General features: G+C 63.6%; 55 protein-coding genes and 1 tRNA gene (2 of these 56 cut by a window edge). 17 read left to right on the forward strand and 39 right to left on the reverse strand.

From position 1 onward, the window contains the following. The 3 genes from ltrA to ACOJCM_RS15215 form a co-directional block, all read right to left on the reverse strand. Positions 1–881, reverse strand: the 5' portion of a protein-coding gene (ltrA, locus tag ACOJCM_RS15205) for a group II intron reverse transcriptase/maturase (protein ID WP_445212915.1). It extends 508 nt beyond the left edge of the window; 881 of the gene's 1,389 nt are visible here — the first part of the coding sequence; the start codon lies at positions 879–881; the stop codon falls past the left edge of the window. Between the two features lie 512 nt (positions 882–1,393). Then, positions 1,394–2,053 (reverse strand): CoA transferase subunit B, encoded by a 660-nt coding sequence (locus tag ACOJCM_RS15210; RefSeq protein WP_445212916.1) that lies wholly within the window; start codon positions 2,051–2,053, stop codon positions 1,394–1,396. A gap of 76 nt (positions 2,054–2,129) precedes the next feature. Beyond that, positions 2,130–2,831, reverse strand: a complete 702-nt coding sequence (locus tag ACOJCM_RS15215; RefSeq protein ID WP_445212917.1) for a CoA transferase subunit A — start codon at positions 2,829–2,831, stop codon at positions 2,130–2,132. A 131-nt stretch (positions 2,832–2,962) separates the two neighbouring features. Here ACOJCM_RS15215 and ACOJCM_RS15220 point away from each other — a divergent pair, with 131 nt between their 5' ends. From ACOJCM_RS15220 to ACOJCM_RS15235, 4 genes are all read left to right on the forward strand, one after another. Continuing rightward, a complete protein-coding gene (locus ACOJCM_RS15220; protein ID WP_445212918.1) occupies positions 2,963–3,856 on the forward strand; it encodes a LysR family transcriptional regulator in 894 nt (297 codons plus the stop codon). Between the two features lie 85 nt (positions 3,857–3,941). Next, positions 3,942–4,811 carry an acyltransferase gene (locus ACOJCM_RS15225; protein ID WP_445212919.1) on the forward strand — a complete coding sequence of 290 codons (870 nt, stop codon included), beginning with the start codon at positions 3,942–3,944 and terminating at the stop codon, positions 4,809–4,811. Then, complete coding sequence (locus tag ACOJCM_RS15230; protein ID WP_445212920.1) at positions 4,760–5,713, forward strand: LysM peptidoglycan-binding domain-containing protein; 954 nt, start codon at positions 4,760–4,762, stop codon at positions 5,711–5,713. The genes ACOJCM_RS15225 and ACOJCM_RS15230 overlap by 52 nt, the downstream gene beginning before the upstream one ends. A 10-nt stretch (positions 5,714–5,723) precedes the next feature. Then, entirely contained in the window at positions 5,724–6,344 is a 621-nt protein-coding gene (locus ACOJCM_RS15235; RefSeq protein ID WP_445212921.1) for an alpha-ketoglutarate-dependent dioxygenase AlkB family protein, read from the forward strand. A gap of 106 nt (positions 6,345–6,450) precedes the next feature. Here ACOJCM_RS15235 and ACOJCM_RS15240 read toward each other — a convergent pair whose 3' ends face one another. The 3 genes from ACOJCM_RS15240 to ACOJCM_RS15250 all read right to left on the reverse strand — a co-directional run bounded on the left by ACOJCM_RS15240 (position 6,451) and on the right by ACOJCM_RS15250 (position 10,161). Beyond that, positions 6,451–7,173, reverse strand: a complete 723-nt coding sequence (locus tag ACOJCM_RS15240; RefSeq protein ID WP_445212922.1) for an acetyltransferase — start codon at positions 7,171–7,173, stop codon at positions 6,451–6,453. Positions 7,174–7,550: 377 nt separating this feature from the next. Next, the gene (gcvT, locus tag ACOJCM_RS15245; RefSeq protein ID WP_445212923.1) at positions 7,551–8,663 is read right to left on the reverse strand and encodes a glycine cleavage system aminomethyltransferase GcvT; all 1,113 of its coding nucleotides are present in this window, start codon (positions 8,661–8,663) and stop codon (positions 7,551–7,553) included. A gap of 91 nt (positions 8,664–8,754) precedes the next feature. Continuing rightward, the gene (locus ACOJCM_RS15250) at positions 8,755–10,161 is read right to left on the reverse strand and encodes an alanine/glycine:cation symporter family protein (RefSeq protein WP_445212924.1); all 1,407 of its coding nucleotides are present in this window, start codon (positions 10,159–10,161) and stop codon (positions 8,755–8,757) included. Between the two features lie 571 nt (positions 10,162–10,732). Here ACOJCM_RS15250 and gcvH point away from each other — a divergent pair. Together gcvH and gcvP are read left to right on the forward strand one after the other, a co-directional pair. Continuing rightward, positions 10,733–11,125: a glycine cleavage system protein GcvH gene (gcvH, locus tag ACOJCM_RS15255; protein ID WP_445212925.1), complete on the forward strand. Its 393-nt coding sequence runs from the start codon at positions 10,733–10,735 to the stop codon at positions 11,123–11,125. 62 nt (positions 11,126–11,187) lie between these two features. Continuing rightward, the gene (gene gcvP, locus ACOJCM_RS15260; protein WP_445212926.1) at positions 11,188–14,082 is read left to right on the forward strand and encodes an aminomethyl-transferring glycine dehydrogenase; all 2,895 of its coding nucleotides are present in this window, start codon (positions 11,188–11,190) and stop codon (positions 14,080–14,082) included. A 79-nt stretch (positions 14,083–14,161) separates the two neighbouring features. Here the strand turns inward: gcvP and ACOJCM_RS15265 are convergent, their stop codons facing one another. Continuing rightward, positions 14,162–15,076, reverse strand: a complete 915-nt coding sequence (locus tag ACOJCM_RS15265) for a LysR family transcriptional regulator (protein WP_445212927.1) — start codon at positions 15,074–15,076, stop codon at positions 14,162–14,164. 211 nt (positions 15,077–15,287) lie between these two features. Between ACOJCM_RS15265 and ppnN the strand changes: the two genes are divergently transcribed. Beyond that, complete coding sequence (gene ppnN, locus ACOJCM_RS15270) at positions 15,288–16,652, forward strand: nucleotide 5'-monophosphate nucleosidase PpnN (RefSeq protein WP_445212928.1); 1,365 nt, start codon at positions 15,288–15,290, stop codon at positions 16,650–16,652. Positions 16,653–16,712: 60 nt separating this feature from the next. Here the strand turns inward: ppnN and ACOJCM_RS15275 are convergent, their stop codons facing one another. Both ACOJCM_RS15275 and ACOJCM_RS15280 read right to left on the reverse strand, forming a co-directional pair. Next, complete coding sequence (locus ACOJCM_RS15275; protein WP_445212929.1) at positions 16,713–17,078, reverse strand: hypothetical protein; 366 nt, start codon at positions 17,076–17,078, stop codon at positions 16,713–16,715. Then, a complete protein-coding gene (locus ACOJCM_RS15280; protein WP_445212930.1) occupies positions 17,078–17,542 on the reverse strand; it encodes a flavodoxin domain-containing protein in 465 nt (154 codons plus the stop codon). The genes ACOJCM_RS15275 and ACOJCM_RS15280 overlap by 1 nt, the downstream gene beginning before the upstream one ends. Before the next feature lie 154 nt (positions 17,543–17,696). Here ACOJCM_RS15280 and ACOJCM_RS15285 point away from each other — a divergent pair, with 154 nt between their 5' ends. Then, positions 17,697–17,912 carry a DUF2788 domain-containing protein gene (locus ACOJCM_RS15285; RefSeq protein WP_445212931.1) on the forward strand — a complete coding sequence of 72 codons (216 nt, stop codon included), beginning with the start codon at positions 17,697–17,699 and terminating at the stop codon, positions 17,910–17,912. Positions 17,913–17,976: 64 nt separating this feature from the next. On the opposite strand, the gene ACOJCM_RS15290 is transcribed toward ACOJCM_RS15285, so the two are convergent. From ACOJCM_RS15290 to ACOJCM_RS15350, 13 genes are all read right to left on the reverse strand, one after another. After that, positions 17,977–18,282: an integration host factor subunit alpha gene (locus ACOJCM_RS15290; protein ID WP_445212932.1), complete on the reverse strand. Its 306-nt coding sequence runs from the start codon at positions 18,280–18,282 to the stop codon at positions 17,977–17,979. A gap of 60 nt (positions 18,283–18,342) precedes the next feature. Next, on the reverse strand, positions 18,343–20,724 hold the full coding sequence (pheT, locus tag ACOJCM_RS15295) for a phenylalanine--tRNA ligase subunit beta (protein ID WP_445212933.1): 2,382 nt from the start codon (positions 20,722–20,724) through the stop codon (positions 18,343–18,345). 28 nt (positions 20,725–20,752) lie between these two features. After that, positions 20,753–21,772 carry a phenylalanine--tRNA ligase subunit alpha gene (gene pheS / locus ACOJCM_RS15300; protein WP_445212934.1) on the reverse strand — a complete coding sequence of 340 codons (1,020 nt, stop codon included), beginning with the start codon at positions 21,770–21,772 and terminating at the stop codon, positions 20,753–20,755. Positions 21,773–21,920: 148 nt separating this feature from the next. After that, positions 21,921–22,274 (reverse strand): 50S ribosomal protein L20, encoded by a 354-nt coding sequence (gene rplT / locus ACOJCM_RS15305; protein ID WP_159552283.1) that lies wholly within the window; start codon positions 22,272–22,274, stop codon positions 21,921–21,923. A 36-nt stretch (positions 22,275–22,310) separates the two neighbouring features. Next, positions 22,311–22,505, reverse strand: coding sequence for a 50S ribosomal protein L35 (rpmI, locus tag ACOJCM_RS15310; RefSeq protein WP_089725334.1), 195 nt, complete (start codon positions 22,503–22,505; stop codon positions 22,311–22,313). Between the two features lie 84 nt (positions 22,506–22,589). Beyond that, on the reverse strand, positions 22,590–23,159 hold the full coding sequence (gene infC / locus ACOJCM_RS15315; RefSeq protein ID WP_445213486.1) for a translation initiation factor IF-3: 570 nt from the start codon (positions 23,157–23,159) through the stop codon (positions 22,590–22,592). Between the two features lie 32 nt (positions 23,160–23,191). Then, positions 23,192–25,090: a threonine--tRNA ligase gene (gene thrS / locus ACOJCM_RS15320; RefSeq protein WP_445212935.1), complete on the reverse strand. Its 1,899-nt coding sequence runs from the start codon at positions 25,088–25,090 to the stop codon at positions 23,192–23,194. A 286-nt stretch (positions 25,091–25,376) separates the two neighbouring features. Beyond that, on the reverse strand, positions 25,377–26,072 hold the full coding sequence (locus tag ACOJCM_RS15325) for an OmpA family protein (protein ID WP_445212936.1): 696 nt from the start codon (positions 26,070–26,072) through the stop codon (positions 25,377–25,379). A 243-nt stretch (positions 26,073–26,315) separates the two neighbouring features. Further along, positions 26,316–26,783, reverse strand: a complete 468-nt coding sequence (locus ACOJCM_RS15330) for a DUF2489 domain-containing protein (RefSeq protein ID WP_445212937.1) — start codon at positions 26,781–26,783, stop codon at positions 26,316–26,318. Between the two features lie 240 nt (positions 26,784–27,023). After that, the gene (gene cyoE, locus ACOJCM_RS15335; protein WP_445213487.1) at positions 27,024–27,959 is read right to left on the reverse strand and encodes a heme o synthase; all 936 of its coding nucleotides are present in this window, start codon (positions 27,957–27,959) and stop codon (positions 27,024–27,026) included. 16 nt (positions 27,960–27,975) lie between these two features. Beyond that, a complete protein-coding gene (locus tag ACOJCM_RS15340; RefSeq protein ID WP_445212938.1) occupies positions 27,976–29,052 on the reverse strand; it encodes a COX15/CtaA family protein in 1,077 nt (358 codons plus the stop codon). Positions 29,053–29,104: 52 nt separating this feature from the next. Next, complete coding sequence (locus ACOJCM_RS15345) at positions 29,105–29,656, reverse strand: hypothetical protein (RefSeq protein ID WP_445212939.1); 552 nt, start codon at positions 29,654–29,656, stop codon at positions 29,105–29,107. Next, entirely contained in the window at positions 29,641–30,399 is a 759-nt protein-coding gene (locus tag ACOJCM_RS15350; protein WP_445212940.1) for an SURF1 family protein, read from the reverse strand. The genes ACOJCM_RS15345 and ACOJCM_RS15350 overlap by 16 nt, the downstream gene beginning before the upstream one ends. Here ACOJCM_RS15350 and ACOJCM_RS15355 point away from each other — a divergent pair. Further along, a complete protein-coding gene (locus ACOJCM_RS15355) occupies positions 30,398–30,595 on the forward strand; it encodes a DUF2909 family protein (protein ID WP_445212941.1) in 198 nt (65 codons plus the stop codon). The genes ACOJCM_RS15350 and ACOJCM_RS15355 overlap by 2 nt on opposite strands. A 42-nt stretch (positions 30,596–30,637) precedes the next feature. Here ACOJCM_RS15355 and ACOJCM_RS15360 read toward each other — a convergent pair whose 3' ends face one another. The 5 genes from ACOJCM_RS15360 to ACOJCM_RS15380 all read right to left on the reverse strand — a co-directional run bounded on the left by ACOJCM_RS15360 (position 30,638) and on the right by ACOJCM_RS15380 (position 35,329). Continuing rightward, positions 30,638–31,498 (reverse strand): cytochrome c oxidase subunit 3, encoded by an 861-nt coding sequence (locus tag ACOJCM_RS15360; RefSeq protein ID WP_445212942.1) that lies wholly within the window; start codon positions 31,496–31,498, stop codon positions 30,638–30,640. Further along, positions 31,495–32,088, reverse strand: a complete 594-nt coding sequence (locus tag ACOJCM_RS15365; protein WP_445212943.1) for a cytochrome c oxidase assembly protein — start codon at positions 32,086–32,088, stop codon at positions 31,495–31,497. The genes ACOJCM_RS15360 and ACOJCM_RS15365 overlap by 4 nt, the downstream gene beginning before the upstream one ends. Positions 32,089–32,137: 49 nt before the next feature. After that, positions 32,138–33,772: a cytochrome c oxidase subunit I gene (gene ctaD / locus ACOJCM_RS15370; protein WP_445212944.1), complete on the reverse strand. Its 1,635-nt coding sequence runs from the start codon at positions 33,770–33,772 to the stop codon at positions 32,138–32,140. A gap of 81 nt (positions 33,773–33,853) precedes the next feature. After that, positions 33,854–34,969 (reverse strand): cytochrome c oxidase subunit II, encoded by a 1,116-nt coding sequence (coxB, locus tag ACOJCM_RS15375; protein ID WP_445212945.1) that lies wholly within the window; start codon positions 34,967–34,969, stop codon positions 33,854–33,856. Between the two features lie 186 nt (positions 34,970–35,155). Then, a complete protein-coding gene (locus ACOJCM_RS15380; RefSeq protein ID WP_445212946.1) occupies positions 35,156–35,329 on the reverse strand; it encodes a DUF2970 domain-containing protein in 174 nt (57 codons plus the stop codon). 206 nt (positions 35,330–35,535) lie between these two features. On the opposite strand from ACOJCM_RS15380, the gene ACOJCM_RS15385 reads away from it, so the two are divergent. Next, the gene (locus tag ACOJCM_RS15385) at positions 35,536–35,895 is read left to right on the forward strand and encodes a hypothetical protein (RefSeq protein ID WP_445212947.1); all 360 of its coding nucleotides are present in this window, start codon (positions 35,536–35,538) and stop codon (positions 35,893–35,895) included. Between the two features lie 114 nt (positions 35,896–36,009). Here the strand turns inward: ACOJCM_RS15385 and ACOJCM_RS15390 are convergent. Beyond that, positions 36,010–36,086, reverse strand: a tRNA-Pro gene (locus tag ACOJCM_RS15390). Between the two features lie 291 nt (positions 36,087–36,377). Between ACOJCM_RS15390 and kduD the strand changes: the two genes are divergently transcribed. From kduD to ACOJCM_RS15410, 4 genes are all read left to right on the forward strand, one after another. Continuing rightward, positions 36,378–37,130: a 2-dehydro-3-deoxy-D-gluconate 5-dehydrogenase KduD gene (gene kduD / locus ACOJCM_RS15395; protein ID WP_445212948.1), complete on the forward strand. Its 753-nt coding sequence runs from the start codon at positions 36,378–36,380 to the stop codon at positions 37,128–37,130. Between the two features lie 171 nt (positions 37,131–37,301). Continuing rightward, the gene (locus tag ACOJCM_RS15400; RefSeq protein WP_445212949.1) at positions 37,302–38,051 is read left to right on the forward strand and encodes an SDR family oxidoreductase; all 750 of its coding nucleotides are present in this window, start codon (positions 37,302–37,304) and stop codon (positions 38,049–38,051) included. 37 nt (positions 38,052–38,088) lie between these two features. Beyond that, positions 38,089–38,952, forward strand: coding sequence for a fumarylacetoacetate hydrolase family protein (locus ACOJCM_RS15405; protein WP_445212950.1), 864 nt, complete (start codon positions 38,089–38,091; stop codon positions 38,950–38,952). Between the two features lie 24 nt (positions 38,953–38,976). After that, positions 38,977–40,617 carry a UxaA family hydrolase gene (locus tag ACOJCM_RS15410; RefSeq protein ID WP_445212951.1) on the forward strand — a complete coding sequence of 547 codons (1,641 nt, stop codon included), beginning with the start codon at positions 38,977–38,979 and terminating at the stop codon, positions 40,615–40,617. 18 nt (positions 40,618–40,635) lie between these two features. On the opposite strand, the gene nanR is transcribed toward ACOJCM_RS15410, so the two are convergent. The 8 genes from nanR to ACOJCM_RS15450 form a co-directional block, all read right to left on the reverse strand. Further along, complete coding sequence (gene nanR, locus ACOJCM_RS15415) at positions 40,636–41,352, reverse strand: transcriptional regulator NanR (protein ID WP_445212952.1); 717 nt, start codon at positions 41,350–41,352, stop codon at positions 40,636–40,638. A gap of 67 nt (positions 41,353–41,419) precedes the next feature. After that, positions 41,420–42,496 (reverse strand): Ldh family oxidoreductase, encoded by a 1,077-nt coding sequence (locus ACOJCM_RS15420; protein ID WP_445212953.1) that lies wholly within the window; start codon positions 42,494–42,496, stop codon positions 41,420–41,422. A 20-nt stretch (positions 42,497–42,516) separates the two neighbouring features. Further along, positions 42,517–43,896 carry a TRAP transporter large permease gene (locus ACOJCM_RS15425; protein WP_445212954.1) on the reverse strand — a complete coding sequence of 460 codons (1,380 nt, stop codon included), beginning with the start codon at positions 43,894–43,896 and terminating at the stop codon, positions 42,517–42,519. 33 nt (positions 43,897–43,929) lie between these two features. Further along, complete coding sequence (locus ACOJCM_RS15430; RefSeq protein ID WP_445212955.1) at positions 43,930–44,472, reverse strand: TRAP transporter small permease; 543 nt, start codon at positions 44,470–44,472, stop codon at positions 43,930–43,932. Positions 44,473–44,523: 51 nt separating this feature from the next. Further along, complete coding sequence (locus ACOJCM_RS15435) at positions 44,524–45,516, reverse strand: sialic acid TRAP transporter substrate-binding protein SiaP (protein ID WP_445212956.1); 993 nt, start codon at positions 45,514–45,516, stop codon at positions 44,524–44,526. Between the two features lie 130 nt (positions 45,517–45,646). After that, the gene (locus ACOJCM_RS15440; RefSeq protein ID WP_445212957.1) at positions 45,647–46,849 is read right to left on the reverse strand and encodes a four-carbon acid sugar kinase family protein; all 1,203 of its coding nucleotides are present in this window, start codon (positions 46,847–46,849) and stop codon (positions 45,647–45,649) included. Next, a complete protein-coding gene (gene pdxA / locus ACOJCM_RS15445; protein ID WP_445212958.1) occupies positions 46,846–47,871 on the reverse strand; it encodes a 4-hydroxythreonine-4-phosphate dehydrogenase PdxA in 1,026 nt (341 codons plus the stop codon). Before pdxA ends, ACOJCM_RS15440 begins: the two co-directional genes overlap by 4 nt. After that, the gene (locus ACOJCM_RS15450) at positions 47,868–48,632 is read right to left on the reverse strand and encodes an SDR family NAD(P)-dependent oxidoreductase (protein WP_445212959.1); all 765 of its coding nucleotides are present in this window, start codon (positions 48,630–48,632) and stop codon (positions 47,868–47,870) included. The genes pdxA and ACOJCM_RS15450 overlap by 4 nt, the downstream gene beginning before the upstream one ends. 177 nt (positions 48,633–48,809) lie before the next feature. Between ACOJCM_RS15450 and ACOJCM_RS15455 the strand changes: the two genes are divergently transcribed. The 3 genes from ACOJCM_RS15455 to ACOJCM_RS15465 are packed head-to-tail and all read left to right on the forward strand — an operon-like array spanning position 48,810 to position 52,143. Then, positions 48,810–50,102: an L-fuconate dehydratase gene (locus ACOJCM_RS15455; RefSeq protein WP_445212960.1), complete on the forward strand. Its 1,293-nt coding sequence runs from the start codon at positions 48,810–48,812 to the stop codon at positions 50,100–50,102. A gap of 43 nt (positions 50,103–50,145) precedes the next feature. Continuing rightward, a complete protein-coding gene (locus ACOJCM_RS15460) occupies positions 50,146–51,567 on the forward strand; it encodes an FAD-binding oxidoreductase (RefSeq protein ID WP_445212961.1) in 1,422 nt (473 codons plus the stop codon). Between the two features lie 60 nt (positions 51,568–51,627). Next, a complete protein-coding gene (locus ACOJCM_RS15465; RefSeq protein WP_445212962.1) occupies positions 51,628–52,143 on the forward strand; it encodes a CAP domain-containing protein in 516 nt (171 codons plus the stop codon). Between the two features lie 485 nt (positions 52,144–52,628). Here ACOJCM_RS15465 and ACOJCM_RS15470 read toward each other — a convergent pair whose 3' ends face one another. The 3 genes in view from ACOJCM_RS15470 to ACOJCM_RS15480 are tightly spaced (at most 55 nt apart) and all read right to left on the reverse strand, a layout consistent with a single transcriptional unit that may run on beyond the window. Then, complete coding sequence (locus ACOJCM_RS15470; RefSeq protein WP_445212963.1) at positions 52,629–53,387, reverse strand: efflux RND transporter periplasmic adaptor subunit; 759 nt, start codon at positions 53,385–53,387, stop codon at positions 52,629–52,631. A gap of 55 nt (positions 53,388–53,442) precedes the next feature. Then, positions 53,443–55,383, reverse strand: coding sequence for a preprotein translocase subunit SecA (locus ACOJCM_RS15475; protein WP_445212964.1), 1,941 nt, complete (start codon positions 55,381–55,383; stop codon positions 53,443–53,445). Between the two features lie 25 nt (positions 55,384–55,408). Then, positions 55,409–55,785, reverse strand: the 3' end of a protein-coding gene (locus tag ACOJCM_RS15480; RefSeq protein WP_445212965.1) for a peptidase M50. It continues 1,783 nt past the right edge of the window; the window shows 377 of its 2,160 coding nt (coding positions 1,784–2,160); its start codon lies beyond the right edge, outside the window; the stop codon is at positions 55,409–55,411.

Consider the following 55,785-nt stretch of genomic DNA (forward strand, 5'->3'; position numbering starts at 1 on the left):
GTCAGTCTGAGCGAGCTCTCGAGAAAATCACTCAGGCTGGCCATGACGCGCTCGCCCGCTCGCTGACTCTTGACGTACACCTGGATGTCGTCAGCATAGCGGCAGAAGCGGTGACCGCGGCGTTCCAGTTCCTTGTCTACGTCATCCAGCAGGATATTCGCCAGCAGCGGACTCAGCGGCCCGCCCTGGGGCGCACCCTGTCGGCGTGGTGTGGTCAGACTGTCCTGGAACATGCCGGCTTCCAGGTAGCGTCGGATCAGGCGCAGCACCCGCTTGTCGTGAACGCGGCGCGCGACCCGTGCCATCAGCAGGTCGTGATTCACTCGATCGAAGAAGGCTTTCAGGTCGAGGTCGACCACCCAGCGGTGGCCGGCGGCGACATGGACCTTCATGGCCGAGACGGCCTGCTGGGCACTGCGCCTGGGGCGATAGCCGTAGCTTGACTCGGAGAAGTCCGGGTCGAAGAGCGGTGTCAACACCTGCAGCAGTGCCTGCTGGATCAGCCGGTCGGTAACCGTAGGGATGCCGAGCTGTCGCGTCCCGCCCTTGGGCTTGGAGATTTCGACGGCTCGGATTGGGCTGGGGTGGTACGCGCCGGCCAGCAGCCGCTCGCGCAGCGTCGGCCAGTGCTGTTTCAGGTGGTCGGCCAACTGCTGCACCGTCATGCCGTCGGCACCCGGCGCCCCTTTGTTGGCGACCACCCTACGGTAAGCCCGCGCCATATTGGCCTTCTCTACCACGGCTTCCATGAGCGGGTCGGGCTCCGCTTTCGTCCACGATGACGACGCCGGGACCATCTCGACACCCACCGGCCGGGACTCGGGGTACTGCCCCTGCCCCTCTGGGTGAGTGACGGTATTAGCGCCAGGGTCTGTCTTCATGATCGATCCTCGAGACGTCATCGCCTACTCGCGGTTCTTCATATTCGGCCCTTGGTGCCGCGGTGAACCGGCACTTACTATGGCCTCTGCTGACGTCTGGTGGTCCATCCCGTCGCCTCTCGACGCCGGTAGCACCGTGGCAGACCACCAGACCTCCCAGGGTAAGACGCGCGACCTTCCCGCTTATGCCTGTCGGATTTACGTCATGGCGTTCCGTGCAAGTACCGGGCTTCGGTGAGTCTTGCCACCTCACCCCACCATGACGCCTCGTATCCGCTTCCTGTTCGTCAGGCCAGCGTTTTGCCTCGGGCTGCCTTCAGATTCCCCCTCGCGGGAGACACCCTTGCCGTCGGCTAGCACTTCCCCTTGCCGGGCGTGCAGGGGACTTTCACCCCCAAGTCATCCCGAGGCACCACCCTCGGGAATAGCGCCAGTCAGGCGCTGCGCGCCATGCCTGGCGCACAACACAAAGGCCCGGGCAAAACCCGGGCCTTTCTACGGCTACCACCGTCTCAATCGAAGGTCATTTCCGGCACATGGTCGGGCACGATCAGCTTGCCGGCGGTTTTTTCGACAATCTCCTCGACGCTGACACCGGGAGCCCGCTCCTTGAGAATGAAACTCCCGTTTTCAATCTCCAGGTAGGCGAGATCCGTCAGCACGCGATTGATGCAGCCCGCACCTGTGAGGGGCAGCGTACATTTCTCGAGGAGCTTGGATTCGCCATGCTTGGATGCATGGGTCATGGTACAGATGATGTTCTCGGCGCCTGCCACCAGGTCCATGGCGCCGCCCATGCCCTTGATCAACTTGCCGGGAACCATCCAGGAGGCAATGTTGCCTTCCTGGTCGACTTCGAAGGCACCAAGTACCGTCAGGTCGACATGGCCGCCACGGATCATGGCGAACGATTCCGCCGAATCGAAGATGGCCGCCCCGGGGCGGGCCGTGACGGTCTGCTTGCCGGCATTGATCATATCGGGGTCGACCTCTGCCTCAGTGGGGAAGCGCCCCATGCCGAGCAGACCGTTCTCGGATTGCAGCATCACGTCGATGCCTTCCGGAACATAGTTCGCGACCAGCGTAGGAATGCCGATCCCCAGGTTGACGTAGAAACCGTCCTTGAGCTCTTGCGCCACGCGCTGTGCCATCTGTTCACGAGTCAGTGCCATCTTGCTTGCCTCTTGTATTCGGTGGAGAAGCGATACCCTCTGTGCCGGTCTTTTCCGGCGTCGGTTACGGCAGCGGTTAGCCCTCGCGCACCGTGCGCTTCTCGATACGCTTCTCGAAGGTGCCCTGGATGATACGATCGACGAAGATGCCCGGCGTGTGGATCTGGTCGGGCCGCAGTTCACCAGGCTCGACGATCTCCTCGACTTCCACCACGGTGACCTTGCCGCAGGAGGCGGCCAGCGGGTTGAAGTTCTGGGCGGTGTCGCGATAGATCACATTACCGTAGCGGTCGGCCTTCCAGCCCTTGACGATGGCGAAATCGGCGTGGAACGCCTCCTCGAGGATGTAGTGGCGACCGTTGAACTCGCGAACCTCCTTGCCCTCGCCGATCGGCGTGCCGTAGCCGGTAGCGGTGTAAAAGGCAGGTATGCCCGCTCCACCGGCACGCATCTTCTCGGCCAGGGTTCCCTGCGGTGTCAGGATGACTTCGATCTCTTCGTTGAGCATCTGCTGCTCGAACAGCGCGTTCTCGCCCACGTAGGAGGCATAGAAGCGCTTGATCTGCTTGTCTTCCAGCAACAGGCCCAGGCCGAAGCCATCGACACCACAATTGTTGGAGATGACGGTGAGGTCCTTGACGCCGCGGCGCTTGACTTCGGCAATCAGGTTCTCGGGAATCCCGCACAGGCCGAAGCCCCCGGCAACCAGCGTCATGCCGCTCTCGATGCCTTCCATTGCGTCTTCGTAGGAGTACACGCGCTTGTCGAATCCTGACATCGCAAAGCCTCGTCTTGTTGTGAAATGAAAAGTCGACGGTACCTGACCAGTGTTGACCCGGCCAATATATTTGTTAAGTTTGTTTTTTTTATCAATTGATATGATCGATTTATAAAACAGGCCGGATACCCATGACCGCCAAGCAGCTTCGTGCCTTCCTGGCCGTGGCCCAGACGCTGAGCTTTACCCAGGCCTGCGAGCGGCTGCACCTGTCGCAGCCGGCCCTGAGCCTGGCCATAAAGGGTCTCGAGGAAACCCTAGGCGGCCCATTACTGATCCGCAATACGCGAAGCGTGCGACTGACACCCGAAGGCGAAACCCTTCTGCCGCTGGCCAAGCGCCTGCTGGCCGATTGGGACAATACCGAAGAGCTGTTGCGCCAGCGCTTCACCCTCCAGCTCGGCCGCGTGGCACTGGCGGCCATGCCCTCGATCGCCTGCAACCGGTTGCCCCGTGCGCTGCGCCGCTTTCGCGTACGCTTCCCCAAGGTCAATGTCACGGTGCATGACGTGATCAATGAGCAGGTGATCGACATGGTGCTGCGCCAGCAGGTCGAGCTGGGCATCGCCTTCGAGCCCGAAACCCGCGAAGGGATCGATTTCCTGCCCCTGTTCGACGATACCTTCGTCGCCGTGCTGCCGCCGGACTCACTGCTGGTGGAAGCCGAGTCGATCGACTGGAAGGCCTTGCTCACTCATGACTTCATTACCCTGCAGCGCCCCTCCATGGTACGCATCCTGCTGGAACAGTCGCTGGCTCGGCGACAGACCGAACTGCCGGTGGCCTTCGAGAGCCATCAGCTCGCCACGGTCGGTCGCATGGTGGCCAGCGGGCTGGGCGTAAGCGCCGTGCCATCGCTGTGCCGCGAGCAGATGCACGAGCTCGGCGCACGCTGCGTACCGCTCTTCGATCCACAAATTCGCCGCACCGTGGGTGTGGTGGTGGGTGCCGGACAGGAGCTCTCGACCGCCGCGCGGGCGCTTCACGAGGTGCTGCAAACGACACTGTGCGAACCTCATCCGTGAAACCCGAAGCTGGGCAGCCAGAGCGCTATCCATTAGCATGTGCGGCTATCGTGAAGTTCCGTCACGCTACGTCAAGGAGTCAGGAATGCCGACCCTGAGAGGGCTCGTCAGCGTGCTGCTACTGGTGATCACTACCCTGTTCTGGTCGGTTCCGTTGATTCTGCTGACGATCCTCAAGCTGATCACACCGACACGCCCCCTGCGCCTGGTCGTGCTGCGCGGGCTTAACGGCGTGGCGTTGAACTGGATCGGTTGCAACCTGTGGTGGATGCGTCTTTGGCTGAAGCCCCAACTCGAGGCGTCTTTGCCCGAAGGGCTCGCCCCCGAACAGCGCTGGCTAGTGATCTCCAACCACCGTAGCTGGACCGATATCTTCATGCTGCTCATGGTGCTGCACCGGAGAATTCCGATGCCGCGCTTTTTTCTCAAGCAGCAGCTCATCTGGGTGCCGATCGTCGGGCTTGCCTGGTGGGCGCTCGAATACCCCTTCATGCGCCGCTACAGCCGCGAGCAGATCGAACGCAACCCCAGGCTCGCCAGCATCGACCGCCAGGCCACCGAACGCATGTGCGAGCGCGCCCGCGAGATGCCATTGGCCATCTTCAATTTCGTTGAGGGCACACGATTTACCCCAGCCAAGCGCGACGCGCAGAATAGTCCCTTTCGCCATTTGCTACGGCCCAAGGCCGGCGGCGTCGCCCAGGTACTGAACCAGCTCGGAGACCAGCTCGATGGCATCCTCGATGTCACGCTGCATTACGAGAACCCTCATCCCACCTTCTGGGGGTTTCTGTGCGGCCAGGAGGGGAAGGTCAGGCTCGTGGCTCGCAGCCTCGAGGTACCGGCCTGGATGCTCGCTAGTAGCTACCATGACGATCCGCACTACAAGGAACGCTTCCATTCATGGCTCAATGCCCTATGGCAGGAAAAAGACCAGGCGCTCGAATCGCTCTGACGCTGCTTTGCGCCCTGTCGCTGCTGGTGGCAGGCTGCGCTTCGCCCCGCGGTGAGGTCCAGCGAAGCGACAATACTGGCGTCGCGGGGAGTTGGGTCGTGGTGCAGCGCGGGGATACCCTGGGCAGCATAGCCGCGCGTGCGGACGTTCCGCTCGCCCGCCTGCAGCGCTTCAACCCCGAGGCCAACCCCAACCGCCTGGCGGTCGGCCAACGCCTGTTGATACCGACCCAGCAGGAGCGCGCTCCTTCCGGTGGCCCTTACCGCTACCAGATCCGTCCCGGGGACACCTACTCTGCCATCGCACGGCGTTTCGGGACCACGCCGGCGCGGATCCAGTCGGCCAACCCCGGTGTCGAACCGACACGACTCCGAGTAGGACAGATCGTGCAGGTACCGCTACGCGGTGCTGCCGCAACGGCAGCCAGGGCCGCTTCGGCTTCCACGGCCAGCCGCTCCAGCGGCAGCCCGGCCAGCCCCCCGCCGCGCCCAGCCGCTGCGCCCTCGGCGTCCGGCTCGCTGCCTGCCTCGGCCCGCAACTGGCCCTGGCCACTGGACGACTACCGCATCGTGCGGGCCTATGGCACCGACAACAACGGCACCCTGCAGCCCATGCTGTTGGCCACCAGCCGTGGTGCCCGCGCCAAGTCGGTAGCCGACGGCGACGTACGTTTCGCTGGCAGCATGCGCCAGCTCGGCCGCGTCGTGATCGTTCACCATGGCGACAATCTGCAGAGCGTCTACGCCCTGTGCGATACCCTATTGGTGGATGACGGAGCCCGCGTCACGCGTGGCACGCCGGTTTGCGAGGTCGGTTTCAGCAACGCCACGGAGCGCTTCGACCTGCTGTTCGACCTGCGGCAAGGGGGCAAGCCGATCGATCCCCGTCGCGTGCTGCGCTAGACCCGGTTGAATGACGATGTCGGATTGGGAGAAGCTGCTGGCGTCACCCCTCTTGCTTCGCCGCCGTTGCATCCTCGGCGAACCTGAGGCCAGCCAGGCGCTGGAACGGCTGGATCTAGCGCTGGACTGGCAGCGCCCCAGCCTGAAGCTCTACGGTCGTGAGCATCCCATTCCGCGCAGGCAGGTCTGGATGGGCGATGAGGAAGCGCGATACCGCTATTCGGGGCGCGACTTCCATCCCCAGCCCTGGCACCCGACCGTTGCCGCCCTGCGAGACCGGGTCGCCACCTTGCTATCCGAGGCAAGCGTGCCGGCACGCTTCAACAGCGTGCTGCTGAATCGCTACGCCGACGGCAACGAACGCATGGGCTGGCACAGTGACGACGAACCCGAACTGGGCCGCGACCCCATCGTCGCTGCCGTCACGCTGGGGGCCGAGCGGCCATTACGATTCCGCTGGAGGGACGGCAGTAACGAGGCGTTCAACGTCTGGCTGCCTCACGACAGCCTGCTGCTGATGGGCCCCGGCTGCCAGACGCGACTTCAGCATGCCCTACTGCCAAGGCGCATACCCGGGCTGCGTATCAGCCTGACCTTTCGCCAGATACAGCCGCTCGGCGGCGGCCGCTGAGCCTATGCTCATTGCGCCTGGCAATAGAGCCCCCACAGGATGACGACCAGCAAACCATCGACCAGTCCGCCGGCGGGATAGGCCATGCAGGAGATGATCACTCGCATCACATCTCCCCTTGCGGCGGTGCCGGGTCGAAGCGGACCAAGTCAGGATCACCAGCGTTGAGGGCATCTTCGTCAGGTCGCTCTTCCATGGACGACAACAGCGGACGCGCCGGGACACCCGCAACAACGAGACGGTCATCAATGTTGCGGACCACAGCCGCCCCTACCCCAACCTCCACGGCCGACCCGAGGGCAACTCCCTGGCGCACAACCGCACCGGCGCCGATCCAGCTGAGCCGGCCGATGGTCACCCCACCGGCCACGTTGGCACCCGGTGCGACGTGCACGCAACTGCCCAGGCGGCAATCGTGACCCACAGTCGCGTTGGAATTGACGATGCAGCCCGGGCCCACCTTGGCAAAGGCATTGATCACGCCCCCCGCAACCACCACACTGCCAACACCGAGCATGGCCAGTGCACTGACCGTGGCGCGGGGATGTATCAATGTGACGATAGGGGCGTCTTGTGCCAGCAACACTTCAAGCTTGGCCTCGCGAACGCTGTTATTGCCGATCGCGACCACGATGCCATCGAAGTCCGCTAACCGATGAAGCAGCATGGCAAAAGTGCCGAGTATCGGCCAGGCCTCATGGCTGTCCCTGCTCGGCCAGGCATCATCGTAGAAGGCCAACTCCTGCCAGCCGGACTGAATGGCGATATCAGCCACCACCTTGCCATGGCCGCTCGCGCCAAAAATGGCCAAACGTCGACCCTGGGACATACACCCCTCCTCGAAAAGCCGGCATAGGCGATGCGACCAACATAGGTTATGCCTTCATGGCATGAGCAACACGCATCGTAATCCTTATCGTTCGGTTTCCAGATTGTGTCAATGTCACCGCAAAGGATGACAGGTCCGTGATAATGGCATCACCCTGCGAGTGGCCCATGCTGAGCACGCCACAGGGTAAAGCTAGCCAGGAGATCTCATGTAAAGGTGCGACACGCTTGCGTCATGATTGAGGGCACAGCAGGGGATGCTGTCGAGGAAACAGACCGACCTGATGCACTGAGCATGGCGCCGACTCGCAAGGTCAGCGCCATGCAACCAGGTCGCAGAATCACATTTTGCTGCAGGAAGATAACGGTATAAATTCCTCAGCCGCGATAGTAGCCCGGCGCCACGAAGGGCATCTTGCTCACCACCATGGGCAAGCGTTTACCACGCACCTCGGCGTGTACGGTCGTGCCTAATTCAGCGTGCTCGATATCGACATAGCCCATGGCCACCGGCTTGCCCACGCTGGGGCCGAAGCCCCCCGAGGTCACCTTCCCGATACGCCGACCATCCTCGGCGTAGAGTTCGGCTCCCTCTCGCACCGGGGCGCGCCCCTCCCCCAACAGACCGACCCGCTTGCGTCGGTGATCCCTGGCGTCGACCTGGTGCAGGATCACATCCGCCCCCGGAAAGCCCGCCGAGCGCTCGCCGCCATGCCGGCGCGCCTTGCCGATGGCCCAGATCAAACCAGCCTCGACCGGTGTGGTCTCGGTGTCGATATCGTGACCATAGAGGCATAGCCCCGCCTCGAGGCGCAGGGAATCACGGGCGCCCAGGCCGATTGCTTCGACTTCTTCCTCGGCCAGCAGCCGACGCGCCAGTGCCTCGGCCTCGGCGGCCGGCACCGATATCTCGAAGCCATCCTCGCCGGTGTAGCCGCTGCGGCTGATCCATACGGGCACCCCCGCCATGTCGAAACGGCCATGCTGCATGAATACCATCTCGCAGGCCTCGGGACAGTGCCGGCGCATCACCTCCGCCGCCTTGGGGCCCTGAAGGGCCAGCAGGCCGCGGTCCAGCACCTCGACGCGATGCTCGTCATCCAGGCCGGTATCGAGCAGCGCGATGTCCTGGTCCTTGCAGGCCGCATTGACGACCAGATAGAGCGGCCCGCCCGGGTTGGCCACCATCAGGTCATCGAGGATGCCTCCTTCATGCTCGGTGAACAGAGCATAGCGCTGCATGCCCTCGGGCAGACCGACGATATCGGCACACACCAGTGTCTCTAGCGCCGAGGCCGGATCGGGGCCATGCAACAGAATCTGTCCCATGTGGGAGACGTCGAAAAGACCGCAGGCGGTGCGGGTGTGCTCATGCTCCTTCTTGACGCCGAGCGCGAACTGCACCGGCATTTCGTAACTGGCGAAGGGCACCATCTTGCCCCCCAGTTCGAGGTGAAGGTCATACAGCGGGGTACGCTTGAGTTCGCTCATGGGTGTCCTCGTGACGTGATGGGGTGGCAAAAGAGAAGGCGGGACAGAATGAAGAGGCGCCTCTCGGCGCCTCTCACTGCAAGGGAGTCGATCATGACTTGTCGTGTTCGAGATCCTCGCCAGGCAGTACGTCCTTGCCATCGAAGTAATCGCGCGTGACCTTGAACACCACCGGTGACAGCAACGCCAGGGCAATCAGGTTGGGGATGGCCATCATGGCGTTGAAGGTGTCGGCCATCAGCCAGATGAAGCCCAGGTTGGCCATGGCGCCCAGCGGGATGGCCAGTACGAACAGCACGCGGTAGAGCATGATCGAGCGCGTGCCGAACAGGAACTGGAAGCACTTCTCGCCGTAGAACGACCAACCCAGGATAGTGGTGAAGGCGAAAATTGCCAGCGCCAGCGACACGACCTGGTTGCCCCAACCCGGCAGTGCGGCGTCGAACGAGAGCGCCGTCAGCGAAGCGCCGGCCTCGCCCTCGACCCATACCGTGGATGTCAGGATCACCAGCGCGGTAATGCTGCAGACGAGGATGGTGTCGATGAAGGTGCCGAGCATGGCGATCAAACCCTGGCGAACCGGGTTGCGCGTCTTGGCCGCGGCATGGGCGATAGGCGCGCTGCCCAGCCCCGCCTCGTTGGAGAAGATGCCACGTGCGACACCGAAGCGAATCGCCGCCATCACCGCCGCGCCGGCAAAACCGCCCATGGCGGCATGCGGATTGAAGGCGTAGTAGAAGATCATGCTGAACGCCTCGCCCAACTGCCCGGCGTTGATCACCAGCACCACCAGGCCAGCCAGGATATAGGCGATACCCATGACCGGAACCAGCTTGCCGGCTACCTTGGCGATGCGCTTGATACCACCCAGGATCACCGCACCGGCCAGTACCATGATCACGACGCCGGTCAGCCAATGCGGGATGCCGAAGGTCGAATCGAGCGCATCGGCAACGGAATTCGACTGCACGGTGTTGCCGATACCGAAGGCGGCCACGGCACCGAAGAAGGCGAAAGCCCCACCCAGCCACAGCCACTTTCGTCCCAGGCCGTTCTTGATATAGAACATCGGCCCGCCGACGTGGTAGCCGGTATTGTCGGTTTCACGAAAGCGGACCGCGAGTACCGCTTCGGCGAATTTCGTCGCCATGCCGACCAGCGCCGTGATCCACATCCAGAACACCGCACCGGGACCACCCAGGGCGATGGCCGTGGCTACGCCGGCGATGTTGCCGGTACCGATGGTGGCCGAGAGGGCCGTCATCAATGCATTGAAAGGCGAGATCTCGCCCTCGTCTTCCGCCTTCTTCACTTCGCCGGGTGCCGGCTTGGCATCGCGGCCCTGCCACATCAGCTTGAAGCCGGTACCCAACTTGCGGATGGGCATAAGCTTCAATCCGAGCTGCAGGTAGAGACCCACCCCCAGCAGCAGGATAAGCATCAACGGCCCCCAGACCACACCGTTGATGGCGGTGAATATCGCTGTCAATGTTTCCACGAACGTTTCCCTCTGTTGTAAGCACTATTATCAAGGTTCGCTGTCAGCCCGCAGCATGACGACCGCCTCCCGCCGCTCAGTCATCTTTCGGCTCGCCACCGCCCCCAAGCGCCAGGAGAGCGATATCAACATGCCCAGGGCCATCATCCCGAAGGATATCTACGACGAGACGGCGTACCATAGCGGAAAACGCCAATTACACACCAGTCTGACGAATGGTTTACGGCTATCGGGCTGCCAACGCTTCCCTCGCCAAGCTTAACGCGTGTTTCTTATCGGAAACAGACGAAACGGCACGCCTGCTTCCACAATGGCGACAGGTACGATTAACGACGCGCATAGCGGCTTTACACAGGTTAGTGACCGATTCGGGTAGTGTCTAATACCGGCGCCAACCGGGCCGTGAGGCGCATTACCCATCGCGAAACTGGACGTCCACGGTCGCAAGCGCCACGCTATCGGTGCGTCAAGCCGAAGCCGTCGTTGGCGACGCCCTACTCGGACTCGCCAAATGACGCCAATGGCGTTAGCATTCGTCCAGTCAGAAAACCTTTTCTTATAGGAAATCAACATGAGCTCGATTCCTGCCAACCTGCGTTACAACGACAGTCACGAGTGGGTGTTGGACAACGGTGACGGAACCGTCACCATCGGCATCACCGACCATGCCCAGGAAGCCCTGGGTGACGTGGTGTTCGTCGAGTTGCCCGAGGTCGGTCGAACCCTGGAGAAAGGGGAAGAGTTCGGCGTCATCGAATCGGTCAAGGCGGCTTCCGACCTCTACGCACCGCTGGCCGGCGAAATCGTCGAAGTCAACGAAACCCTCGAGGAAGCACCCGAGACGGTCAATGAAGCCCCTTACGAGGGTGGCTGGATCATGAAGGTGCGAGTCGAGAATGCGGCCGCCGTCGAAGCCCTGCTGGACGCCGACGCCTACCAGGCCGTAGTCGACAGCGACGCCTGACTTCCATCGTGACATACCCGGCCCCTCGGCCGGGCTTTTCCCATCAAAGTACAGGGTTCTCCATGGTTTACGACAACCGCCGCCTGGCTGAACTGGCCGATCATGACGCCTTCATCCGTCGCCACAATGGCCCCGGGGCCGATGATGTTGCCGCCATGCTGGCGGCGTTGGACATGGATAGCCTCGGCACGCTGATCGAGCGGACGGTGCCGGCGGACATCCGCCTGGGGCGTGAGCTCGATCTCGATCCACCGCGCAGCGAAGCCGAGGCACTCGCCTACCTCAGGCGCCTGGCGCGGCAGAACAAGGTATTCAAGACCTATATCGGCCAAGGGTACTACAACACCCACGTGCCGGCCGTGATCCAACGCAACGTGCTGGAGAACCCTGGCTGGTATACCGCCTATACGCCCTACCAACCGGAGATTGCCCAGGGCCGTCTGGAAGGACTGCTCAACTTCCAGCAGATGGTCATGGACCTGACCGGCATGGAACTGGCCAACGCCTCGCTGCTCGACGAGGCCACCGCCGCCGCCGAGGCCATGGCCCTGTGCCAGCGGGCCAACAAGAAATCGAAGAGCCATGCGTTCTTCGTCGCCGACGACGTCCTCCCGCAGACCCTGGACGTGGTACGTACCCGCGCCCACTACTTCGGTTTCGAGCTGATCGTCGGCCCTGCCGGGAGCCTGGCCGAGCACGACGTATTCGGCGCCCTGCTGCAATACCCCGGTGAAAGCGGCCGCGTGCACGACCTCGCTTCGCTGCTTGCGGCCGCACGCGAGAAGAACGTGATGACCTGCGTGGCCGCCGACATCATGAGCCTGGTACTGCTCAAGGAGCCGGGCGCGCTGGGGGCCGACATCGTCGTCGGCAATACCCAGCGCTTCGGCGTGCCCATGGGCTACGGCGGCCCCCACGCCGCCTACTTCGCCACGACCGACAAGCTCAAGCGCTCCATTCCGGGTCGCATCATCGGCGTGTCCAAGGACACTCGGGGCAATACCGCCCTGCGCATGGCCATGCAGACCCGCGAGCAGCACATCCGTCGAGAAAAGGCCACGTCCAACATCTGTACCGCCCAGGCGCTGCTGGCGAACATCGCCGGCTTCTACGCCGTCTATCATGGCGCCGAAGGCCTCGTCACCATCGCCACGCGCATACACCGCCTGACCACCATCCTGGCCGAAGGCCTCAAGGCCAAGGGTGTGGCACTGGCGAACGACAGCTGGTTCGATACCCTGCGCATCACCGGCGTCGATAGCGGCAAGATTCACGGCCGGGCGATGACCCACGAGATCAACCTGCGCTACTTCGACAATGGCGACATCGGCGTCAGCCTGGATGAGACGACCACGGCCCACGACCTCGACATCCTGTTCGACGTCCTGCTCGACGAGGAGCACGGGCTGTCGATCACTGCGCTGGACGAGCAGGTGGCCGAAGGCGGCATCAGCGGCATTCCCGTCGCCTGCCGTCGCGAAAGCGATTTCCTGACGCACCCGAATTTCAAGCGCTTCCGCAGTGAAACCGAGATGCTGCGCTATCTCAAGCGTTTGGAGAACAAGGATCTCTCGCTCACGCATGCGATGATTCCGCTGGGTTCATGCACCATGAAGCTCAATGCCACCAGCGAGATGATCCCCATAACCTGGCCCGAGTTCGGCCAGCTTCACCCCTTCGTGCCGCAGGAACAGGCGGTCGGCTACAAGCAGATGATCGACGAGTTGGCGGCATTCCTCGTCGAGATAACCGGCTACGACCACATCTCGATGCAGCCCAATTCCGGTGCCCAGGGCGAATACGCCGGCTTGGTGGCGATCCGCCGCTACCAGGCCGCCCAGGGCGTGGGCCACCGCGACGTCTGCCTGATCCCGAGTTCCGCTCATGGCACCAACCCCGCCTCCGCCGCGATGGCACAGATGAAGGTGGTGGTAGTGGAGTGCGACAGCAACGGCAACATCGACCTCGACGACCTCCGCGCCAAGGCCGAGCAGCATAGCGAGGCGCTGTCGGCGATCATGCTCACCTATCCCTCGACCCACGGCGTGTTCGAGGAAGGCATTCGCGAGGCGTGTGCCATCGTCCATCGCCATGGCGGACAGGTGTACATCGATGGCGCCAACATGAACGCCCAGGTGGGTCTGTCCCGCCCCGGCGACTTCGGCGGCGACGTCAGCCATCTCAACCTGCACAAGACCTTCTGCATCCCGCATGGCGGCGGTGGGCCGGGCATGGGTCCGATTGGTGTCAAGGCACACCTCGCCCCCTACGTCTCCAACCATGTGGTGACGCCCATCCCCGGCGTGAAGGAGCATTGCGGTGCCGTCTCCGCCGCAGCCTACGGCAGCGCCTCGATCCTGCCGATCTCCTGGGCCTACATCAAGATGATGGGCGCGCGCGGGCTGCGCCAGGCAACCGAGCTGGCCATCCTCAACGCCAACTACATTGCCAAGCGCCTCGAGCAGCATTACCCGGTCCTCTACCGTGGCGTCAACGGCACCGTGGCACACGAATGCATCATCGACATTCGCCCGCTCAAGGCGGCATCGGGGATCAGCGAGGAGGATATCGCCAAGCGCCTGATGGACTACGGCTTCCATGCGCCGACCATGTCCTTCCCGGTGCCCGGCACGCTGATGGTCGAGCCCACCGAGTCGGAGTCGCGCTACGAGATCGATCGCTTCTGTGACGCCATGATCGGCATTCGCGAGGAAATCGCCCAGGTCGAGCGCGGCGAATGGCCGGCCGACGACAATCCGCTGGTGAATGCGCCGCATACCATGGCCGACCTGATGGATCCGGCCTGGGAGCGCTCGTATACCCGAGAGGTCGGCGCCTTCCCCTCGCAGGCGGTCAAGGCAGCCAAGTACTGGCCGGCGGTCAACCGCGTCGACAACGTGTTCGGCGACAGGCAACTGGTCTGCTCCTGCCCCAGTATCGACGAGTATCGCGATTGATCCGTTGCCGCTGCGGTAAACACCACGGCCCGCCGAGCAATCGGCGGGCCGTTGGCGTTGGGCGATCCCCGGCCCACCGCTAGAGTGAAGCCGCGATATCGCCGTAACCGAAGCGTTCTCGCATGCGCTGCTCACGGAAACCCTCCAGCAATCGCGCATAGCGGCGCGGCATGGTGGTACCCGCCCGGGTCACCAGATGGAGAGTTTCGTGTTCCGTTATGGGCAGGTCGAGCTCCTTGACCTGCCGCTGCCAGGGCGAGGTTTCCAGCACCAGCCGAGATACCACGGTAAAACCGAGGCCACGCGCCACGGCATCCAGCACCATGGCCACCTCATTGGTGAACCCCTGGCGACGGAACTGGCTCATGGAACGGAACTCGTCAGGGAAATTACTGCGCAATAGCGCTCCGGCATGATTGACGCCATCGGAGTAATTGATGAAACCGATGCCCATCAGCTCGGCGAGCGAGGTCCCGGCGAAGTCGGCCGGGACCACCAGGCATAGCGGCTCCTGATGCCAGCGGCTGCAGTTCAGTTCCGGATGGCGAATCGGTTCGGTGACGATCCCCAGGTCATGGCGGCCGGCCAGCACGTCCGAGACGATCTCGTGACTGAAGGCGAAGCTGTAGCTGACCGTCAGCCCTGGTGACATCTGCTGCTGGCCCAGGATGTAGGGATAGAACATCAGCCCGACGCTACCCGGCGAGGCGATACGGCACTCGCCGGTATCCAGCGCATCGTCGTCCAGCGAATGGCGGAACTGCTCATGCTCGGCGAACAGCCGCAAGCCGTAGTCGTAGGCGCGCCGCCCGGCTTCGGTCAGGGTAAAACGCCGGCCCTGGCGCTCCAGCAGCGGCTTGTCGAGATACTGCTCCAACTTGCGCACGTGCTGGCTGACCCCGGGCTGGGTCATGTCGAGGTGTCGCGCCGTACGCGTAAAGCTACCGGTCTCGACCAGCGTGATGAAGGTGCGAAAATACTGTGCGTTGAACATGGCGCATCACTTGCAACGGGGGTCAAGAACCGAGACCGGATAGCGCTATCCTACCACTGCAGCCCCGGCGGCGCAGCGCTGCGCCATTCCAGACGGCGTGATAGCATCGCATGACGTATCGATGAATGATGAATGACTCCCCGTCCGCTCGCCGCGTCATGCTGGGCGGCGCGGCCGACGGGGGTTGAGCCGACCGCACAAGGACCGTTTCATGCCCGACACCATCTCCGCCACCGTCTCCCCCCTGAGAAGCCTGGAAGTGCTTTCTCAGCACGAGGTCAACCGCCTGCGCGACACCTCCAAGGCCGGCTTGCATGACCTGCTGCGCCGCTGTTCGCTCGCCGTGCTCAGCTCCGGCAGCGTTACCGATGACAGCCTGGTGCTGATGGAGACCTATCGCGATTTCGATATCGAGGTGATCCAGCAGGATCGCGGCATCCGCCTCAAGGTAACCAACGCCCCGGCCGAAGCCTTCGTCGATGGCAAGATGATCCGTGGCATTCGCGAGCACCTCTCCTCCGTACTGCGCGATATCGTCTATGTCTACAACGAGATCCAGCAGCATCGCCGCTTCGATCTGACCACCGGAGAAGGCACCACGAATGCCGTGTTCCATATCCTGCGCAAGGCCGGCACGCTGAAGCCCGGCCGCGACCCCGGCATCGTGGTGTGCTGGGGCGGGCACTCGATTACCCGCGAGGAATATGACTACACCAAGGACGTGGGCTACCACCTGGGCCTGCGCGAGCTGGACGTCTGCACCGGCTGCGGCCCCGGCGCCATGAAAGGGCCGATGAAGGGGGCCAACCTGGCGCATGCCAAGCAGCGCATTGCCGATGGTCGCTACCTGGGGATTTCCGAGCCCGGCATCATCGCTGCCGAAGCGCCGAATCCCCTGGTCAACGAGCTGGTGGTCATGCCCGACATCGAGAAGCGCCTGGAAGCCTTCGTCAGGCTTGGTCACGGCATCGTGGTCTTTCCCGGCGGCGTCGGTACGGCGGAAGAGATTCTCTACCTGCTGGGCATCCTTCTGCACCCCGACAACGAAGACATGGCCCTGCCCGTCATTTTCACCGGCCCCGCCAACTCGGCCGATTACTTCCAGCGCATCGACGAGTTCCTGGTCTACACCCTGGGCGAAGCGGTTCGCGACAAGTATCGCATCGTCGTCGACGACCCGCCCGAGGTGGCACGCCTCATGCGCCAGGGCATCGACAGCGTCACCGAGTTTCGCCGCGCCCACCAGGATGCCTTCCACTACAACTGGCGACTGACCATCGCGCGCAATTTTCAGGAAACCTTCGAACCGACCCACGCCGCCATGGCCAGCCTGGCACTGCACCGCGACCAGCCCGTACATGAACTGGCCGCCAACCTCAGACGGGCGTTCTCGGGCATCGTGGCGGGCAACGTGAAGGAGCAGGGACTGCGTGCCATCGAGGCGCATGGCCCCTTCCAATTGCACGCCGAGCCGGAACTGATGCGCAGGCTGGACGAGTTGCTGAGTTCCTTCGTTGCCCAGGGCCGCATGAAACTGCCCGGCCAGGAATACCAGCCCTGCTACCGGCTCGCCTGAAGCGGTCGAGACCCGCGGGGGGGAAGGCAAGCGGGCCGGCGACACCGCGTGCCGCTCCAGCTACGGCGCGGGCCGCCACCAAAGCCACAGGGCATGCAGCAGCAATCCCAGGGTGGCGGCATGGGCGATCAGCAGCTGCCAGCTCAGCCATGCCGTGAAAAGCGCATGCCAGAGTCCCATCAGCGCCAGGCCGGCCAACAGTGCCACGCCCAGCCGCCTGGCGAGCCGTGGCAGGCGGGCGCGCTCACCCGCATCGAGCAGACGCCAGGTCATGACGGCAGCGCCCGCCACCACCACCATGGCAATCGTGATCAGGGCCAAGCGATTGTCATGATCACCGGCGAGATAGCGCGGGACGGTGGCAAGCATCAACGCCAGCAGTCCCACCAGCAGGCTCAGCCGCTCAGCAGTCGGCGCGGCATTCATCAGGCCACCTTGAGCTGCTGGGTTTCGATCCATTCTTCGACCCAGGGAAGCGCGGCATCGTCGGCCATGAAGGTTTCCATGGCATCGACTTCCAGCCGCTCTCCCAGGCGGACGGCACCTAGCCCCTCGAGCATCTCGTCGAGGCGACGCCCCGCCCCGCAGAAGGTTTCGCCATAGGAGCTATCGCCCAGGGCGATCAGCCCGTAGCGCAGCCCCACCAGTGCGGGGCTCTGCTCGTCGAGCCCTCGTGCCAAGGGCACGAAATTGCCGGGGAAATCACCGCTTCCCGTCGTGGAGACGCAAAACAGCGCCAGGTCGGGCCGGTCTTCCGTCAAGTCCTCAAGCTTCGGCTGCTCGAGGATCGCAGTCTCGTAGCCGGCCGCCTCGAACAGCGGGCTGACCTGCTCGGCGACGTCGAGCGCGCCGCCATACATGGTACCTACGAAGATCTTCAACTGTGGCATGTCAGCAATAAACCTTACGAATTCAACGGGATGATACCACGCAACGCGCCGTTGCCGCAGTTCGGCGGCCGGGCTGCGATTCAGCGACGCGCTGTCGCAGGCAGCACGCACAGTGTCAGAGTATAATGGCCGCCTTCTGGTTCGAGGAGGCGACATGCTGCAAACGCAGACGTTCGAAGCCTGGGTGACCCCGCTGATGATTGGCGGACTGATCCTGTTCATGGGCTTTATCATCTGGGACCTGGCCAAGAAATCCCAGGCAGGCCGCTTCGGCACCCTCATGCTCTTCGTGGTGCTTGGCGCCGGCATGATGGGCTACATCTTCAAGGTGGTCATCACGTGGCTCATGGAGAGAGGCGGCGGCGTCTAGCCAACCGGAACGTGGGCCCCAACGCCAGGATGCCACCCATTGGGTGGCATCCTGGAACTTCGCATCAGCTGGGCGGCGGACCTTCGTAGCGCTCGACCTGACTCTTCAACTTCTGTCCGGGCCGGAACGTCACGACACGACGTGCCGAAATGGGTATCTCTTCACCTGTCTTCGGGTTGCGTCCGGGCCGCTCACGCTTGTCGCGCAGGTCGAAGTTGCCGAAGCCCGACAGCTTGACCTGCTCGTTCTCGCGCAGGCATGCCCGAATCTCCTCGAAGAACGCCTCTACCATCGCCTTGGCTTCGCGCTTTGTCAGCCCCAGCTCGGCGTTCAGGTGTTCGGCCAGTTCCGCCTTGGTCAACGCTCCCATGTCCTCTCCTCAGAGTGGCGGTCCAGCCCGCCGCCTTGTCGCTCCGGTAGCCTCAGGCGCTCATCCGCGCAACTCGGCCCCCAACAGCTGATGCGACTCGGCGACGATGGCATCGACCAACTGATTGATTTCTTCGTCATTCAGCGTGCGTGAAGGATGCTGCCAGGTCAAGCCCAAGGCAACACTCTTGCTTCCCTCCGGCACCCCCTTGCCCTGATAGACGTCGAACAACCGCAACTCTCTCAGCCACTGCCCTGCCCGCTGACGGACGCAATCCAGCATGGCCTGCACCGGCTTCTCCTCACCGAGCAGGAAAGCCAGATCCCGGCGCACTTCGGGAAAACGCGAGAGCGGCTCGAACGCAGGGAGCCTGCCACGGGTCAGCGCCTCCTGACGCACTTCGAAAAGGAACGCCTCGGCCTTCAGCCCCAGCCGTGACTTGGCCGCAGGATGCAGGGCCCCGATCCAGCCCACCGGCTCACCCTGGTACACGATGCGGGCAGACTGGCCGGGGTGCAACGCGGGGTGCTCGCCGGGCTCGAAGCGCCAGGCATCCGGCTCGCCGCCCAGGGCGATAAGACTCTCCAGGTCGCCCTTGAGGTCGAAGAAATCGACCTTCTCCCGGTCCGCGGCCCAGCCCTCGGGCACCCGGGGGCCGCAAACGAGCGCCCCGACCATGGGCGTCTGGACCAGTTCGTCCAGCTCACCGCGAAAGACCAGGCCGGTCTCGAACAGCCGCACCCGCGTCTGCTGGCGATTGAGGTTATATTCGAGCGCACGGATCAGGCCAGGAAACAGGCTCGCCCGCATCACCGCCAGATCGCTGGAGATGGGATTGGCCAGGCGCGGGGAGACCGCTTCCGGCAGCAATGCCTGCTGCAGTTCCGGAGCGACGAAGCTGTACGTGATCGCCTCCTGGTAACCACGCGCCACCATCTGGCGTCGCAGCCTGGCCAGAGGCGTTCGCGCCTCGTTGTCGGGACGCAGCGCAAGCCGGGCCGCAGGGCGACGTGACGGCAGACGGTTATAGCCATGGATGCGGGCCACTTCCTCGATCAGATCCTCTTCGATGGCGATGTCGAAGCGCCAGCTCGGCACCTTGGCCTGCCATCCGCTCTCGATACGGTGAACCTGCATGCCGAGTCGTTCGAGAATGTCCTGTACGTCTTCGGCAGGCAGCGCCTTGTCCAGCGCCTGCTCGAGCCGCGTCGCACGTAGCGTGACCTCTCGCTCGCCGGGCAGGTCAGCCTCGCTCGCCACTTCTACCAACGGCCCTGGCTCGCCGCCGGTGATCTGCATCAGCAGTGCCGTGGCACGCTCCACCGCATCGCGGGTGAGCTGCGGGTCGACGCCTCGCTCGAAGCGATGCGACGCATCGGTGTGCAATCCATAGGAACGCGCCTGGCCGGCCACCGCCAGCGGCGAGAAAAAGGCGGATTCGAGAAAGATGTCGCGGGTTGCCGGCCCGACGCCGGAATGCTCGCCGCCCATGACACCGGCAATCGCCAGCGGCCCGCGCTCGTCGGCAATCACCAGCGTCGAGGCGTTCAGCACGATCTCCTGACCGTCGAGCAGCACCAGCCGTTCGCCTTCGCGAGCCAGCCGCACCACCACCGCTCCGTGCAGATTCTCTCGGTCGAAGGCATGCAGCGGCTGGCCCAGCTCCAGCATCACGTAGTTGGTCACGTCGACCACCGGGTCGATGGAGCGGATCCCGCTGCGACGCAAGCGCTCGACCATCCATAGCGGTGTGGCCGCGGTAACGTCGATGCCTTTGATCAGTCTGCCGATATAGCGCGGGCAGCGCTCGGTGTCTTCGACGCGTACCGGGAAGGTCTCGTCGTGCCGCGGGGCGATCGGCGCGATGGCAGGCGGCGTCACCGGCAGTCGGTTCAACACCCCGACCTCCCGCGCCAGACCCTTGAGGCTCAAGCAGTCGCCACGGTTGGGCGTCAGATCCACCTCGATGGTGTTATCGTCAAGGCCCATCCAGGCGCGAAAATCCTCGCCCGCCGGGGCATCGCCAGGCAGTTCCAGAATACCCGCCGAGGTCTCCTCGGCCAGCCCCAGCTCGGAAGCGGAGCAGATCATGCCACGCGACTCGACACCACGCAGCTTGGCCTTCTTGATCTTGAAGTCGCCCGGAAGCACCGCACCCACACGGGCAAACGGCACCTTCTGCCCCACCGCCACGTTGGGTGCGCCGCAAACCACCTGCACCGGCTCGCCGCTTCCATCGGCCACCAGGCAGACGTTGAGCTTATCCGCATCGGGGTGCTGCCGTTTATCGACGACCTCGGCCACCACGACGCCGAGAAAGGCCGCTGCCACGGGCTCGACGGCATCCACCTCCAGGCCGGCCATGGTGATCTGGTCGGCCAGCGCTTGCGCGCCCAGCTGCGGCGATACCCACTCACGCAGCCACTGTTCGGAAAATTTCATGGCAAATCCTGTATTCAGCAGCGGACGGTCAAGCGAACTGGCGCAGGAAGCGCAGATCGTTGTCGAAGAACATGCGCAGGTCGTTGACGCCGTAGCGCAACATGGCCAGGCGCTCGGCCCCCATGCCGAAGGCGAAGCCCTTGTAACGCTCCGAGTCGATGCCGGAATGCCGGAAGACCTCCGGATGCACCATGCCGCAGCCCATGACTTCCAGCCACCCGCTATGAGAGCAGACCCGGCAGCCCTCACCCGAGCACATTACGCACTGTATATCGACTTCGGCGGAAGGCTCCGTGAAGGGAAAATAGGAGGGCCGGAAACGCACCGACAGGTCGTCGCGCTCGAAGAAGGCATGGAGGAAATCCTCGATGGTGCCCTTGAGGTCGGCGAAGCTCACGTCCTCGTCGACCAGCAGCCCCTCCACCTGATGAAACATGGGCGTATGGGTCAGGTCGGAATCGCTGCGATAGACACGCCCGGGGCAGACAATGCGAATCGGCGGTGCCTGCTCCTTCATCGTGCGCACCTGCACTGGCGAGGTATGGGTGCGCAGCAAGCGAGTCGCGTCGAAGTAGAAGGTATCGGCCATGCCCCGTGCCGGATGATGCGCCGGGATGTTGAGCGCTTCGAAGTTATGGTAGTCGTCCTCGATCTCCGGCCCCACGGCAACGTGATAGCCGATACGGCTGAACAACCCCTCGATCCGCTCCAGGGTCAGGGTGACCGGGTGGAGGCCGCCGTTCGCCTGGCCGCGCCCCGGCAGGGTCACGTCGATGCGCTCGGCTGCAAGTTGCGCATCGAGAGCCGCTTTCGCCAGTGCTTCACGACGCGCCTCGAGCTCTTCCATCAGCACCTGCTTGGCCTGGTTGATACGCTCCCCGGCAGCGGGACGCTCGTCCGCCGGCAGCTTGCCCAACCCCTTGAGTTGAGCAGTGATCTCGCCTTTCTTGCCGAGGTAGCGCACCCGCAACTCATCGAGCGCCGCGATGCTCACGGCGGCCTGAATGGCCTGACGGGCCTCGGTGACCAGTGTTGGTAGATGGTCCATCCGTTGAGCTCCGAAGTTCGTTGTCCTGCTGTTTACGCGTTGAAGGCGCGTCGTAAAAAAACAGGGGAAGAGCGGCTGCTCTTCCCCTGCGACGGTTCGGCATCGTGATGGGCCGACCGGAACCGGCCCAACGCCAACGGTCGATGTATTACTGGGCAGCCTTGGCCTTCTCGACGATGGCAGCGAAAGCCGCCTTCTCGTGAACGGCCAGGTCGGCCAGCACCTTGCGGTCGATCTCGATCCCGGCCTTCTTCAGGCCACCGACGAAGCGGCTGTAGGACAGGCCGTGCTGACGGGCACCGGCGTTGATACGCTGGATCCACAGGGCACGGAACTGACGCTTGCGCTGGCGACGGTCACGGTAGGCATACTGACCTGCCTTGATGACTGCCTGCTTGGCCACGCGAAAGACGCGCGAACGGGCACCGTAGTAGCCCTTGGCCAGCTTGAGAATCTTCTTGTGACGACGACGAGCGACGACACCACGCTTGACACGAGTCATGGCTTTCTCCTGACGTTAAAGTGGGTAACCAAAGGCTTACAGATTCGGCAGCATGCGCTGGATCAGGGCCTTGTCGGCGTCGTGGATCTGCTTCATACCGCGCAGTTGACGCTTCCGCTTGGTCGACTTCTTGGTCAGGATGTGGCTACGGAACGACTGCTTGTGCTTGAAGCCGTTGGCCGTCTTCTTGAAGCGCTTGGCAGCGCCGCTGTTGCTCTTGATTTTCGGCATGAGACTAACTCCGCTCGAGATTTTTCAGAAAATCCGTGGCCGATGGCCGGCTTGCACCGGCCATCCGTTTGACTGGCCTTCGGATCACTTCTTCTTGGGGGCAATGATCATGGTCATCTGGCGCCCTTCCATCTTGGGGAAGGACTCCACGGTCCCGATGTCCTCGAGATCCGCGGCGATCCGCTCCATCAGCTTGCGGCCGATGTCCTGGTGCGCCATTTCACGGCCGCGAAAACGCAGCGTGACCTTGCCCTTGTCGCCACCTTCGAGGAAGCGGATCAGGTTACGAAGCTTGACCTGATAGTCGCCCTCGTCGGTGCCAGGCCGGAATTTGACTTCCTTGACCTGAATCTGCTTCGTCTTCTTCTTCTGAGCCGATTTCTGCTTTTTTTGCTCAAAGACGAACTTGCCGTAATCCATGATCTTGCAGACGATCGGATCGGCATTGGAAATCTGGACGAGGTCTAGACCGGCCGCTTCGGCACGCTCGAGCGCTTCGCTGGTGGGCACGACGCCCAGCTGCTCGCCGTCGCTGTCGATCAGGCGTACCTGATCCTCGGTAATCCGCTCGTTCATTGGGGGGCGCTTGTCCTGAGGACGTGCGCGTTGGCTGCTTCGCTTGATCGTTCCGTCTCCGTTCCGGTAATTGACGATGTCGTTACCAACCTGTCTTTACCCCACCTGGGTCAAAGACCTTCCGCCTCCACCCGTTCGATGAAGGCATCGACGGTCATGGTGCCCAGATCTTCGCCGCTGCGCGTTCGCACGGCAACCGAGTCGGCTTCGACTTCCTTATCTCCTACCACCAGGAGATAGGGAACCTTCTGCAACGTATGTTCGCGGATTTTAAAGCCGATCTTCTCATTCCTCAAGTCCGCCTTGACGCGAAGGCCAATTTTCTGCAAGCGGCGCTCGAGTTTCCTGGCGTAGTCGCGCTGGGCATCGGTGATGATCATTACCACCGCCTGCTCCGGCGCCAGCCACAGCGGCATGGAACCGGCATAATGCTCGATCAGGATGCCGATGAAGCGCTCCATCGACCCCACAATAGCACGATGCAGCATGACCGGTGGCTTGCGATCGCCCTCTTCAGTCACGTACTGGGCGCCGAGGCGGGTCGGCATCATGAAATCGACCTGCATGGTGCCGACCTGCCACTCGCGGCCCAGGCAATCCTTCATGTGGTATTCGATCTTGGGGCCGTAGAAGGCGCCCTCGCCGGGAAGCTCTTCCCACTCAACCTCACAGGCTGACAGCGCCCCGCGCAGTGCGGCTTCGGCACGATCCCATACCTCATCGCTGCCGAGCCGCTTTTCCGGTCGCAGAGCGATCTTGACGGCGATGTCCTCGAAACCGAAGTCGCGATAGACCTTGAGCGCCTGGCGATGAAACGCCGTCACTTCCGGCTCGATCTGGGCTTCGGTACAGAAGACGTGGCCGTCGTCCTGGGTAAAGGCACGCACGCGCATGATGCCATGCAGTGCACCCGACGGCTCGTTGCGGTGGCAACCGCCGAACTCACCGTAGCGCACCGGCAGCTCACGATAGCTGCGAAGACCGGAGTTGAAGACCTGGACATGCCCCGGACAGTTCATCGGCTTCAGCGCGTACTCGCGCTTCTCCGACTCGGTAAAGAACATGTTTTCGGCGTAGTTGTCCCAGTGGCCGGATTTCTTCCACAGCGAGACGTCCATGATCTGGGGGCAGCGAATCTCCTGGTAGCCGCCCTCCCGATAGACGTTTCGCATGTACTGTTCGACGACCTGCCACAGCGTCCACCCCTTGGGATGCCAGAACACCATGCCCGGCGCCTCTTCCTGCATGTGGAAGTAGTCGAGCTTGCGCGCCAGCTTGCGATGGTCGCGCTTCTCGGCCTCCTCGAGTCGCTGCAGGTAGGCCTTGAGCTGCTTCTTGTCACCCCAGGCGGTGCCGTAGACGCGGGTCAGCATCGGCTTGCTGGCGTCACCGCGCCAGTAGGCGCCGGCCAGCTTGGTCAACTTGAACGCCTTCAAGTGCCGGGTATTGGGCACATGGGGCCCCCGGCACATGTCGGTGTATTCCTTGTGGTAATAGAGGCGAATCGTCTCGCCTGCCGGAATATCGCTTACAATTTCCTGCTTGTAGGGCTCGTCGCGCTGCTGAAAGGTTTCGAGAGCCTTGTCGCGGTCGACGTATTCGCGCACCACGTCGTATTCGCTATCGATCAGCTCCTTCATGCGCGTTTCAATGGCAGCGAGATCATCCGGCGTTACCGAGCGGCCGAAATCGATGTCGTAATAGAAGCCGTCCTCGATCACCGGGCCGATGGCCATCTTGGCCTCGGGGTAGAGCTGCTTCACCGCGTGCCCGACGAGGTGCGCGCATGAATGACGAATGACCTCGAGGCCCTCGGGGTCGCGTGTCGTGATGATGGCTACCTCAGCGTCATGGTCGATGAGGTCGGCAGCGTCCACCAGCACGCCGTCGATCTTGCCTGCCACGCAGGCCTTGGCCAGTCCCGGGCCGATGGATTCGGCCAGCTGCATCACGCTAATGGGTTCGTCGAAGGTTCTCTGGCTGCCGTCCGGCAGGGTCACGATGGGCATCGAAGCGTCCTTTGCGCAGTGGTGATCCATACCAGGGATCACGTGTCGCGGTTGATATAGCGAAAGATCAGAATAGCGAATGCCGGTTAGCAAACGTGCAGCCCGCCCATTACCCTGGGCGATACGGGGTCCACACGCAGTGGCCCCGCTGCACGTCACGGCAGCCGACAAGACTAACAGAATCTCACCTGGCTACGCCATGCCGCATGGCTCCCAGACGCAGCAGGGGCACCCGAAGGTGCCCCTGCTGGAAGCGATGGCGGGCGAATCGCCCGTAGCGCTTCGATCAATCCCAGTTCAGGATCTCGACACGACGGTTCTGGGCACGGCCCTGGTCGGTCTCGTTGGACGCGACCGGACGCTCTTCACCAAAGCCGCGAGTCGTCATGCGGTTCTCGGCGATGCCGCGGGAAACCAGGTAGTCTCTGACCGAATCGGCGCGACGCTGAGACAGGTCCTGGTTGTACTGTGCCGAACCAACGTGGTCGGTATGACCTTCGATGCGAACCCGCAGATTGGAGTTCTCACGCAGCGTGGTCGCCACCTCATCGAGGGTCCGGTGCGCCTCCGGACGGATCTCGGCAGAGTCGAAGGCGAAGTTCACGTCGCTTTCCAGCGTCACCGGCTCGAACTCGGTCACCGGTGCAGGCTCGGGCTCGGGCTCGGGCATCGGCTCGGGCTCGGCAACCGGCTCAGGCGTACGATCGGCGCACAGCAGCGCACCGATAGCGGAACCCGCGACGGCACCAGTTGCGGTGCCTTCTTCCTCGTCGGATTGGCCGCTGGTTGCATAGCCGATGCTTCCGCCAATCAAGCCACCAGCGATACCGCACACCACGGGCTGCTGATACCAGGCATTACCTGTCGAGGCCGTCGCAGTACCGCCAGCCCTGTCACCACCTCTCTGAAAATCCGTGGCACAGCCGGAAAGGCCGACTACCAGGGCAGAACCCAACAACAAGCCAGTCGTTGATTTTTTCATTGCAAGACTCCTTCTTGATTTCATCTCGGGGCTATGCAAATGCGAACACCCGATGGTCAGGACATTCATTGACCCAACGGCTTCAAGTGTAGGCCGTTATCGGCCTTGCTCAAAGGGCCGTTTCACTCCTTTGGATGGTGCCATGCGGTTTTCTGCCAGAAAAAACCCGGGAACGGCCAATGCTTAGCTTGGAGTACACAAAGCGCTGCCAACATACCGTGCTGTAGAGCCGTTGTATAGTTATCAATGCAGGCTATCCGGCCAACCGCGACGAAACCGAAGCACCTCTTCCGCCGCTTTCAAGACGGGCTGGCGCCACTCCGCCTCGATTTCGAGGCGCTGGCGATCCTCACGCATGCGGTCGCGTGGCGCCAGCGCCTTGCGCGCAGAGTGGGTGTGCAGATGCTGCGTGCGGCTATAGACCTCGCTGAAGGCCTGAAAATCGGGGCGCTCCAGCAGGCGTGGGTCAAGAATGTCGAGGAGCAGCTTGCAGCGCCAGGCCCCTTCCGTGACGTCGACCTGTTCCTGCAGCAGCGAGGAAGCCACGATCTCTAGATTGGCCAGGCAGTTCTCGTGAGCCCGACGCAGTTCCTCCTCGCGAAAGGCTTCCCGTCGCTTCACCTCGCGCCAGAGGGTGAAGGCATAGGCCGCCAGGCCGGCAACGATGGCCAGGGCAAGGGCGAGCAGGATCAATGCCGTTGTGGTCGTCATCGAATCTCCAGGCTGTAGGTTCCAGATCGAATTGTAACGCAAGCCGTTGGCGAGCACAGGGCAAGCCGATTCACCCCATGGCTCCGGTTCGCTCCGCACGAACGCCTATCGGCACTGAGATTCTTTTTCGTCACCGTGATGACCTGCGCCCGCGCGATAGGCCTGACGCATGCCCGCCATACGCAAGACACCCGGCGAATGCCGGGTGTCTTTGCCGCTCGCTCTCGCTCGTGTAGTGCTTCAACCCTGTCCCGTCGCGGCAATGAGCATCCATATGCCGGTGTAGTGATCGAGCAGCAAGATGCCGAATACGCCGAGGATATAGCGGATCGAGAACCAGAAGGCGGCCAGAGGGGCCTTGGGGTCCGCTCCACGCCAGACTTTCCAGTTCCAGTACATGAAGCGGGCATTGAGCGCCATGACCCCTAACAGGTAGACGGCCCCGCTCATGCCGATAACGAAGGGCAGCAGCGTGACGGCTACCGTCAGCCAGCCATAGAGCCACACCTGAAGCCGGGTGAATGCCTCGCCGTGAGTGACCGGCAGCATCGGCACGCCGGCCCGGGCATACTCGTCACGCTTGTGGATCGCCAATGCCCAGAAGTGCGGCGGCGTCCAGGCGAACACGATCAGCACCAGCAGCAGCGGCTCCGGCCCCAGCTGTCCGGTCACAGCGGTCCAGCCCAGCATGGGCGGCGCGGCGCCGGCCACGCCGCCAATCACGATATTCTGCGGCGTCGCTCGCTTGAGGAAAGCGGTATAAATGAGGGCGTAACCGATCAGAGACCCCAGGGTCAGCCAGGCGGTGAGCGCATTGACCTGCCACAGCAGCAGCAGGATGCCGGCAACGGAGAGCAGCGTTGCCCATCCCAGCGCCAGCACCGTGGGCATCCGCTGACTCGCCAGCGGTCGCTGCGAGGTGCGCAGCATCATCGCATCGAGCCTGCGATCGACGATATGATTGAACGCCGCCGCCCCGCCGGCCGCCATGCCGATACCGGCCAGGCCGAATATCACCGTCGACGGCGAAGGCAACGTCGGCGTGGCCAGGGCCATCCCCACCAGCGCACAGGCCAGCATCACCACCACCACCCTGGGCTTGCATAGCGTGAGCAGGTCCTGCCAGGTCCAGTCGGCAACATCCCACTGAGACAACAGCACGCGCTTCACACCCATCCGCTTCTGCAGCGCGTTAGACATGCACCCACTCCTTGTCGCTTCGTGTTGTACCTGCAGCCTCCACGGCCGTTTCCCGCCAATGCCAGACCGCCAATGCCAGCAACAGGACCAGCGACACGGCGCCGGCCGTATGCAGCAGAGCCAACCACAAGGGCAGCCACATCAGCACATTGGCGATGCCTAGGCTCAGTTGAATACCATAAGCGAGAACGAGGCCGCCGAGCCAGGGCCGCATGCGTGCCTCGCTCCAGTAGCGCGTCGCCAGGACCGCCAGCACCAGTCCCAGCAGCAACGCGCCGATACGATGCCCCTGATGGATGGCGGTACGCGCATCGGCATGCAGCTTTCCGTACAGGTAGTTGGGCCCCACTGTCTGGGTGAGATGGAACCCTTCGCTCCAGTCCATCTCCGGCCACCACTGCCCGTTGCAGGTGGGAAACCCCTGGCAAGCGATGCCGGCATAGTTGCTCGATACCCAGCCCCCCAGTGCCAGCTGGAGCACCAGGAGCAGCATGGCCAGCCCCCACAGGGGTGTCACGCGTCGCCGAGGCACGTTCATCGCATCGCCCTTGGCGAAGCGCCGCAAGCTCAAGTGCAGCCACAGGAACAGCACCAGTACCGTGAGCCCTCCCAGCAGATGGAGCGTGACGACCTGCGGCCACAGCTTGAGGGTCACGGTGAAGGCACCGAAGGCACCCTGCAGGAGGATTACCGCCAATAGCGCCACGCTGGTCATCCAGGGGTAGCCGGGGCGCCGCCGCAATCCTGCACCTAGCGCAAGCAGGCCGAGAACCAGCAGGCCCAGTAACGAGGCGACATAGCGATGCACCATCTCCACCCAAGCCTTGAAGACCTCGAGCGGCGCATCCGGAGAGTGCGTCATGGCACGCTCGGCATCGGGCACGACCAGGTGGCCGTAGCAACCCGGCCAGTCGGGGCAACCCAGCCCCGCATCCACCAAACGGGTACCGACCCCGATGAGAATCACCACGGTGGTAAAAACGACACCTGCCAGGCTCAGAGCCAACAGCAGGCGTAGCCGAGGCAGATCAGCCTGGCGGTGAGAGTTCGGCATCGAAGCGCCCTGCATGTCGTTCACTCTCCTTGGCCTCGTCTTGTCTCGCATGGCAAGCGGCGTCATGTCAGCGGTGACTGTCGTCCAGTTCCGGCGTCGCCCGCCGGTCAGGGTTCATGCGCAACAGGTGGCTTACGTCATCCATGACGTGCCGAACCTCGACCTCGCGGTCATAGGTCAGCACGGCCTTGCCCTCGGGATCGAGCACCCAGACCTGCCCAGGGCTCTGCCAGACGGGCAACGCCTGCCACTGGCTTCCCACTTCACCAGGCAGCAGGTCCTCTTCTCCCCCAATCCTCAACCGGGTGACTCGCGGCGCCTCGCGACCCAGGGCACGATGCAGGCGCCACCAGCGATCAGCCTCCGCGGCGCAGGAAGCGCCCGTGCAATCGAACGCCAGCACCCAGTCTCCGCCATCCAGAGAATCGTAGGGTTCGGTCAAGGGCCACTCGGCCAGCTGCGGTACGGCCGGTGCCAATTCACCATGAGCCGTGCGCTGCTCGGGAATGCCGATGCGCCAATGCACCATGACCCAGGCTACGATGACAGGTGCCGCGAAGATGACGATCAATGCCAGCAGCTTGAAGCGTTGCTGTCTTGCGTTCATGACTTGCTGCACGCTTGAGTCTCCTCGGAGGGTTCATTTCCCGTGGCCTTGCTGCGGGCGGAGCGCCGGTCCCTGACCAGCCTGCGGCCGCCGAGAAGCATGGTCAGCAGTGCGGCAAGAGCCAGACCCCACCATTGAACGGCGTAGCCGATGTGTCGACTGGGCGGCACGACGCTGGGCTCCCACCAGGATTCCAGCGTCCCCGGGCCACGTTCGAGATGCATCCAGCCAGCGTGGGCGAAGCCCTCCTCGAGACCCCATGCGGAGAGCTCGATTCGCTGTAGCCTGCGCCCTTCATGGTTGGGGCCGAACAGCGGCGCCCCGTCATGCGCCACCTGCCAACGCCCTTCCACCCTCACCTCACCCTCGGGCGTCTCCACCTGTGGGGTATCCCGACTCGGGCCGGTGGCGAGAAAGCCGCGCTGAATCAACCATAGGCGGCCATCTTCGCTGCGTAGCGGCGTGAGAACCGCAACGCCCAGGTTACCCTCGTGGGTGCGATTGTCGAGAAAAAGCGTCTGCTCCGCCAGATAGTAGCCGCGCAGGACCAGGTGAGTCCCCTCGGGCGGCGCTTCACGCGGTGCCTCAAGCGTTGGCGCCGCGTCAAGCCGCGTCAGGTAGTCGCGCTTGTCGGCGGCCCGTTCCCACTGCCATAGTCCAAGGAACAGGCCCAGCGCCACCAATAGTGACCAGAAAGTGAACCAGGCAGCCAGTCGCCAGCTCCCGACTCCCTGTCTCCCGATGGAGTGATTCATGTTCCTCAAGACCCTGATAGTCGTCGTGTTCCTGGCCATGCTGGCCAGCCTTGCCGCCGGCGTCGGCTTTCTCCTCCGTGACGACTCCAGTTCGAGGCGCCTGCTGGTTTCGCTGAAAATCCGCGTGTCCCTGGCGGCGCTACTGCTGGCCCTGTTGTTCTACGGTTTCTACTTTGGCAGCCTGGGCCCCGCTTGAGGCCCTGACTGCCGAATGTCGCGCCGTGGCGTTGCACCTGCGTCAGAACACGTAGACGAACAGGAACAGCCCCACCCAGACCACATCGACGAAGTGCCAGTACCAGCATGACGCCTCGAAGCCGAAGTGCTCCTCGGGCGAAAAGTGATGGCGCATCACACGGAACAACATGACGATGAGTATCAACGTGCCGATGATCACGTGCAGGCCGTGGAAGCCGGTCAGGATGAAGAAAGTGGCGCCGTAGATGCCGGATTCCAGCGTGATGCCGTAGTGGGCATAGGCTTCGTAATACTCCACCGCCTGGATGGTGATGAAGCAAAGGCCCAGCAGGACGGTTCCCGCCAGCCAGTTGCGACAGACCTGACGCTTGCCCTCCTTCAACGCCTCGTGAGCCACGGTCAGCGTAATGCTCGATGACACCAGAATCAGCGTGTTGACCAACGGCAGATGCCAAGGACTGAACACCTGGGCCGGTCCGGCCACGGAGGCATCGGGCGGGCTCAGCAGGGGCCAGTGCGCCGTGAACTCCGGCCACAGCAACGCCGTCGCCCCCTTGGTGCCCTCGCCTGCCAACCAGGGGATGGCAAAGGTGCGTACGTAGAAGAGCGCACCGAAAAAGGCGGCGAAGAACATCACTTCGGAGAAGATAAACCAGCCCATGCCCCAGCGGAACGAGCGATCCATCTGCGTATCGTAGAGGCCGCTGCGGGACTCCTTGACCACGTCGCGGAACCACAGCGCCATGACGGCGACAACCCCCACCAGGCCGACCAGCGAAACAAGGGTTCCGCGCCCATGCACCAGCACCATGCCAGTGCCGACCATCATCGTCCCGAGTGCCAATGAACCCAGCGCCGGCCATTTACTGGTTGCGGGAACGTAATAACTGCCACCACTCATGCCTCACCTCCTTCGTCGCTCTTTACCCCGGCCTGCAGCGGTACGTCCTTCCCCTCCACCGGATAGAGGGTATAGACCAGAGTAATGGTATTGACCTCAGGGGGGAGGTCACGGGCCAACTGGAAGACCAGCGGCAGCTCGACACGCTCGCCCGCCTGCAGCTGCTGCTCCTCGAAGCAGAAGCAGCTGGTCTTGCGCACATGCCGCGTCGCGGTAGCGGGCGAAACGCTGGGGACGGCACGCCCCCAGCTCTCCGCACCGCTCTGGTTGCTGAAAGTGAAATTGACTTCTGACGTCTGCCCCGGATGTAGCCTCACCTGCCGCGTTTCGACATCCATGCGCCACGGCAGGCCCGAACCGTTGCGCGTAATGAACTGCACGGTCACCATGCGCGACTGATCGACCTCCTCGTGAACGATGGCCTGGGCCGAGGTATCGGCCTTGCCATTGAGCCCGGTCACGCGACAGAAGACGTCGTACAGCGGCACCAGGGCGAAAGCGAAGGCGAACATGCCGACCAGGGCCGCCACGCTGCGCCACACCGTTCGCCGCACCGCTGCCTGCTGAGTCCGGTTATCGTGCTGGCTCATGCTTCACTCCTCTTCTCCCCGGTCGGCCGGCAACGGCCGACCGCCCGGCTCAGTGAGCCGGACGCTGGAAGGTCGGTGGTGTCTCGAACGTATGCAGGGGTGCGGGGCTCGGTACGCTCCACTCCAGGTCCTCGGAATAACCCCAGGCGTTGGCCGGCGCCTTCTTGCCACCGCGTACGCAGAGCACGATCACGGCAACGAACAGCAGCTGCGAGATGCCGAACAGGAAGGCTCCCAGCGATGACGCCAGGTTGAAGTCGGCAAACTGCAGCGCGTAGTCGGGAATGCGTCGCGGCATGCCGGCAAGCCCGGAGAAGTGCATGGGGAAGAAGGTCAGGTTGACGCCGATGACCGAGAGCCAGAAGTGCCACTGCGACAAGCGCTCGTTGGGATAGTGGCCGGTCCACTTGGGCAACCAGTAGTAGGCCCCGGCGAGGATGGCGAAGATTGCCCCCGGCACCAGCACGTAGTGGAAGTGGGCCACGACGAAGTAGGTGTCGTGATACTGGAAATCGGCCGGCGCGATGGCCAGCATGAGCCCGGAGAAACCGCCGATGGTGAACTGGATCACGAAGGCCAGGGAAAACAGCATGGGGGGCTCGAAGCTGATCGAGCCACGGAACATGGTCGCCACCCAGTTGAATACCTTCACCCCGGTGGGTACGGCGATCAGCATGGTGGCGTACATGAAGAACAGCTGTCCGACCAGCGGCATGCCCACCACGAACATATGGTGCCCCCAGACGAGGAACGACAGCACGGCAATGGCGGCCGTGGCGTAGACCATCGAGGCGTAGCCGAACAGGCGCTTGCGGGAGAAGGTCGGGATGATCGCCGAGACGATACCGAACGCTGGCAGGATCATGATGTAGACCTCGGGATGCCCGAAGAACCAGAACAGGTGCTGGAACAGCACCGGGTCGCCGCCTCCCGCCGCGCTGAAGAAGCTGGTGCCGAAGTTGATGTCCATCAGCATCATGGTGATCACCCCCGCGAGCACCGGCATCACGGCAATCAGCAGGAACGACGTGATCAGCCAGGTCCACACGAAAAGCGGCATGTCCATCAGGCGCATGCCCGGTGCGCGCATGTTGAGGATGGTGGCGATGATGTTGATCGCACCCAGAATCGAACTGATGCCCGCGATGTGCAGCGAGAGGATGAAGAAGGTCGTCGATGGCGGCGCATAGGTGGTCGACAGCGGCGCATAGAAGGTCCAGCCGAAGTTGGGGCCCCCACCCGGCATCAGCAGGGTGGAAAGCAGCAGGCCGAAGGCCACCGGCAGCAACCAGAAACTGAAGTTGTTGAGGCGCGGCAACGCCATGTCAGGCGCCCCGATCTGTAGCGGAATCATCCAGTTGGCCAGCCCGGTAAAGGCAGGCATGACCGCCGCGAAGACCATGATCAGGCCATGCATGGTGGTCATCTGGTTGAAGAATTCAGGGTTGACGAACTGCAGACCGGGCTGGAAGAGCTCGAGGCGTACCACCAGTGCGAAGATCCCGCCGATGAAGAACATCGTGAGCGAGAAGATCAGGTACAAGGAGCCGATCTCCTTGTGATTGGTGGTCAAGAGCCACCGCATGAGGCCCTTGGGCGGGGCCTCGTGGGCATGTCCATGCCCTGCTTCCGCGGCGGTGGTGCTCTGCTCGAGAGTCGGTTGAGGAGGTACCTTAGGGGCCATCGGAATACTCCAGTTTCATTATCTTGTAGTAACGCAGCATGTCAGGAGCATCACGGCGCCCAGGCGCCGTGATGGCAATCATCATTCTAGCCGCTCGGCTATCTCCGAGGGCTGCACTGCATCGCCGGTGTCGTTGCCCCAGGCGTTGCGGGTATAAGTGATGACCGCCGCCAGCTCGACCGGGTTGAGCGTATTGCGGAATGCGGGCATGGCACTGCCGGATACGCCGTTCATGACGGTATCGATGTGCCAGTCTGCATCCGAGATCAATTGCTCATTGCCGGCCAGCGCCGGGAATGCCGGTGGCGACCCTTCGCCCTCCGCCTGGTGGCAAGAGGCGCAGATGCTGCCGTAGATTCCCTCGCCCCGCTCCATGAGCTCGTCCATTTCCCACTCGCGGTCGACGCCCATGGCTTCTTCGGCTGCCGTTTCCTTACGCTCGGCCAGCCACTCGTCGAACTCCTCCTCTTCGACTGCGTGAACGACGACGGGCATGAACGCGTGGTCGATGCCACAGAGTTCGGTACATTGTCCGCGATAGATACCCGGCTCGTTGATTCGTACCCAGTTCTCGGTCACGAACCCCGGCATCGTGTCCTGCTTGACGGCGAGATCCGGCACCCACCAGGCGTGTATCACGTCATCCGAGGTGAAAAGAAAACGTACCTTGCGGTTGACCGGAAGCACCAGCGGCTCGTCGACTTCCAGCAAGTAGTTTTCTCCACGGTCCTCCTCGCCGCGTATCTGCGCCCGAGGCGTGGCCAGATTGGAATTGAAGGAGACGTCCTCTCCCAGGTATTCGTAGCGCCACCGCCACTGCTGCCCGGTGACCATGACGTCGAGATCGGCATCGGAAGGGTCGTAGATCTTCTGCAGCGTTGCCGTGGCGGGTATCGCCATGCCGACCAGGATCAGCAGGGGTATGGCCGTCCAGATGATCTCGATCGTGGTGTTTTCATGGAAATTGGCGGACTTGGCGCCCTTCGAGTGGCGAAAGCGAATCAGGGAATAGAACATGACCCCGAACACGACAACGCCGATGACGACACAGATCCAGAAGATGATCATGTGTAGCCCATAGATTTCGCCGCTGAGGTCCGTGACCCCGACAGGCATGTTCCAGCCTCTAGCCAGAGCCACCTGGCTCGAGCCGACAAGGGTCAAGCCCCCTGCCAACCAGACGAGCAGAGTGCGCATCGACGCCTCCCGATGTTTGTAGTTGTCCCGATAACGGCAGCCCCGTCTGTCAGGGTGCGGGGGTTCTCGTCCCGTAGAACATTAGCCGCTTCTTCATCGAGTATATGAATCCGCAATCAGAAAGTCACTGCTACCGAATTCGCCTTATGGCTAACGCACCAGTCAACGCAACCGCCGGTGCGATTCTCAACCGGCCGCCAGGAATGCTACCAGGGCGAGCAATCCGACCAGGATCAACGCCATGACGATTCCCGTCACGATGAAGGCGACAGGGTTCCCTTTCTCGAAATCCTCACGCCGCTGCTGGTCGCGCTGGACGCCGAAGAATGCCGCCAGCACCGACTTGATGACACTCCACATTGCTATGCTCCCGATGTATTCGGCCTTCAAGAGCATGCCACAAGCCGACCGTGACGGGAAAAGCGTCATGTCATGAAACTGCAGCAACAAATCATGACGAAGCGCAGCAAAATTCCCCGGAGCCTCACCACGCCTGGACTACAATCTTCGGATGACCTTTCTCATTTCATCGCCAGGCAGGCTTCGCGGCGCGACAGGAGTGCGACATGACCACCGCCAACTTCTCGACTCCCCTCTCCCATCCCGCCCTTGGGGCCTCGCTGCCGCTTGTTCAGTGGTGGTCGCAGCAATGCCTGCAGGGACTCACCCCGATGACGCGACTGCAGCTAGCCTGGATGGAGAGCATGACGGAAATGCTTCAGCAAGAGGCACGCTTCCTGGCCGCGCTTGCGGAAGCGGGCCAGCAGTTCGGTCATTGCTACGACAAGCATGGTGCCGACCCGGCCAGGATGAGGGAGTGCTACCAGGAAATCGCCCAGGAAGTCGCCGATCAGCATCTGCAACGGCTCAAGCAGGTGGCGAACCTGCCTCTGGAGTTGAAGCGGCGACTTTGGGAAGAGTTGTGATCGGCCCTGATACGGCACATGCCAACCCCGGTGGCCGCATCGAAGCGATTCAGAGGAAGCGAACGAAAAACCGCCACTCGGCATGACCCGTACGTGGCGGTTATTCTGAATCAGTGGTCGGAGCGACAGGATTCGAACCTGCGACCTCTGCAACCCCATTGCAGCGCGCTACCAAGCTGCGCCACGCTCCGACTTTTTTATCCGGCTGCACACCAAAAAATGATTGGCAACATCCGTACATTCCGGGTTGACCGGTCGTGCCTGGCGCCCCGAGAACGAGGCGTATACTAGCGCGTTCGGACCCAAATGAAAAGTCTCTTTTGTACTTTCCTTTCAGATGGTTGCCTTGTCACTACGCCACCCGAAGGCTGTCGACACGGCAACTGCCGAACCTGTCAGTGCCACAACTTTCCTCCCGACACTCGAATCGGCGCTATCTTTGACCTCTGCACCCATTTTCCTGACACAGAGGGAAGAGACGCATGTCACGTTTTTCTTTGGCTAACCGTGTCGCCATGGTCACAGGCTGCAACAAGGGGCTCGGTCAGGGTATTGCCGTGGGCTTGGCCGAGGCCGGTGCCGACATCATCGGGGTCAATCGTCGTGCCGCGGAGCAGACGCGCGAGCGCATCGAGTCGCTTGGCCGCCGCTACGTCAATCTTGAAGCGAGGCTTGGCCAAGACCGCGCGGATGCCATCGTCGCTCAGGCCGTCGAACGCATGGGGCACATCGATATCCTCGTCAACAACGCCGGCACCATCCGGCGTGCACCGGCGCTGGAGTTCTCCGAAGAGGACTGGGACGAGGTGATCGATGTCAATCTCAAGGCAGCCTTCTTCCTCAGCCAGCAGGTCGCTCGCCATCTGGTGGAACGCAAGGCCCCGGGGCGGATTATCAACGTCGCCTCGGTACTGTCGTTCCAGGGAGGGATCCGGGTTCCCTCCTATACCGCCAGCAAGAGCGGAATCCTGGGGCTTACGAGGCTGCTGGCCAACGAGTGGGCCGCCCACGGCATTACGGTCAACGCCATCGCCCCGGGCTATATGGCGACGGACAACACCCAGGCGCTGCGCGAGGACGAGACGCGCAGTGCCGAGATTCTCGGTCGCATTCCGGCGGGGCGCTGGGGAACGCCGGACGATCTGGCCGGTGCCGCGATTTTCCTCTGCTCCGATGCCGCCAGCTATGTCAATGGACACGCCCTGGCAGTGGATGGCGGCTGGCTTGCGCGTTGAGCGTCCAAGCAAGTTGCATTTCGTTGGGTCTGGGCCATACTCGGGATAATCGTCAGGCTAGTATCCTGTCATACCAGCAACCCTGCTCAGGACGGCCTTGCCAGCCCGACGCAGGCCCTTTCCCGCCCGTTGGATGGCCTTACGATCGAATAATCACAACAAGGAACTGCCATGCGATTGAGCGACAAGACGGCGCTGATTACAGCCGCGGGCCAGGGGATCGGCCGTGCCACCGCCCTTCGCTTCGCTGCCGAAGGAGCGCGAGTCATCGCCACCGATATCGACGAGGACAAGCTCGGCGACCTGACCACGACACCGGGCATCGAGGTTCGCCGCCTGGACGTGCTGGATGCCAGGGCCATCGAAGCCCTTGCCGCCGAACTCCCCCCGCTCGATGTGCTGTTCAACTGCGCCGGTCATGTGGCCAGCGGTTCGCTGCTCGACGGCAGTGAGAGCGACTGGGAACTCTCGTTGGCGCTGAACGTCACGGCCATGATGCGCCTGACCCGCGCCCTGCTGCCCGGCATGATCGCGCATGGTGGCGGCAGCATCATCAACATGGCTTCGGTGGCTTCCAGCCTCAAGGGCGTGCCCAATCGGTGCGCCTACGGCACCACGAAGGCTGCAGTGATCGGCCTCACCAAGTCCATCGCCGCCGATTACATCGGGCAGGGCGTCCGCTGCAATGCCATCTGCCCCGGCACCGTGGATTCCCCCTCGCTGCGCCAGCGCATTCGCGACCAGGCCCGCCAACAGGGGCGCTCCGAAGCCGAGGTGCACGCCGAATTCCTCACCCGCCAGCCCCTGGGCCGGCTGGGCACAGCAGAGGAAATCGCCGCCCTGGCCACCTACCTGGCCGCCGACGAGTCCGCCTACACCACCGGAACCGCCCAGGTGATCGACGGCGGCTGGCTGGTCTGATTTGAATCTGCGAAACGGATCCGAGAGAGGAGAAAACATGAAACTGCTGCGCTTCGGCCCCAAGGGCCACGAGAAACCCGGCCTGCTCGACGCCGACGGCACCATCCGCGATCTCTCGGCCCATATCGACGATCTCGATGGCCAGCGGCTGGGGCGCGCCAGCCTGTCACGGCTCGCCGATCTGGACCCCGCGCGGCTGCCTGAGGTCAGCGCCGACACCCGGCTCGGCCCCTGCGTGGGACGAGTGGGCAAGTTCATCTGCATCGGACTCAACTATTCCGACCATGCTGCCGAGACAGGTGCCGAGGTGCCCCCCGAGCCGGTGATCTTCAACAAATGGACCAGCGCCATCTGCGGCCCCAATGACGATGTCATCATTCCACGCGGCTCCCAAAAGACCGACTGGGAGGTCGAACTCGGCGTGGTAATCGGCAAGCAGGCCCGCTACGTGACCGAAGCGGAGGCCATGGAACATGTGGCCGGCTACTGTGTCGTCAACGATGTCTCCGAGCGAGAATTCCAGCTGGAGCGCAGCGGCACCTGGGACAAGGGCAAGGGGTGCGACACCTTCGGCCCGCTGGGCCCGTGGCTGGTGACACCGGACGAGATCGATGACCCGCACGCGCTCGACTTATGGCTGGAAGTAGATGGCCACCGCTACCAGGACGGCAACACACGTACCATGGTCTATCAAATACCCTACCTCATCAGTTACTTGAGCCGTTTCATGACGCTCGAACCCGGCGATGTCATCTCCACCGGCACCCCGCCGGGAGTGGGCATGGGCCAGAAGCCTCCGACCTACCTGCGCCCCGGGCAACAGATGCGCCTGGGCATCGAGGGTCTTGGCATCCAGACCCAGGGCGTGATTGCCGAGCCGGCCGGCCAACGCCATGCCTAAGCCCATCAACTCGGAGCCTCGACCATGACCGACACCATTGCCAGCGACCGCAGCCAACTCGATAGTTTGCGCGTTCACGCCGCCGATAATGTTCGCGTGGCCCTCAGGGATCTGCCCGCCGGCACCCGGGTCGTTGACGAAGGTGTCGAAATGCGCCTGGCAGAACCGATCCGACACAAGCACAAGTTCAGCCTGCGGGAGCTTGCGGTGGGCGACGCCGTGATCATGTACGGCGTCACCGTGGGACGCGCGACATGCCCCATTCGGCCGGGAGCGGCCATCACCGTCGATAACACCGAGCACAGCACCGCCTCGGCGGTACCCCAGGCCAGGCGCGGCGAATGGCGTGTCCCGGACGTTTCGGCCTTCTCCGACGCCACGTTCGAGGGCTACCACCGGCCCGACGGCAAGGTCGGCACGGCTAACGTCTGGCTGGTGGTGCCGCTGGTATTCTGCGAAAACCGCAACATCGAGGTGCTGCGCCAGTGTGTCGCCGATGCCCTTGGCGAAGACCCCTACCGCCATTACAAGCGCATGGCCCGCGAACTGCTGCACGGCGAGAGCGCCGGCGAAGGGGGAGCCGTGACCCACGAGCGGCTGTTCCCCAACGTCGACGGGGTACGCTTTCTCTCTCATACCCTGGGCTGCGGCGGAACCGACGACGATGCCCAGGCGCTCTGCCAACTGCTGGCGGGCTACATCTGTCACCCCAACGTGGCCGGTGCCACCGTACTCAGCCTCGGCTGTCAGAAGGCGCAGATCGACATGCTGAAGCACGCCGTCGCCGAGCGCGATCCCGGCGGGCTGCGCCCCGTCCATTACCTGGAGCAGCAGGCCAGCCGCAGCGAAGAAGGCCTGATACGCGAGGCCCTGACCACCATTTTCGACGGCCTGGCCATGGCCAACGGCGTAGCGCGTGCCCCCGCCCCACTCTCGGCCCTTTCGCTCGGCGTGGAATGCGGTGGTTCGGATGGCTTTTCGGGTCTTTCGGCCAACCCGTTGGTGGGCGCCGTGGTTGATCGCCTGGTGGCGCTGGGCGGTAGCGGCATTCTCAGCGAGTTTCCCGAGCTGTGCGGTGTCGAGCACGAACTGATGGCACGCTGCCGCGATGACGCCGTGGCCGAGCGCTTCCAGGCGCTGATGGAGGCCTATCAGCAGCATGCCGCTCGAGTGGGTGCCGACTTCTCCATGAACCCTTCCCCGGGGAACATCCGGGATGGACTGATCACCGATGCCATGAAATCCGCCGGTGCGGCCAAGAAGGGAGGTGACAGCCCCGTCGTCGACGTGCTCGACTACACCGAACCGCAGACGCAAGCCGGCTTGAACCTGCTCTGCACCCCGGGCAACGATGTCGAATCCACCACCGCGCTGGCCGGGTCGGGCGCCAACCTGATCCTGTTCACGACCGGGCTGGGCACGCCAACCGGCAATCCCGTCACACCGGTACTGAAAATATCGAGCAACAGCGAACTGGCGGCACGCATGGGTGACGTCATCGACTTCGACGCCGGCCCCATCATTCGCGGCGAGGCAGAAATCGACGCACTGGCCGATCGCCTGCTGAAGCTCTGCATCGACACCGCCTCCGGCCGCTACCGCCCGCATGCGGTGCGCCTGGCGCAGTATGATTTTATCCCGTGGAAGCGCGGCGTCTCCTTATAGAATAACGTGGCTCATCGCTTAATCTGCCAGGCGCTTCTTGAGCTTCATATAGGTCCCGTAATGACGGTCCAAGTGACGCCGCATAGCCGCTTCGGCGGCTTCGGGATCGCGGGACTCGATGGCCGCGACGATCTCCTCATGCGCGGCCAGCGCCGCCTTGTCCTCGTCCCTCTGCTGCAGAACCTGCGCGCGCCGGTCATCGAGCCACTCCGACAGCGCTACGTGAATGGCATCAAAGATGGGATTACGGCCAATGCTCGCCAGCACGCCGTGAAAGTCGTTGTCCGAGCGCTTGAAGCGCGCTTCGTCGCCCAGCGCAGCGCGGTTTTCCTGAAGCGCGTCGCGCAGTCGGGCGAGATCTTGGTCGCTGGCATGACGCGCCGCGTAGCGCGCCAGGGATAGCTCGAACAATGCCCGCGCCTCCTGGAAATACTGCTGGCCATCGGGCTTGGAGAGCAATTGCCGGGTCACTCCCGAAAGACGCGCCATGACCGACTCGGCGGTGGGCCGAATCACCCGGGCGCGGGTACCGCTGTTGATGGCAATCAGGCCAAGCTGTTGCAGATGGAACAGCGCTTCGCGCACCGCGGGGCGGCCGACGCCGAACTGCTCCATCAGTTCACGCTCCGAGGGCAACTGGTCGTTCTCGCTGAGCCTGCCTTCGAGGATCTCCGCCTCGAGCTGCTCTGCCACCTGCTCCGAGAGCGTCTTTCGCTCGACCCGATATCTGCTCATAGGCTGAGGACTCCTGGTAAATGCGCCAAATCCTGCCAGTCTACCGTATTTATCGGCGCTGGCCGGTTCAGTGCACCCGCTCGAGCGGTGCGACGCCGAGCTGCTTGGCGAGCTCGCAATAGGCCGCCTGGTTGGCGCTATCCAGGGGAATGCCCTCCACGTCACGGCGGCTTTGACAGGCCCACTCGCGATCGCCCGGGGCCATCACGGTAGCATTCTCGCGCCCCGGCTGGCCGCGCAAGTCGGCGAGGTAGTCGCGCATCCGTTCGGGATAGGGATCGCCCGGGGCAAAGGCATCGGGCCTGAGGGCGAGGAAAAAATGTCCGACACCGCGTGGCGTCGCCATGTCGGGCCCGCCCATGGGCAGCAGCCGAAAACCATTGACCATGCCCGCCAGCGTCGAGCTGAGCACCTCAACCATCCCTCCCAGGCCGGCCCCCTTGAAGCCGAAGTCTCCCCCGCCCAAGGGCAGCAGCGCCGCCACCTTCGCAGGCGTACGGGTCACCCTACCCTCGCGGTCGGCCGCAACCTGGTCAGGCAGCTCGCGTCCGATGGCGCCGAACTGCTGAACCCGGTTCCAGGGAATCGAGCTGGTGGCCATGTCGAGCAGGTAGGGCAACCCGCCGGATACCGGTGCGGAAAAGGCAATGGGGTTGGTCCCATGAAACGGCCGGCTACCGCCATGCAACAGTACGAACGGGTCGGAGTTGCAGAATGCCAGCCCGACCAGACCGCGCTCGGCAGCCGCCAGGGCATAGCAGCCCGCCGCTCCGAAGTGGGAGGAATGCCCCACGGCCACGGCCCCCACGCCAACCTCCTGCGCCATCTCCACGGCATGCGTCATGGCGGTATAGCCGGCCAGGTGACCGAAGCCGTTGTCGGCATCGAGGTAGCCGGTCGCCGGCAGGCGGCGCTCGAAGCGCATCTCGGGGGCCCCCGTAATACGCCCCCCCTGCAGCGCCCGTATGTAATGCGGCAACAGGCGCAGCCCGTGGCTGTCGGTACCCATTCTCGAGGCAGTCACCAGCGCCCGAGTCACGGCATGAGCCGAGGCAGCATCGGCCCCGGCACGGGCCAGGGCATCCCGCATGAAGCGTTCCAGCTCGTCCCGCTGCACCCTGAATTCCGCCTGGGGTTCGCTCATCGTTCTCATCCTTCGTCGGCTCAGCGATAGACCAGCGTGGGCAGCCACATCGAGATGGCCGGCACGAAAGTCACCAGCAGCAGAGCGATCACCAGCGGTACCAGGAACGGCAGCGTGCCGCGCATGCACTGCTCGAACGAGATGTTCGACACCCGTGACAGCACGTAGAGCACCATGCCCACCGGCGGCGTCAACAGGCCGATCATCAGGTTGAGCACCATGATCACGCCGAAGTGCACCGGATCGACGCCGGCATTCACGGCCAGGGGCAGCAGCACGGGCACCAGGATAGTGATTGCGGCAATGGTTTCCATGAAGCAACCGACCACGATCAGCACCAGGTTGATCAACAGCAGGATGGCGATGGGGTTGTCCGAGAACGGCCCCAGCAGCTCCATGACATGCCGGGTGACCTGGTTGCTGGTCAGGATCCAGGCGAAGATCGACGCGGCAGCGACGATCAGCAGAATCACGGCGGTGGTCTCGATGGTTTCCATGCTGACCTTGAGCAGACGCCGCCAGGTCAGGATGCGATAGACCACGGTGCCGAGTAGCAGCGCGTAGACCACGGCGGCAATGGCCGATTCGGTCGGCGTGAAGGCCCCCGTGATAATGCCGCCGACGATGATCACCGGCGTCAGCAGCGACAGGAAGGCGCGCTTGAACGTCAGCCACACCAGCCCCGGCGAGAACGAGGCATCGCGGGGATAGCCGCGCCGCCGCGCAAGAATGGCGATCATGATCATCAGGCTTGCGCCCATCAGCAACCCCGGGATGAGGCCGGCGGCGAACAGCTGGCCCACCGAGGCGCCAGCCATCACGCCATAGATCACCATGGGCAGGCTGGGCGGGATAATCGGCCCGATGGTGGAGGACGCCGCCGTGATACCCACGGCGAACTCCTTGTCGTACCCCGCATCCCGCATCGCCTTGATCTCGATGGTTCCGAGTCCACCGGCATCGGCTACCGCGGCCCCCGACATGCCGGAGAACACGATACTGGCACCGACATTGACGTGACCGAGACCGCCCCGCATCCACCCCATCAGCGCCCGGGCGAAATCGAAGATGCGTGTGGTGATACCGCCATGGTTCATCAGGTTCCCGGCCAGAATGAAGAACGGGATCGCCAGCAGCGGAAAACTGTCGATGCCGTTGATCATGCGGTGCGCGACCACGATATCGGGCACCCGGCCGGTCAGGTAGACATAAAGCAGGCAGGAGCCCGCCAGGCTCACGGCGATGGGAAATCCCATCACCAGCAAGGTGAACATCGTGGCGAAGAGGAAAGTCAGGTAATAGCCCATGATGGCCATCAGTACGCAGAAGGCGATCGCCAGGGCGGCGACCAGCGGCGGCACGACCGATCCCTTGCGCCGTGTGACCGATACCTCAGGCATGGCGAGCCCTCCGGTGAATTGTCATTGTCGTCATCATCGATCCTTGGCCGTGGTCAGCTCGCTCTCGCCTTCTCGCCAGTGTCGGATCGTCACCTGGATCGAGCGCACCAGCATCAGCAGGAAGCCGACCATCACGACGTAGTAGATGACGTGCTTGGGCACGTCGATCGAGACCATCATGGCGTTGGTCTTGGCCGCCAGACCGTAGCTGATCCACACGCCAGCGGCGTAGAACACGGTGCGGCCGATATCCACCAGCATCGACATCGCCCGACCGGCCGTGCCCGGCATGTAGCGGTAGAAGAATTCCACGGCGATGTGGGAGTTCTTGCGCGCCGCCATGGCGCTGCCCAGAAAGCCCACCATGATCAGCAGGTAGCGGGCGATCTCCTCGGTCCAGCCCACCGAGCTGCCCATGACATAGCGACTGAAGAATTGCAGGAACACCACGAAGGCCAGCACCCAGAAAAGGGCCAGGGTAGGCCAGTCTTCCCAGCCATACGCCTTGAAGTCGAAATCGTCTTCCTCGACGGGGTCGATGCTGGCAGCCTCGGGCGGCAGGATATCGTGCGCCATTGTTGCCCTCCCAGGTGCCGCCCCGTCATCGGAGCGGCACGCCTCGAACGGTTATTGGCCGATTTCCTGCAGCCGGTCGTAGGTTTCCTGATCCCAGGTGGCGTCGTCTCCGTTGTGCTCGGGCATGACCGCCTCGCGGAACGGCTCGCGGTCGACCTCGTTGACCGTCACGCCCTGCTCCTCGAACCAGGCCACCAGTTCCTGTTCCTGCTGCTGGATGTCCTCGGTGATGTTCTTGCTGGCCTCCATGAAGACGTCGCGGAAGACCTCCTGATCCTCTTCTGAGAGGCGATCCCATAGCGGTCCGCCGATGATGGTGATCAGCGAGTCGGTGATATGCCCGGTCAGGTTGATGTAGTCCTGAACCTCATAGAACGCCTTGGCACGAATGGTCGGCAATGGGTTTTCCTGGGCATCCACAACACCCTGTTGCAAGGCCAGGTAAACCTCATCGAAGGCGATCGGTGACGGATTGGCCCCCACCGCCTCGGGGAACATCATGTACATCGGTGCATTGGGCGTACGAATCTTGAGATTCTGCATGTCCTCGGGCGTCTCGATGGGCTTGTTCGAGGTCACATGGCGCTCGCCGTAGTAGTTGAGTGCCACCGGCACGTTGCCGGTCGCGTCCTGATAGCCTTGGGATATTTCCTGGAACAGGTCGCTCTCGGCATAGGCTTGCCAGTGATCGAAGTCGCGGAACATGTAGGGAGCGCCGGCTATGCCGATCGGCCCATAGGAACGCCCGGCAAATTGATTCCCGGTGTAGATGATATCCACGGTGCCCAGCGTCAGGCCCTCATTGATATCCTCCTCCTTGCCCAGCGACGAGGCGGGATGCACCTCGATGGTATAGCGCCCATCGGTACGCTGTTCGATCTCGTCGGCGGCCCACAAGGCCCATTCGTGATAGGGCTCCGAGGTTTCGTAGACGTGGGCGAAGGTGAGCGACTCGGCGGCTGCGGCGCCTGCGGCGCTCATCCCCGCCATCAGCAGCGTGGTCGACAGCCAACGATTCCACTGGCGGTTGCTCTGCTTGACCATCTTGTTGTTCTCCTTGTGAGTGAAGCGGTGCGCTGACGGTCATCGCCGTCACAGCTGATGGGTTCTTGTATACGTGTCATACCATCATATGAAAAACTAGCCGCTGGTTACGCAAGCCGCAACCGAGCGATCAAGCTCTCGACGAATGTCTAATACCTTCGACCAGCCTGACCAGCAGTTCCTCCGGGCCGAAGCCCCCCGCCTTGGTCATTACCGGTCGCCTGGCGTCGCCGTTGACGTTGCCCAACGGCACACCGGAGACCCACTCCCCCTTCAGGTCGATGAAATCGGCGTGGAGTCGCTCCAGCACGGCCAGGGCAATGTCGCCTCCCGAAAGGAACAACAGGGTGTCATGCGCTTCTCCACCCGCGGCGGCGACCGCCGCGGCCATGCCTGCGGCCACCGCTTCGGCACTCGGCGTCTCGCCTGCCGATACGCCGGGCACGATGACGCGCATGCGCTGCTCGGCATCGTCGTGGCCCGTGCCGAAGACCGGTAGCCAGGGAATGTCGGGAAACGCCTCTCGCAGCCGTTCGAGCTGGCGGCGGGCGCGGGGAGCCCGTGACCCCACCGCCAACAGCAGACGCGACGGCTCGGGCAGTGACAGTGGCCGCGGCGTAGCCGCCCGGTCTTGTGCCGCCGCCAGACGATGGGCCAGCGCCCGGGTCAGGCCTGCTGCACAGACCGGCAGCCACTCGCGGGCGGCCTCGAGGAGCTGATCGGCCATACGCGCCAATGCCGCATCATCCGAGGCGTCGGCAACGCAGTCTGTTGTCGGCAGCAAGGGCGCTGCCCCATGCCGGCAAGCGTCGGGATCGTAGCGCTCCAGTGCGATACCTTCGGCCTCGAAGGCGCTGTCCAGCGGCCCCGCCAAGGCCGGCGATAGGGCATCACGTGCATAGGCGGTGGCCGAAAGGGGCTCACCGTCGACCCACACTTCGGCTCCGCGCACCAGGCGCCCCTGGCTCGGCACCGCGGGGCATACCAGCAGGCGGCGCGGCTCGCCGAGGCGCCGCAAGGCCACGCTTTCGTCCACCACCTGGCCGCGCAGCGTCGAGTCGATCTTCTTGATCAGCAGCTTCGGCCGGTGCTCGAGGAGCCGTTCCGCCGCCTGTGCCGCGCGCCGGGCGGCCCCTGCCCTGTCGAGATGTCGGGAACCGGTATTGACCGCCACCACCTGAGGGATTCGCCGACTCGTTGAAAGGGCGGCATCGAGCCCCTCCAGCGTGACCGCCACGCGTGTCGCCATGCCGTGTTGGGCAAAAGGCGCCGCAGCGTCCAGCGCCCCGCTCAGGTCGTCGGCGACGATGACCACTTCGCAGGCCTGGCTCACGCCGCTTCCCACTGCGCGGCCAGACGCTGTGCGTAGGCGATGGCTGCCCCCATGTTGGTGGCATCGGCACGCCCCTGCCAGGCTATGTCGAAGGCCGTGCCATGATCCACCGAGGTGCGCATGATCGGCAGCCCCAGGCTCACGTTGACCGTGGTATCGAAGGCAATCAGCTTTACCGGGATGTGCCCCTGGTCGTGGTACTGCGCCACCACCAGGTCGAACTCGCCGCGCGAGGCGCGATAGAAGACCGTATCGGCGGAGATCGGTCCCTGAACGTCGAAGCCGCGTTGGCGCAGCGCACGTACGGCAGGCGCGATGATCCGCTCGTCCTCGTCACCGAAGATCCCCCCTTCGCCGCAGTGGGGGTTGAGCCCGGCCACGGCGATGCGCGGCACCGCCAGCCCCATGGCAATCAGGTGGTCGTGGCCCACCTCCACGGTCGCGGCGATGCGCTCCTCGGTCACCCGCTCGATCGCCCCGCGCAACGACACGTGGGTGGAGACGTGCAATGTGGAAAGCGTCTCGGACGCCAGCAGCATGAACGAGGAAGGCGCCTGGGTAAGGGCCGCCAACATGCCGGTGTGCCCGTCGTAGTGGTGCCCGGCAGCGTGCAGCGCCGCCTTGTTGAGCGGCGCGGTGACGATCACTTTCGCCCGCCCGGCCTGCACCAGCGCCACCGCTCGCTCGACGCAGCGAAACGCCAGGTCGCCGCCACCGGCGCTGATGCGGCCATCGGCTATCGTCTCGCCTTCGGGCACGTTGACCTCGGACACGGCCACTCGCCCATCGCCGGGCCGGGTTTCGTCCAGTGCCGTAAATTCGAGCGCTTCGTCGATCAGGGTCGAAGCGCGTCGGAATATCGCAGCATCGCCGATGAGCAGCACGCGGTCCCGCTCTTCGGGCGTCATGGCGGCAACGGCACGGCAGATGATTTCCGGGCCGATACCGGCCGGATCGCCCATGGTGATGGCGAGGTCGTAAGCGTGGCGGGCAGCCTCGTCCTGCGCTGGCGTCTGCTTCATGGCATCAACTGGCCACCGTTGACCTCGACGATCTGTCCGGTCACGTAGCCGCTCATGCTGTCGGTGCCCAGGAACACATAAGCCCCCACACACTCCTCGGCCACGCCAGTACGCCCCATGGGAATGGAAGCGGAAACCGCCGCCAGCTGCTCCTCGGTGGAGTGGCGCACGTGGAAGTCGGTGGCTATAACGCCCGGCGCCACGGCATTGACGCGGACGTTGTCGCCCATCAACTCCTTGGCCAGATTACGGGTCAGCGTGGTGACGAAGCCCTTGGCCGACGCATAGAGGCCGGCACCCGGCCCGCCCCCGTTACGCGCCGCGATCGAGCCGGTATTGATGATGTTGCCCCTGCCGGCACGCCGGAAGTGTGGCAGCGCCGCCTGGGACACCATCACCACCGAGCGGGCGTTGAGATCCATCACGCGGTCGTAGTGAGCATCGTCGATCTCGCCCAGCGCGACCCGGCCCAGCATGTCCCCGGCGTTATTGATCAACAGGTCCAGCCCGCCCAACTGATCGGCAGCCTCGTCGACGACGCGCCTCGCCTCCGCGGATCGGCTCACGTCACCGTTGACGACCACGGCCTCGCCGCCTGACGCCCGGATATCCGCCGCCACCGCCTCGGCCTTGTCGGCACTGGCGTGGTAATGCACCGCGACCCGTGCGCCCAGGGCACCCACCTGACGTGCCACGGCCGCCCCGATGCCACGGCTGGCCCCGGTAATCAGCACACGCTTGCCTTTCCACTCCTCGAGCATTGCTGGTATCTCCCCAGTATTGGTTACGTGTCGTTCATGTCGAAGCGGCTGCCGGTCGACCGGCCTGCCACCTTGCGCTAGAGTGACAATGACTTGGCATACCTGTCATACAACACGACACAAATAGCATGTTAGACGAGTCCTGGCCAAACGCCAGGCCCCTCGCAAGGAGGCAACATGACCACCATCACCCGGGTCGAGGTCCAGGACATCCGCTTTCCCACCTCGCGCGACCTCGAGGGCTCGGATGCCATGAACGCCGCGCCGGACTACTCCGCCACCTACGTCATCCTGCACGTCGACGATGGCGGGCCGGAAGGGCACGGGCTCACCTTCACCATCGGCCGCGGCAACGAGATCGTGGTCGCGGCGGTAAAGGCGCTGGCCCACCTGGTAGAAGGCCGCTCGCTGGCCTCGATCACCACCGACATGGGCAGCTTCTGGCGCGAGATCACCGGCGATAGCCAGCTGCGCTGGATCGGTCCCGACAAGGGCGCGATCCACCTGGCCACGGCGGCGCTGGTCAATGCGGTATGGGATCTATGGGCCAAGCGCGAAGGCAAGCCTGTCTGGAAGCTGCTGGTGGACATGACGCCAGAACAACTGGTGCGCTGCCTGGACTTCCGTTTCGTCACTGACGCCTTGACCCCCGAGGAAGCTCTCGCGCTACTGCGCAGACGGGAGGCTGGTAAGCCCGAGCGCGAGGCCGAAATGCGGCGCGACGGTTTCCCCGCCTACACCACATCGGCCGGCTGGCTCGGCTACAGCGACGACAAGGTGCGCCGCCTGGCGCGGGAAGCGCTGGCAGAGGGCTGGACTCACTTCAAGCAGAAGATCGGCGGCAACCTGGAAGAGGACGCCCGTCGTGCGGCCCTGCTGCGTGAGGAGATCGGCTGGGACAACGTGCTGATGATGGACGCCAACCAGGTCTGGGATGTCGACGAGACGATCGCCAAGATGCGCCGCCTGGCCGAGTTCGACCCGCTGTGGATCGAAGAGCCCACCAACCCCGACGATATCCTCGGCCATGCCGAGATCCGCCATCGCGTTTCCCCGATCGGAGTGGCCACCGGTGAGCACTGCCACAACAAGGTGATGTTCAAGCAATTCTTCCAGGCCGAGGCGCTCGACTACTGCCAGCTCGATGCCGCGCGCCTGGGCGGCCTCAACGAAGCGATCCTGGTGGTACTGATGGCCGCCAAGTTCGGCGTGCCCGTCTGCCCCCATGCCGGGGGTGTCGGGCTGTGCGAATACGTCCAGCACATTTCGCTGTTCGACTACATTGCCGTGTCGGGCAGCCTGGAAGGGCGCGTGCTGGAGTACGTCGACCACCTGCACGAGCATTTCGTCGATCCGGTGACAATCGAACGCGGCCGCTATCGTATACCCGAAGCCGCGGGTTACAGCATTACCATGCATGCCGAATCGCTGGCCCGGCATCGCTTCCCCGATGGTGCCGAATGGCAGTAGCCGGTATATGAGAACGCAAGACGTGCGGCAGGAGACGAGCGCAATGGAACGAAACGACTTTCTCGAAGCACTCGGCGCACGCCTGGGCGAGCGCGGGCTGCTGCGCGAGCCGGAGGGCATGGCGCGCTACGTGGCGGACTGGGCAGGAGACCGGCTCGGCATGCCGCTGGCAGTCGCCCGTCCCGCCTCTCCCGAGGAAGTCGCTGCCACGGTGCGCCTGTGTCGTGACCATGGCATCGCCATGGTGCCCCAGGGCGGCCACAGCGGCCTGGTGGCAGGCGCCCTGCCCGCCGTCGAGGGCAACGAACTGGTCATCAGCCTGGAACGCATGAACCGCATACGTTCCGTCGACCCGATCAGCTTTACCATGTCGGTGGATGCCGGGTGCATCCTAGAGAACGTCAAGCAGGCCGCCGCCGAGCACGATTGCGAATTTCCTCTCGCCCTCGGCGCCCAGGGAAGCTGCCAGATCGGGGGCAATATCGCCACCAATGCCGGCGGGTTGAACGTGCTGCGCTACGGCATGATGCGCCAACTGGTGCTGGGGCTCGAGGTCGTGTTGCCGGACGGGCGCCTGTGGGACGGCATGACCACCCTGCACAAGGACAATCGCGGCTATGCCTTGAAGCAGCTGTTCCTCGGCAGTGAGGGCACCCTCGGCATCGTCACCGGCGCCGTGCTCAAGCTCTCGCCACGGGCCACCCAGGCCCGCACCGCCCTGCTCGGCGTTCCCTCGCTGGAAGCGGTAATCGAACTTTACGGCCTCGCCCGGCGTGACTGCAGCGACCTGCTCAGTGCCTTCGAGCTGATACCGCGCCGCTGCATCGAACTCGCCATGGAGGCCACGCCATCCCTCGGCGATCCCATGGAGAGCCGCTACCCCTGGTACGTGCTGATGGAGGTCGCGGCCAGCGGTCCCCTGGACCTTGGCGCCATGCTGGAACATCTACTCGAACAGGGCATGGAACGCGAGCTGGTGCTCGACGGCGCACTGGCCGCCAGCGAAGCGCAATCGCGGCAGCTCTGGCAGTTCCGAGAAAGCATGCTGGAAGGCCAGCGTCGTCGCGGCGAGCACCTGCGCACCGACATCTCTGTCCCCATCTCGGCGATCCCCGCCTTCGTCGACGAAGCCAGTCGCCGCGTGATGGAAGCCTCACCCGACTGTGAGATCATCGCCTACGGCCACGTCGGCGACGGCAACCTGCACTTCAATATCCTGCCGCCCCGGGCCATGGCCGAGGCCGAAAAGCGCGGCCACCTTCACGACCTGGAGTTGTGCCTTTTTGACGTGCTCGACGGTTTCGGCGGCAGTATCAGCGCCGAGCATGGCATCGGCCGCACCAAGCAAGCCGCCTACCTGGCACGACTTTCCCCGGTGGAACGCGAGCTGGCCGAAGGCATCAAGGTGCTGTTCGATCCCGACGGCCTGATGAACCCCGCGCGCATCCTGCCACCGCGAGGCTGAGCGGCAAACGAACGCAACCCCGTCTACCCTCCAGGTAGCCCCATGACCAGAGGAAGGTCGATGACTTATCCCATTCTGCTACTGCCGGCCGCCTTCCTGGCGTTCGGCCTTGCCCTCCCCACCGGCCAGCTACTCGCCGACGCCGAATGCGAGCCCAGCGAGGAGCAGCAGGAGATGCTCGAGCGCGTCAACCAGGCACGTAGCGAAGTACGCCAGTGCGGTGACGAGGAGCTTGAAGCGGCCGAGCCGCTGGCGTGGGATTGCCGCTTGGCCGAGGCGGCCCGGGCCCATTCACGCGCCATGGCCGAAGAGGAATTTTTCGGCCATACCGGAACGGATGACGAAGGTGTCGCGGCACGCGTCAATGAGGCCGGCTACGCGTGGATGGCAGTAGGAGAGAACATCGCCGCCGGCCAGTCCGAGGTGGAGGACGTCATGCAGGGATGGCTCGAGAGCCCGGGCCACTGCGCCAATATCATGAGCGAGGACTTCACCGAAATGGGAGCGGCCTCGGTCGAAACCGAGGAGTCACGCTATTCGCCCTTCTGGACGCAGGTGTTCGCGCAGCCGCGGTAGATGGCTGAGCAGGCGATTTCCACGTGAGTCTCAAGCAGGGGCTTTCAGCAAGCGCGGTGTAGTGGAGGCGAAAACAAAAGAACGAGAGACAAGAGAGAGAAGTACGGAGGCAATGTCGGAGTGGGTGAAACTGGACCCTCCGTGGTCCACGGCAAGGCGTGCCGTATCAGCGGATATATGCCGCAATGGCGTCGCGGGCCGCCTGTTGAGCCAGCGCCTGGGAAACCCAGTGGTCCAGCACTTCACTGATGAAGCTTGCCGCGTTCGATGATGCAGACATGAGGTTTCTCCTGTGTGACAACCAGAATCATCATGCCTTAGCTTTATCGACATTTCATTAACGTTAAGAAACTTTGCCCCGACGTACCAAAGATAGGGCGCTGTCTGTCAAGAAAACCGCTTTCACCTTACTGCAGTGCATGGAAAAGGCTTCCATAGCCATTTTGGTGCGACATTTCGGCGGCTGCGCGACGTTAACGGAACATTCAAGGGGCAGGCTTGAGCCGGCAGTTGATCCCCGCGGGTATGTCGCCTGCCGGATTCTCCAATGTCAGCCCGACACCAAAAGTGCCGCTCGACGCATCAATGACACGATCCACCCGGGCCACACGGGCCGTGACTTCTCGCTCTTCCGGCGCCAGCAGTTCCACCCGGAGGCTATCGCCCACCTGAATCGCTCCATAGGCGGTCAGGGACATGACGGCCTCGACTCTCAGCGGGTCGAGCTGAACCAGTTCCAGCACCGGGGTGGCATCGATGTACTCCCCCTCCTCCGCCAGCCGCTGGGTGACCAGGCCGGTAAACGGGGCACGCTGGCTCATCTGTTCCAGCCTGGCATTGACCAGATTGACCTGCATGCGGGCCAGGCGCAGCTCAGTGTCGATCTCGTCGCGCTCGCTCTCGCTGAGCATGCCGCGTTCGACCATGCGCTGGTTGCGCTGCACGCGGCGCTCGGCATAGTCAGCCCTCGCGCGCTCCAGCGCGACGCTGGCCTGCTCCACGTCGCGCTTCAGCGAGAACAACGTATCGCCGGCTTCGACCCGGTCGCCGGGCTCGACCTCGATACGCTCGATGACGCCAGGCACCTGGCTCGAGAGCGTCGCCTGCCTTCCCGGCTCGACCAGACAGCTCAACTCACCGAAACCTAACTCGACGACATCCTGGGCCTGGGCCTGGTGTGCAGCACTCCCGAGAGCTGCGGTAACGCACAGCAGCGTGACGCTGCGATGAAAAAGCTGAAGCATTCGAATCCTCGTTCTGGCTTACCGCGAGACACGGCATGGCGTTGATGGTGGTCGGTCACTCCGACTTGCCGCTAAAACCCAATTGCTCGTCTTCCCGCCAATCGGCCTCCAGCAGACGTGCACGCTCCCGCGCATGGCGCGCCTCGCGCCGACGCTGGGCACGCCGCAGACGCGTCGGCAGCCGGCCCAGGTGACGCTGCCAGCCCTCCAGTTCCTCGAGCAGTGTATCCTCTTCGCTGACGACGAATTCCACGCTTCCCGGGTCGCCCTGTCGCGCACAGCGTCCCGCGATCTGGCGATCTACCCGTGAGGCATCGTGATGCCCCGCAACGATGACATGGAGCCCCCCCGCCGACTTGACCACGGCATCGAGGGAAACATCGGTGCCACGCCCTGCCATGCTGGTGGCCACCGTCACTGCCCCCTTGCTCCCGGCGCGAGCCACCGTCTTTGCCTCCTCGGCATCCTGGCGCGCGTTGAGCATGGCGTGATCGATACCGGCCCCGGTCAGTCGACGTGAAAGCGCCTCGGAATCCGCCAGGTTGACCGTGGCGATCAATACCGCTCGCCCCTGACCGGCGAGTTCTCTTGCACGCTCGACGATCCACTCCCATTTGTCCTGTGCCCGTGCGACGCACACCGTCGGCCAATGCTGTCGCTTGCTCGGCCGATGCGGGGGAATCGCCACCACGCGCAGGCGGTAGGTGCGCCAAAATTCGCTACGTACCTCCCGTGCCGTGCCGGTCATGCCCGAGAGGTGGTGATAGCGGCGAAAGAAGCGCTGGTAAGTGATACGAGCCAGCGTCACGCTGGGGTCGCTCGGCTCGCAGCCCTCGAGGCGCTCGATCATCTGCTGCAACCCCTTTTCCCAGCTGCGGTCTGCCATCACACGACCGGTATGCTCGTCGATGATCTGCACCTTGCCGTCGCGTACCAGGTAGTGATGATCGCGCTGGAACCGGTGGCGCGCCACCAGCGCCTGCTGAATCAGCCACTCCCTTCGCGAGCGTCCCACCCAACCGCTGCCGGTCAGGCCCTGGGCCTGTTCGGTGAGCCGCTGCCTGCCACGCTCTGTCAGGTGAATCTGCCCTTTCTCGCGCAGGAAGTGCTCGCTCTCCTCGAATTCACCGGCGAGCTTCAGTGCCTCGTCCAGCATCCCGATGTCCAGCACATCGTTGCCCGAAGGGCCCGAGAGTATAAGCGGCGTGCGCGCCTCGTCGAGCATGACGCTGTCGGCCTCGTCGACGATGGCGAAGTGCAGGCCACGCAGCAGCAACCGCTCGTCACGCAGCTCGCCGACAAGGCGCGCCGCGTGCGCCTGGAGGGGATGGCGATGCCGTCCCAACAGCTGGGTATCGCGCAAGTAGTCGAAGACCAGCTCCTTGTTGGTGCAGTAGACGACATCGGCAGCGTAGGCTGCGCGTCGCTCATGGGGTGTCATTCCATGAACGACGACCGCCACGCTCAGGCCAAGTGCACGGTAGACGGGCCTCATCAGCTCAGCATCGCGCGCCGCAAGATAATCGTTGACGGTAATGACGTGAACGGGAATGCCGGCCAGGGCGGCCGTTGCCGCCGGTAGCGTTGCCGTCAGGGTCTTGCCCTCGCCGGTATGCATTTCGGCGATCCTGCCGCCCAGCATGGCCAACCCACCCAGCAACTGCACGTCGTGATGCGCCATGCCCAGCTCGCGCCGCGAAACCTCTCGTACCAGGGCGAAGGCACACCGCGCCAGTCGTGGCGTCACACCGTGGCGCAACAGCCGCAGGCGCAACGCATCGCGTTCCTCATCGATTCCCTGCGGGCCCAGGGCGGCCAAGTACACGGCATGCCGGTGTATCCCCGGCAGATAGGCTCGCAGCCCCAGCCGACGTAGCGCCGCCGGCCGATGCAGTTTCGAGCGCAGCCAATGCCAGGGCCGCTCCAGGCTGCCGGGTGGCAGCAAGGTCCGCTCGGGGCGCGCCAACACGTCGGCGGGCAGCTTCATCAGTGCCATGCCACGCGCCTCCCCACCCACCCCCTCATCGCTCGAACAACCTCAGGAAGGAGCGGCGCAAGTCGCGCCAAAGCCGATAGCCGACGGGTTCCGGGGCATGCTCGATACGTACGTGGACCCGCCCTCCCAGTTGCAGCAACTGCCCTCCCGCCTGCAGGCCTTCTGCTGTGAAATCCGCCAGGTAATGGCGGCGAAAGGCCTTGGGCGAGCCGTCCTCGGCCCTGGCCGTGGGGTCGACCGCCACGTGCCCGCCCCCCTCGACGCTGAGCAGCGAGCTCGGGATCGCGTGGTCGGAGCTGGGCGAGACCCACAGCAGGCTACCCGAGGCGTCCCGCTCATGGCCGGGCAGGCGCAGGCGCACCTGGCGGGTATCGTTGCGCACCCGTTCGACCTGATGCGCCG

Source organism: Billgrantia hypersalina, assembly GCF_052584175.1.

Excerpts from the sequence above, each read along its gene's own strand:
- ACOJCM_RS15210 (WP_445212916.1), bottom strand. The coding sequence starts at position 2,053 with ATGGCACTGACTCGTGAACAGATGGCACAGCGCGTGGCGCAAGAGCTC.
- ACOJCM_RS15215 (WP_445212917.1), bottom strand. The coding sequence starts at position 2,831 with ATGTCAGGATTCGACAAGCGCGTGTACTCCTACGAAGACGCAATGGAA.
- ACOJCM_RS15220 (WP_445212918.1), top strand. The coding sequence starts at position 2,963 with ATGACCGCCAAGCAGCTTCGTGCCTTCCTGGCCGTGGCCCAGACGCTG.
- ACOJCM_RS15225 (WP_445212919.1), top strand. The coding sequence starts at position 3,942 with ATGCCGACCCTGAGAGGGCTCGTCAGCGTGCTGCTACTGGTGATCACT.
- ACOJCM_RS15230 (WP_445212920.1), top strand. The coding sequence starts at position 4,760 with ATGGCTCAATGCCCTATGGCAGGAAAAAGACCAGGCGCTCGAATCGCT.
- ACOJCM_RS15235 (WP_445212921.1), top strand. The coding sequence starts at position 5,724 with ATGACGATGTCGGATTGGGAGAAGCTGCTGGCGTCACCCCTCTTGCTT.
- ACOJCM_RS15240 (WP_445212922.1), bottom strand. The coding sequence starts at position 7,173 with ATGTCCCAGGGTCGACGTTTGGCCATTTTTGGCGCGAGCGGCCATGGC.
- gcvT (WP_445212923.1), bottom strand. The coding sequence starts at position 8,663 with ATGAGCGAACTCAAGCGTACCCCGCTGTATGACCTTCACCTCGAACTG.
- gcvH (WP_445212925.1), top strand. The coding sequence starts at position 10,733 with ATGAGCTCGATTCCTGCCAACCTGCGTTACAACGACAGTCACGAGTGG.
- gcvP (WP_445212926.1), top strand. The coding sequence starts at position 11,188 with ATGGTTTACGACAACCGCCGCCTGGCTGAACTGGCCGATCATGACGCC.
- ACOJCM_RS15265 (WP_445212927.1), bottom strand. The coding sequence starts at position 15,076 with ATGTTCAACGCACAGTATTTTCGCACCTTCATCACGCTGGTCGAGACC.
- ppnN (WP_445212928.1), top strand. The coding sequence starts at position 15,288 with ATGCCCGACACCATCTCCGCCACCGTCTCCCCCCTGAGAAGCCTGGAA.
- ACOJCM_RS15275 (WP_445212929.1), bottom strand. The coding sequence starts at position 17,078 with ATGAATGCCGCGCCGACTGCTGAGCGGCTGAGCCTGCTGGTGGGACTG.
- ACOJCM_RS15280 (WP_445212930.1), bottom strand. The coding sequence starts at position 17,542 with ATGCCACAGTTGAAGATCTTCGTAGGTACCATGTATGGCGGCGCGCTC.
- ACOJCM_RS15285 (WP_445212931.1), top strand. The coding sequence starts at position 17,697 with ATGCTGCAAACGCAGACGTTCGAAGCCTGGGTGACCCCGCTGATGATT.
- ACOJCM_RS15290 (WP_445212932.1), bottom strand. The coding sequence starts at position 18,282 with ATGGGAGCGTTGACCAAGGCGGAACTGGCCGAACACCTGAACGCCGAG.
- pheT (WP_445212933.1), bottom strand. The coding sequence starts at position 20,724 with ATGAAATTTTCCGAACAGTGGCTGCGTGAGTGGGTATCGCCGCAGCTG.
- pheS (WP_445212934.1), bottom strand. The coding sequence starts at position 21,772 with ATGGACCATCTACCAACACTGGTCACCGAGGCCCGTCAGGCCATTCAG.
- rplT (WP_159552283.1), bottom strand. The coding sequence starts at position 22,274 with ATGACTCGTGTCAAGCGTGGTGTCGTCGCTCGTCGTCGTCACAAGAAG.
- rpmI (WP_089725334.1), bottom strand. The coding sequence starts at position 22,505 with ATGCCGAAAATCAAGAGCAACAGCGGCGCTGCCAAGCGCTTCAAGAAG.
- thrS (WP_445212935.1), bottom strand. The coding sequence starts at position 25,090 with ATGCCCATCGTGACCCTGCCGGACGGCAGCCAGAGAACCTTCGACGAA.
- ACOJCM_RS15325 (WP_445212936.1), bottom strand. The coding sequence starts at position 26,072 with ATGAAAAAATCAACGACTGGCTTGTTGTTGGGTTCTGCCCTGGTAGTC.
- ACOJCM_RS15330 (WP_445212937.1), bottom strand. The coding sequence starts at position 26,783 with ATGACGACCACAACGGCATTGATCCTGCTCGCCCTTGCCCTGGCCATC.
- cyoE (WP_445213487.1), bottom strand. The coding sequence starts at position 27,959 with ATGGGTGTGAAGCGCGTGCTGTTGTCTCAGTGGGATGTTGCCGACTGG.
- ACOJCM_RS15340 (WP_445212938.1), bottom strand. The coding sequence starts at position 29,052 with ATGCAGGGCGCTTCGATGCCGAACTCTCACCGCCAGGCTGATCTGCCT.
- ACOJCM_RS15355 (WP_445212941.1), top strand. The coding sequence starts at position 30,398 with ATGTTCCTCAAGACCCTGATAGTCGTCGTGTTCCTGGCCATGCTGGCC.
- ACOJCM_RS15350 (WP_445212940.1), bottom strand. The coding sequence starts at position 30,399 with ATGAATCACTCCATCGGGAGACAGGGAGTCGGGAGCTGGCGACTGGCT.
- ACOJCM_RS15360 (WP_445212942.1), bottom strand. The coding sequence starts at position 31,498 with ATGAGTGGTGGCAGTTATTACGTTCCCGCAACCAGTAAATGGCCGGCG.
- ACOJCM_RS15365 (WP_445212943.1), bottom strand. The coding sequence starts at position 32,088 with ATGAGCCAGCACGATAACCGGACTCAGCAGGCAGCGGTGCGGCGAACG.
- ctaD (WP_445212944.1), bottom strand. The coding sequence starts at position 33,772 with ATGGCCCCTAAGGTACCTCCTCAACCGACTCTCGAGCAGAGCACCACC.
- coxB (WP_445212945.1), bottom strand. The coding sequence starts at position 34,969 with ATGCGCACTCTGCTCGTCTGGTTGGCAGGGGGCTTGACCCTTGTCGGC.
- ACOJCM_RS15380 (WP_445212946.1), bottom strand. The coding sequence starts at position 35,329 with ATGTGGAGTGTCATCAAGTCGGTGCTGGCGGCATTCTTCGGCGTCCAG.
- ACOJCM_RS15385 (WP_445212947.1), top strand. The coding sequence starts at position 35,536 with ATGACCACCGCCAACTTCTCGACTCCCCTCTCCCATCCCGCCCTTGGG.
- kduD (WP_445212948.1), top strand. The coding sequence starts at position 36,378 with ATGTCACGTTTTTCTTTGGCTAACCGTGTCGCCATGGTCACAGGCTGC.
- ACOJCM_RS15400 (WP_445212949.1), top strand. The coding sequence starts at position 37,302 with ATGCGATTGAGCGACAAGACGGCGCTGATTACAGCCGCGGGCCAGGGG.
- ACOJCM_RS15405 (WP_445212950.1), top strand. The coding sequence starts at position 38,089 with ATGAAACTGCTGCGCTTCGGCCCCAAGGGCCACGAGAAACCCGGCCTG.
- ACOJCM_RS15410 (WP_445212951.1), top strand. The coding sequence starts at position 38,977 with ATGACCGACACCATTGCCAGCGACCGCAGCCAACTCGATAGTTTGCGC.
- nanR (WP_445212952.1), bottom strand. The coding sequence starts at position 41,352 with ATGAGCAGATATCGGGTCGAGCGAAAGACGCTCTCGGAGCAGGTGGCA.
- ACOJCM_RS15420 (WP_445212953.1), bottom strand. The coding sequence starts at position 42,496 with ATGAGCGAACCCCAGGCGGAATTCAGGGTGCAGCGGGACGAGCTGGAA.
- ACOJCM_RS15425 (WP_445212954.1), bottom strand. The coding sequence starts at position 43,896 with ATGCCTGAGGTATCGGTCACACGGCGCAAGGGATCGGTCGTGCCGCCG.
- ACOJCM_RS15430 (WP_445212955.1), bottom strand. The coding sequence starts at position 44,472 with ATGGCGCACGATATCCTGCCGCCCGAGGCTGCCAGCATCGACCCCGTC.
- ACOJCM_RS15435 (WP_445212956.1), bottom strand. The coding sequence starts at position 45,516 with ATGGTCAAGCAGAGCAACCGCCAGTGGAATCGTTGGCTGTCGACCACG.
- pdxA (WP_445212958.1), bottom strand. The coding sequence starts at position 47,871 with ATGAAGCAGACGCCAGCGCAGGACGAGGCTGCCCGCCACGCTTACGAC.
- ACOJCM_RS15450 (WP_445212959.1), bottom strand. The coding sequence starts at position 48,632 with ATGCTCGAGGAGTGGAAAGGCAAGCGTGTGCTGATTACCGGGGCCAGC.
- ACOJCM_RS15455 (WP_445212960.1), top strand. The coding sequence starts at position 48,810 with ATGACCACCATCACCCGGGTCGAGGTCCAGGACATCCGCTTTCCCACC.
- ACOJCM_RS15460 (WP_445212961.1), top strand. The coding sequence starts at position 50,146 with ATGGAACGAAACGACTTTCTCGAAGCACTCGGCGCACGCCTGGGCGAG.
- ACOJCM_RS15465 (WP_445212962.1), top strand. The coding sequence starts at position 51,628 with ATGACTTATCCCATTCTGCTACTGCCGGCCGCCTTCCTGGCGTTCGGC.
- ACOJCM_RS15470 (WP_445212963.1), bottom strand. The coding sequence starts at position 53,387 with ATGCTTCAGCTTTTTCATCGCAGCGTCACGCTGCTGTGCGTTACCGCA.
- ACOJCM_RS15475 (WP_445212964.1), bottom strand. The coding sequence starts at position 55,383 with ATGGCACTGATGAAGCTGCCCGCCGACGTGTTGGCGCGCCCCGAGCGG.